Annotated in this window: 43 protein-coding genes and 1 pseudogene (2 of these 44 cut by a window edge); 18 read left to right on the forward strand and 26 right to left on the reverse strand. The window is 69.3% G+C overall.

All coding sequences use genetic code 11. The features are described 5' to 3' along the window. On the reverse strand, positions 1 to 34 hold the 5' portion of the coding sequence (locus tag ACPYOG_RS00255) for a TetR/AcrR family transcriptional regulator (protein WP_090037225.1). 623 nt of this gene lie to the left of the window's left edge; the window shows 34 of its 657 coding nt (coding positions 1-34); the start codon lies at positions 32 to 34; its stop codon lies off the left edge, out of view. Positions 35 to 234: 200 nt separating this feature from the next. Here ACPYOG_RS00255 and ACPYOG_RS00260 point away from each other — a divergent pair, with 200 nt between their 5' ends. From ACPYOG_RS00260 to ACPYOG_RS00270, 3 genes are read left to right on the forward strand one after another with little or no spacing between them, the layout of a single operon-like run. Beyond that, on the forward strand, positions 235 to 1,332 hold the full coding sequence (locus ACPYOG_RS00260; protein ID WP_481292269.1) for an App1 family protein: 1,098 nt from the start codon (positions 235 to 237) through the stop codon (positions 1,330 to 1,332). Between the two features lie 52 nt (positions 1,333 to 1,384). After that, complete coding sequence (locus tag ACPYOG_RS00265) at positions 1,385 to 2,491, forward strand: winged helix DNA-binding domain-containing protein (RefSeq protein ID WP_481292270.1); 1,107 nt, start codon at positions 1,385 to 1,387, stop codon at positions 2,489 to 2,491. A 17-nt stretch (positions 2,492 to 2,508) separates the two neighbouring features. Beyond that, positions 2,509 to 3,603 (forward strand): FUSC family protein, encoded by a 1,095-nt coding sequence (locus tag ACPYOG_RS00270; RefSeq protein WP_481292271.1) that lies wholly within the window; start codon positions 2,509 to 2,511, stop codon positions 3,601 to 3,603. A gap of 57 nt (positions 3,604 to 3,660) precedes the next feature. On the opposite strand, the gene ACPYOG_RS00275 is transcribed toward ACPYOG_RS00270, so the two are convergent. Then, complete coding sequence (locus ACPYOG_RS00275) at positions 3,661 to 5,427, reverse strand: proline--tRNA ligase (RefSeq protein ID WP_481292272.1); 1,767 nt, start codon at positions 5,425 to 5,427, stop codon at positions 3,661 to 3,663. 69 nt (positions 5,428 to 5,496) lie between these two features. Here ACPYOG_RS00275 and ACPYOG_RS00280 point away from each other — a divergent pair, with 69 nt between their 5' ends. Beyond that, on the forward strand, positions 5,497 to 6,930 hold the full coding sequence (locus tag ACPYOG_RS00280) for an RNB domain-containing ribonuclease (protein WP_481292273.1): 1,434 nt from the start codon (positions 5,497 to 5,499) through the stop codon (positions 6,928 to 6,930). Positions 6,931 to 6,970: 40 nt separating this feature from the next. Here ACPYOG_RS00280 and ispG read toward each other — a convergent pair whose 3' ends face one another. The 4 genes from ispG to ACPYOG_RS00300 all read right to left on the reverse strand — a co-directional run bounded on the left by ispG (position 6,971) and on the right by ACPYOG_RS00300 (position 12,151). Then, positions 6,971 to 8,104 carry a flavodoxin-dependent (E)-4-hydroxy-3-methylbut-2-enyl-diphosphate synthase gene (gene ispG / locus ACPYOG_RS00285; RefSeq protein WP_481292316.1) on the reverse strand — a complete coding sequence of 378 codons (1,134 nt, stop codon included), beginning with the start codon at positions 8,102 to 8,104 and terminating at the stop codon, positions 6,971 to 6,973. 100 nt (positions 8,105 to 8,204) lie between these two features. Then, a complete protein-coding gene (locus ACPYOG_RS00290; RefSeq protein WP_481292274.1) occupies positions 8,205 to 9,536 on the reverse strand; it encodes a M50 family metallopeptidase in 1,332 nt (443 codons plus the stop codon). A 109-nt stretch (positions 9,537 to 9,645) separates the two neighbouring features. Beyond that, entirely contained in the window at positions 9,646 to 10,734 is a 1,089-nt protein-coding gene (locus ACPYOG_RS00295; protein ID WP_481292317.1) for a 1-deoxy-D-xylulose-5-phosphate reductoisomerase, read from the reverse strand. Positions 10,735 to 10,804: 70 nt separating this feature from the next. Next, positions 10,805 to 12,151 carry an aminotransferase class III-fold pyridoxal phosphate-dependent enzyme gene (locus tag ACPYOG_RS00300; protein WP_481292275.1) on the reverse strand — a complete coding sequence of 449 codons (1,347 nt, stop codon included), beginning with the start codon at positions 12,149 to 12,151 and terminating at the stop codon, positions 10,805 to 10,807. 75 nt (positions 12,152 to 12,226) lie between these two features. On the opposite strand from ACPYOG_RS00300, the gene ACPYOG_RS00305 reads away from it, so the two are divergent. From ACPYOG_RS00305 to ACPYOG_RS00315, 3 genes are all read left to right on the forward strand, one after another. Continuing rightward, positions 12,227 to 13,210 (forward strand): FKBP-type peptidyl-prolyl cis-trans isomerase, encoded by a 984-nt coding sequence (locus tag ACPYOG_RS00305; RefSeq protein ID WP_481292276.1) that lies wholly within the window; start codon positions 12,227 to 12,229, stop codon positions 13,208 to 13,210. Positions 13,211 to 13,219: 9 nt separating this feature from the next. Then, positions 13,220 to 14,074 carry a hypothetical protein gene (locus ACPYOG_RS00310; protein ID WP_481292277.1) on the forward strand — a complete coding sequence of 285 codons (855 nt, stop codon included), beginning with the start codon at positions 13,220 to 13,222 and terminating at the stop codon, positions 14,072 to 14,074. A 71-nt stretch (positions 14,075 to 14,145) separates the two neighbouring features. Continuing rightward, positions 14,146 to 14,904, forward strand: a complete 759-nt coding sequence (locus ACPYOG_RS00315) for a lysophospholipid acyltransferase family protein (protein WP_481292278.1) — start codon at positions 14,146 to 14,148, stop codon at positions 14,902 to 14,904. A gap of 145 nt (positions 14,905 to 15,049) precedes the next feature. Here the strand turns inward: ACPYOG_RS00315 and ACPYOG_RS00320 are convergent, their stop codons facing one another. Beyond that, positions 15,050 to 15,523, reverse strand: a complete 474-nt coding sequence (locus ACPYOG_RS00320; protein WP_481292279.1) for an OsmC family protein — start codon at positions 15,521 to 15,523, stop codon at positions 15,050 to 15,052. 115 nt (positions 15,524 to 15,638) lie between these two features. On the opposite strand from ACPYOG_RS00320, the gene gabT reads away from it, so the two are divergent. The 3 genes from gabT to ald all read left to right on the forward strand — a co-directional run bounded on the left by gabT (position 15,639) and on the right by ald (position 19,446). Further along, the gene (gabT, locus tag ACPYOG_RS00325; protein WP_481292280.1) at positions 15,639 to 17,000 is read left to right on the forward strand and encodes a 4-aminobutyrate--2-oxoglutarate transaminase; all 1,362 of its coding nucleotides are present in this window, start codon (positions 15,639 to 15,641) and stop codon (positions 16,998 to 17,000) included. Positions 17,001 to 17,020: 20 nt separating this feature from the next. Beyond that, positions 17,021 to 18,040 (forward strand): asparaginase, encoded by a 1,020-nt coding sequence (locus ACPYOG_RS00330; protein ID WP_481292318.1) that lies wholly within the window; start codon positions 17,021 to 17,023, stop codon positions 18,038 to 18,040. A gap of 290 nt (positions 18,041 to 18,330) precedes the next feature. After that, the gene (ald, locus tag ACPYOG_RS00335) at positions 18,331 to 19,446 is read left to right on the forward strand and encodes an alanine dehydrogenase (protein WP_481292281.1); all 1,116 of its coding nucleotides are present in this window, start codon (positions 18,331 to 18,333) and stop codon (positions 19,444 to 19,446) included. Between the two features lie 34 nt (positions 19,447 to 19,480). Here ald and ACPYOG_RS00340 read toward each other — a convergent pair whose 3' ends face one another. The 8 genes from ACPYOG_RS00340 to ACPYOG_RS00375 all read right to left on the reverse strand — a co-directional run bounded on the left by ACPYOG_RS00340 (position 19,481) and on the right by ACPYOG_RS00375 (position 34,353). Then, positions 19,481 to 20,107, reverse strand: a complete 627-nt coding sequence (locus tag ACPYOG_RS00340) for a hypothetical protein (RefSeq protein ID WP_481292282.1) — start codon at positions 20,105 to 20,107, stop codon at positions 19,481 to 19,483. Next, positions 20,104 to 22,416: a transglutaminase-like domain-containing protein gene (locus ACPYOG_RS00345; protein WP_481292283.1), complete on the reverse strand. Its 2,313-nt coding sequence runs from the start codon at positions 22,414 to 22,416 to the stop codon at positions 20,104 to 20,106. The genes ACPYOG_RS00340 and ACPYOG_RS00345 overlap by 4 nt, the downstream gene beginning before the upstream one ends. Further along, positions 22,416 to 23,756, reverse strand: a complete 1,341-nt coding sequence (locus ACPYOG_RS00350; protein WP_481292284.1) for a DUF58 domain-containing protein — start codon at positions 23,754 to 23,756, stop codon at positions 22,416 to 22,418. Before ACPYOG_RS00350 ends, ACPYOG_RS00345 begins: the two co-directional genes overlap by 1 nt. Beyond that, positions 23,753 to 24,724 (reverse strand): AAA family ATPase, encoded by a 972-nt coding sequence (locus ACPYOG_RS00355; protein ID WP_481292285.1) that lies wholly within the window; start codon positions 24,722 to 24,724, stop codon positions 23,753 to 23,755. The genes ACPYOG_RS00350 and ACPYOG_RS00355 overlap by 4 nt, the downstream gene beginning before the upstream one ends. Before the next feature lie 97 nt (positions 24,725 to 24,821). Next, entirely contained in the window at positions 24,822 to 30,749 is a 5,928-nt protein-coding gene (locus tag ACPYOG_RS00360; protein WP_481292286.1) for an Ig-like domain-containing protein, read from the reverse strand. Continuing rightward, complete coding sequence (locus tag ACPYOG_RS00365; RefSeq protein WP_481292287.1) at positions 30,746 to 32,176, reverse strand: serine/threonine-protein kinase; 1,431 nt, start codon at positions 32,174 to 32,176, stop codon at positions 30,746 to 30,748. The genes ACPYOG_RS00360 and ACPYOG_RS00365 overlap by 4 nt, the downstream gene beginning before the upstream one ends. Before the next feature lie 150 nt (positions 32,177 to 32,326). Then, positions 32,327 to 33,163 carry a PP2C family protein-serine/threonine phosphatase gene (locus ACPYOG_RS00370; protein WP_090037273.1) on the reverse strand — a complete coding sequence of 279 codons (837 nt, stop codon included), beginning with the start codon at positions 33,161 to 33,163 and terminating at the stop codon, positions 32,327 to 32,329. Further along, entirely contained in the window at positions 33,160 to 34,353 is a 1,194-nt protein-coding gene (locus ACPYOG_RS00375; protein ID WP_481292288.1) for an FHA domain-containing protein, read from the reverse strand. Before ACPYOG_RS00375 ends, ACPYOG_RS00370 begins: the two co-directional genes overlap by 4 nt. Before the next feature lie 204 nt (positions 34,354 to 34,557). Here ACPYOG_RS00375 and ACPYOG_RS00380 point away from each other — a divergent pair, with 204 nt between their 5' ends. After that, the gene (locus ACPYOG_RS00380) at positions 34,558 to 35,040 is read left to right on the forward strand and encodes an Lrp/AsnC family transcriptional regulator (RefSeq protein ID WP_090037276.1); all 483 of its coding nucleotides are present in this window, start codon (positions 34,558 to 34,560) and stop codon (positions 35,038 to 35,040) included. 2 nt (positions 35,041 to 35,042) lie between these two features. Continuing rightward, on the forward strand, positions 35,043 to 36,458 hold the full coding sequence (locus ACPYOG_RS00385) for an aspartate aminotransferase family protein (protein ID WP_481292289.1): 1,416 nt from the start codon (positions 35,043 to 35,045) through the stop codon (positions 36,456 to 36,458). Between the two features lie 111 nt (positions 36,459 to 36,569). On the opposite strand, the gene ACPYOG_RS00390 is transcribed toward ACPYOG_RS00385, so the two are convergent. Both ACPYOG_RS00390 and ACPYOG_RS00395 read right to left on the reverse strand, forming a co-directional pair. Continuing rightward, positions 36,570 to 37,118 (reverse strand): YceI family protein, encoded by a 549-nt coding sequence (locus ACPYOG_RS00390; RefSeq protein ID WP_481292290.1) that lies wholly within the window; start codon positions 37,116 to 37,118, stop codon positions 36,570 to 36,572. A gap of 109 nt (positions 37,119 to 37,227) precedes the next feature. Next, positions 37,228 to 38,448, reverse strand: coding sequence for a glycoside hydrolase family 3 N-terminal domain-containing protein (locus ACPYOG_RS00395; protein WP_481292291.1), 1,221 nt, complete (start codon positions 38,446 to 38,448; stop codon positions 37,228 to 37,230). 79 nt (positions 38,449 to 38,527) lie between these two features. Between ACPYOG_RS00395 and ACPYOG_RS00400 the strand changes: the two genes are divergently transcribed. Further along, positions 38,528 to 39,361, forward strand: a complete 834-nt coding sequence (locus ACPYOG_RS00400) for a UbiA family prenyltransferase (protein WP_481292292.1) — start codon at positions 38,528 to 38,530, stop codon at positions 39,359 to 39,361. Here ACPYOG_RS00400 and ACPYOG_RS00405 read toward each other — a convergent pair. Then, positions 39,343 to 40,746, reverse strand: a complete 1,404-nt coding sequence (locus ACPYOG_RS00405) for an MFS transporter (protein ID WP_481292293.1) — start codon at positions 40,744 to 40,746, stop codon at positions 39,343 to 39,345. The genes ACPYOG_RS00400 and ACPYOG_RS00405 overlap by 19 nt on opposite strands. An 86-nt stretch (positions 40,747 to 40,832) precedes the next feature. On the opposite strand from ACPYOG_RS00405, the gene ACPYOG_RS00410 reads away from it, so the two are divergent. Beyond that, the gene (locus ACPYOG_RS00410) at positions 40,833 to 41,528 is read left to right on the forward strand and encodes a hypothetical protein (protein WP_481292294.1); all 696 of its coding nucleotides are present in this window, start codon (positions 40,833 to 40,835) and stop codon (positions 41,526 to 41,528) included. Further along, entirely contained in the window at positions 41,525 to 41,731 is a 207-nt protein-coding gene (locus tag ACPYOG_RS00415) for a DUF6186 family protein (RefSeq protein ID WP_139230627.1), read from the forward strand. The genes ACPYOG_RS00410 and ACPYOG_RS00415 overlap by 4 nt, the downstream gene beginning before the upstream one ends. Positions 41,732 to 41,738: 7 nt before the next feature. Here the strand turns inward: ACPYOG_RS00415 and ACPYOG_RS00420 are convergent, their stop codons facing one another. From ACPYOG_RS00420 to ACPYOG_RS00430, 3 genes and pseudogenes are all read right to left on the reverse strand, one after another. Further along, on the reverse strand, positions 41,739 to 43,079 hold the full coding sequence (locus ACPYOG_RS00420; protein WP_481292295.1) for an LCP family protein: 1,341 nt from the start codon (positions 43,077 to 43,079) through the stop codon (positions 41,739 to 41,741). Between the two features lie 196 nt (positions 43,080 to 43,275). Next, on the reverse strand, positions 43,276 to 45,195 hold the full coding sequence (locus ACPYOG_RS00425; RefSeq protein WP_481292319.1) for a DUF7507 domain-containing protein: 1,920 nt from the start codon (positions 45,193 to 45,195) through the stop codon (positions 43,276 to 43,278). A 159-nt stretch (positions 45,196 to 45,354) separates the two neighbouring features. After that, positions 45,355 to 46,011, reverse strand: a pseudogene (locus ACPYOG_RS00430) (hypothetical protein); the annotation flags it as partial. A gap of 1,060 nt (positions 46,012 to 47,071) precedes the next feature. On the opposite strand from ACPYOG_RS00430, the gene ACPYOG_RS00435 reads away from it, so the two are divergent. Further along, positions 47,072 to 48,247 (forward strand): RtcB family protein, encoded by a 1,176-nt coding sequence (locus tag ACPYOG_RS00435; protein ID WP_481292296.1) that lies wholly within the window; start codon positions 47,072 to 47,074, stop codon positions 48,245 to 48,247. Positions 48,248 to 48,364: 117 nt separating this feature from the next. Here ACPYOG_RS00435 and ACPYOG_RS00440 read toward each other — a convergent pair whose 3' ends face one another. The 4 genes from ACPYOG_RS00440 to ACPYOG_RS00455 all read right to left on the reverse strand — a co-directional run bounded on the left by ACPYOG_RS00440 (position 48,365) and on the right by ACPYOG_RS00455 (position 52,004). Beyond that, positions 48,365 to 49,138 (reverse strand): SDR family NAD(P)-dependent oxidoreductase, encoded by a 774-nt coding sequence (locus ACPYOG_RS00440; RefSeq protein WP_481292297.1) that lies wholly within the window; start codon positions 49,136 to 49,138, stop codon positions 48,365 to 48,367. 67 nt (positions 49,139 to 49,205) lie between these two features. After that, on the reverse strand, positions 49,206 to 50,843 hold the full coding sequence (locus ACPYOG_RS00445) for a chloride channel protein (RefSeq protein ID WP_481292298.1): 1,638 nt from the start codon (positions 50,841 to 50,843) through the stop codon (positions 49,206 to 49,208). Continuing rightward, on the reverse strand, positions 50,840 to 51,334 hold the full coding sequence (locus ACPYOG_RS00450; RefSeq protein ID WP_481292299.1) for a MarR family winged helix-turn-helix transcriptional regulator: 495 nt from the start codon (positions 51,332 to 51,334) through the stop codon (positions 50,840 to 50,842). The genes ACPYOG_RS00445 and ACPYOG_RS00450 overlap by 4 nt, the downstream gene beginning before the upstream one ends. Before the next feature lie 157 nt (positions 51,335 to 51,491). Continuing rightward, the gene (locus ACPYOG_RS00455) at positions 51,492 to 52,004 is read right to left on the reverse strand and encodes a hypothetical protein (protein WP_481292300.1); all 513 of its coding nucleotides are present in this window, start codon (positions 52,002 to 52,004) and stop codon (positions 51,492 to 51,494) included. A gap of 846 nt (positions 52,005 to 52,850) precedes the next feature. Between ACPYOG_RS00455 and ACPYOG_RS00460 the strand changes: the two genes are divergently transcribed. Next, a complete protein-coding gene (locus ACPYOG_RS00460) occupies positions 52,851 to 54,125 on the forward strand; it encodes an HD domain-containing protein (RefSeq protein WP_481292320.1) in 1,275 nt (424 codons plus the stop codon). Positions 54,126 to 54,675: 550 nt separating this feature from the next. After that, positions 54,676 to 57,207: a GH32 C-terminal domain-containing protein gene (locus ACPYOG_RS00465; RefSeq protein WP_481292301.1), complete on the forward strand. Its 2,532-nt coding sequence runs from the start codon at positions 54,676 to 54,678 to the stop codon at positions 57,205 to 57,207. 102 nt (positions 57,208 to 57,309) lie between these two features. Here the strand turns inward: ACPYOG_RS00465 and ACPYOG_RS00470 are convergent, their stop codons facing one another. Beyond that, on the reverse strand, positions 57,310 to 57,671 hold the 3' portion of the coding sequence (locus tag ACPYOG_RS00470) for a hypothetical protein (protein ID WP_481292302.1). It continues 94 nt past the right edge of the window; the window shows 362 of its 456 coding nt (coding positions 95-456); its start codon lies off the right edge, out of view; its stop codon occupies positions 57,310 to 57,312.

The raw sequence follows: 57,671 nt of genomic DNA on the forward strand, positions 1-57,671 counted from the left end.
TGTTCTGACCGGTGACCAGATCATTGATGGGCACGAGGGATGCTCCTTCTTTCTCGAACAAGGCGGTGTTGCGGGTCCCCAGCCCGGCGATGGGATCACCATCGCGCTACCCGAGATCATAATCGTGGAAACCTCACTTCCGCTGGGCATTGCTTTCGACGCGCCGCAGAAAGGGGCCCCCAGATCTGGGGGATGCATTCGTGCGCACGTTCACTCCATGAGAAAATGACGTCAATGCTCTCTCCCGAATCGCGCCCCGAGCCCGTCTCCGGCGACCCCGTCGCCCGTCGCGCCGCAGCGGTCGAGCCGATCATGCACCGAGCGGCGCGCATGGAGGACGCCTTCCACGAGTTCCGCGCCCGGCGGGCCCGGAAGCGCGGATTCCTCGCCACGGTCGTCCCGTACACCGGCTACGGCTCGCCGAGCTGGGTGCGGATCCTCGGCCGCGTCGTGCTCGCGAAGGACCCACGCCCGGGCAGCCGGGCGGAGCGGCTCCACCGCAAACGCGAGGAGTCCGTCCGCGGCTGGCGGTCGTTCGTCAGCGTGCCGCTCGCGCAGACGACCGTGACCGTGGAGGTCGAAGGCGACCGGCACGAGGTGGTGACCGACCGGGGCGGTGTGATCGACACCGTCATCCCGGTGCAGCTCACTCCCGGCTGGCACACGATCAAGCTGTCCACCTCGGACTCGTCCCGGGTCTTCGAGGCGCCCGTGTACATCGTCGACCCCAAGGCGACGTTCGGCATCATCTCGGATGTGGACGACACGGTCATGGTGACCGCGCTTCCGCGGCCGCTCCTCGCCGCCTGGAACACGTTCGTCCTGGACGAGCACGCCCGCGTGCCGACGCCCGGGATGTCGGTGCTGCTCGAACGGCTGGCGTCCGCCCATCCCGGCGCCCCTGTCATCTACCTGTCGACCGGCGCCTGGAACGTCGCACCGACGCTCTCGCGCTTCCTCTCGCGGAACCTCTTCCCTGCCGGCCCGCTGCTGCTCACCGACTGGGGGCCGACGCACGACCGCTGGTTCCGAAGCGGGACCGAGCACAAGCGCACCAGCCTGGCCCGGCTCGCGGAGGAGTTCCCCGGTCTCCGGTGGCTGCTCATCGGCGACGACGGGCAGCACGACGAAGACCTGTACGGCGAGTTCACGATGGAGCACCCGGAGAATGTGGCGGCCGTCGCCATCCGCCAGCTCTCCAGCGGCGAGGCGGTGCTGGCCGGCGGCCGGTCGAAGGCCGACAAGCACCGCGAGCTCTCCGGGAGGCCGTGGGTGTATGCCCCGGACGGCGCCGGCATCAGCGAGCAGCTCACCGAGCTCGAACTGTTCTAGCCACCGCCTCTCGTTACCGGCGGATGTCGGCGGTTGCTGGCAGGCTGGTGCCATGCCCGCCAGCCGATCCGACCTGCTCCGCCTGAGGCGCCTCGCCCACGCGATCGACGGCCCTCGCGAGCCGGACGCGGCGTCCGCTGTGCGCCGGATGCTGGCGGTCCAGGGCCAGGACTTCGCCGCGGGATGCTGGGCTCTCGCCCTGCGGACGACCGGTGCGACGCATGCCGACGTCCTGGCCGACCTCGACGCAGGCCGGGTGATCCGCTCCTGGCCGATGCGCGGCACCCTGCACTTCGTCCCGCCGGAGGATCTGCGGTGGATGCTCTCGGTCACCATGGAGCGCCTCGTGGCCGGGCTCGGGCGACGTCAGGAGCAGCTCGGTCTCGAGGCCGCGGACTTCGCCCACGCTGCGGAGGTCGTCACGACCGCGCTCGCCGGCGGCAACAGCATCGACCGCACGGAGCTGATGCGGCTGTGGGAGGAGGCCGGCATCGTCACCACCGGACAACGCGGCTACCACCTGATCTACTTCCTCGCGCAGACCGGTCTGCTGTGCTGGGGCCCGGTGGTCCGGGTCGGCAACGGCAACGCGACGCAGGCACTCGTGCTGCTGGACGAATGGGCTCCTCCTCCGCCTCCGCTGGAGCCCGACGAAGCGATCGCGCGGTTCCTTCTCCGGTATCTGCAGGGGCATGGGCCCGCGACCCTGCGTGATTTCGTCTGGTGGATCAAGGGCACGGTCTCCGCGGCGAAGACGGCACGCGCGGTGCTCGGAGACGCGCTGACGACGATGGAGGTGGACGGCGTGGAGTACGTCCTGACCGCCGAACTCGCGGATCGCGCTGCACGGATGCCCGCCTCCCGCAGCGAAAAGGATGCCGTGCACCTGCTGCCGGCGTTCGACGAATACCTGCTCGGGTACCAGGTCCGCTCGCCCATCCTCGACGACGAGCACGCCGAGCTGATCGTCCCCGGCGGCAACGGCGTCTTCCAGCCGGTCATCGTCGCCGGTGGGCGGGTCGTCGGCACCTGGCGCCGAGACGGCTCCCGGGTGGTGCCGCAGCCGTTCGAGCCGCTGAGCGCGGCGCGGACCGCGCGCCTGGAGCGATTGGCACGCGAATACACCCGCTACGCCGGTGTGAAATCCGCACGGACGTAGCCGGGTAGCGTTGAGGCGTGGCACGCACCCGCTCGTCCAGACGTCGACTCTCCGCCGGCATCGCCATTCCCGCCACCATCCGGACGAGCACCCGCGCCCCGCTCCTCCAGGTGGTGAAGACCGCCGCGGCGATGATCCTGGCGTGGACGGTCGCCACGATCTTCGTGCACGGCGAGCTCCCGATCTTCGCCACGATCGCCGCACTGCTGGTCGTGCAGCCGAGTGTCAATCAGTCGGTGGGACGCGCGGTGGAGCGGTCGCTCGGCGTGATCGTCGGCGTCGTCATCGCGTACCTGATCGGCGCAGCCTTCGGAACGAACAGCTGGATCGTGCTCCTCGCCGTCGTGGTCTCCGTGCTGCTCGCCTGGGCGCTGAAGCTGACGCCGGGCACCGCCAACCAGGTGCCCATCACGGCGATGCTGGTGCTCGCGATCGGCGCGTCCGACCCGCAGTACGCGGTCGCCCGCATCGTCGAGACCGTGATCGGCGCCGCCATCGGGGTGGTGATCAACGTGGCCGTCGTGCCGCCCGTGCTCACCGCACCCGCACGCCAGGCCGTCCTCGCTCTGGGGGTCGAGATCGCGTCCACCCTGGACCGGCTGGCGAACGCGCTCACGACGGGGCACACCCGAGCGGAGCTGGATGCGCTCCTCATCGAGGCGCGCCTGCTGCGGCCGATGGAGGTCAAGGCCCAGACCGCTCTGACTGCGGCGAACGAAAGCCTGTCGCTCAACCCGCGACAGCGACGTCACCGCGCTTTCCTCGATCACGACCAGGAGCTCTTCGAGAGCCTGCGCCCCCTGATCAACCGCACGCTCGGGATGACGCGGGCGTACCACGACCACTACGACGACAGCCTCGCCGGCGAGCCGACCATCCGTGCCATCGCCGACGAGCTGCACCGCGCCGCCCACGACCTGCGGCTCCTCGCGCGCGACCCGGGCGAAGCCGTCGCCGAACCGGGCACAGAGACGGCCGGGCTGCCGGTGCTCACCGCCCCACTGACCGTCGTGACACCGGATCCGCGCCACTGGGTGCTGATCGGTTCCCTCGTAGAGGACCTCCGCCGCATCCACGTGGAGATCGCCGGCGACGACGCCGCCGCCGCCTGACGCAGCCCGCCGGCGCCTGCCACGGCCTGCCCCTGCCTGCCACGGCCTGCCGCGGCCTCAGGCGGTGAGCTCGGCGACCGCCTCCGCCACTGGCAGGGTGCGCCGGTCGCCCGTGCGCCGGTTCCACAGCTCGACCTCGCCCTGCGCCGCCCCGCGTCCGACCACGAGCACCCGCGGCACACCGATCAGCTCGGCGTCGCCGAACTTCACTCCCGGTGAGACCTTGGGGCGGTCGTCGTAGAGCACGTCGAGGCGGGCGTCCTCGAGCTGCCCGACGACGTCCTCGGCGACCTCGTAGGCCAGCTCGTCCCTGCCGGCCGCGACCACGTGCACGTCGAACGGAGCGACGGATTCGGGCCAGATGAGGCCCCGATCGTCGTTGTTCTCCTCGGCGATGATCGCGAGGATGCGCGTCACGCCGATACCGTACGAGCCCATGGTGACCGTGACGAGCTTGCCGTTCTCATCGAGCACCTTCAGTCCGAGCGCCTCGGCGTACTTGCGGCCCAGCTGGAAGACGTGGCCGATCTCCATGCCACGCGCCAGTTCGACCGGCCCTGAGCCGTCGGGGGCGGCGTCGCCCGGCTTCACGTCGGCGACCTCCACCACTCCGTCCCAGGCGAAGTCGCGCCCGGCGACCAGACCGAAGACGTGCTTGCCTTCGAGATTCGCGCCGGTGATCCACCCTGAACCGTCCACCACCCGCGGGTCGACCACATACCGGATGCCGGTGGCGGACTCCTCCCCCAGCACCGCGCCCAGGGGCGACCAGGGGCCGATGTAGCCCTTGACCAGCCCCGCATGGGCCCTGAAGTCCTCCTCGGTGGCCGCGTCGATCTGGGCGGGCGCGAACGCCACCTCGGCGCGCTTGAGGTCGACCTCGCGGTCTCCGGGGAGCCCCACGACGACCAGCTCACGCCTGCCGTCGAGGTGGGTCAACGCGAGCACGACGTTCTTCAGCGTGTGCGCCGCCGTCCAGGGCCGGCCGTCCGGGCGCGGGTGCTTCTCGTTGGCGAGGTCGACCAGCGTCTGAATGGTCGGCGTATTCGGAGTGTCGAGCACCTCCTGCGGCGTGAGCTTCTCGTACGTGCGCGTGGGCGGCGCGATCGTCGTGAACGCCTCGACGTTCGCCGCGTAGCCTCCTGCGGACCGCACGAACGTGTCCTCGCCGACGGGGGTCGGGTGCAGGAACTCCTCCGAGCGCGAACCGCCCATCGCCCCGGCGTCGGCCTGCACGATCACGTACGACAGCCCCAGTCGGGTGAAGATGCGCTCGTAGGCCTCGCGCTGCGCTGTGTAGCTCGCATCGAGGCCCTCGTCGGTGTAGTCGAAGGAGTACGCATCCTTCATCGTGAACTCCCGACCGCGCAGCAGGCCCGCCCGCGGCCGTGCCTCGTCGCGGTACTTGTCCTGGATCTGGAAGATCGTGAGCGGCAGGTCTTTGTAGGACGAGTACAGGTCCTTCACCAGGAGCGTGAAGACCTCCTCGTGCGTCGGCGCGAGCAGGTAGTCGCCATCCTTGCGGTCCTTCAGACGGAAGATCCCGTCGCCGTACTCCTCCCAGCGCCCGGTCGCCTCGTAGGGCTCCCGTGGCAGCAGAGCAGGGAAGTGCACCTCGTGTGCGCCCGCGGCGGCCATCTCCTCGCGGATGATCCGTTCGATCTTCTCCTTCACCCGCAGGCCCAGCGGCAGCCACGCGAAGATCCCCGGCGCCTGGCGGCGGATGTAGCCGGCGCGGACGAGCAGGCGGTGGCTGGTCACCTCCGCGTCGGAGGGGTCTTCACGGAGGGTGCGGAGGAAGTAGTTGCTGAGGCGTGTTGGCACCGTTCCATGTTAGAGGGCAGCCGGGAAGGCCACCGTCCGCCCGTCGGAGGCGGCGGCTAGGGTGGCGGCATGCCCGACCGCCGGACCCGCGTCGCCCCCTCGGCGTCCGCCGCGCCGCTCGCCGCGTCCCTCGCCGCCTTCCGCCGTGAACTCGGACTGCCCGACGCCTTTCCCCTGGAGGTCGAGGCAGAGGCACGGGCAGCGGCGGCCGCGCATCCCCTGCCCGGCACCGACCTCACCGACGTTCCCTTCCTCACCATCGATCCGGCGGGGGCCACCGACCTGGACCAGGCGCTGCACCTCTCCCGGGATGGCGACGGCTTCCGCGTCCGCTATGCGATCGCCGACGTCCCTGCGCTCGTGGTCCCCGGCGGCCGGGTGGATGCGGAGGCCCGGCGCCGCGGCCAGACGCTCTACGCCCCCGACGGCCGCGTGCCGCTGCATCCCTCCGCCATCGGTGAGGACGCCGGGTCGCTGTTGCCGGGCGTCGTGCGGGGCGCGTTCGTCTGGGACATCGTCCTCGACTCCGACGGGCACGAGACGTCCGTGCAGGTCGCGCGGGCGCGTATCCGATCCCGGCGGCAATGGTCCTACGACGAGGCCCAGGCGGCGATCGACGACGGGACCGCTCAGCCCGAACTCGCACTCCTCCAGGAGGTCGGCACACTGCGGATCGCGTGCGAACGGGAACGCGGCGGCGCCAGCCTCAACACCCCCGACGAGGAGGTCGTCTTCCGCGACGGCACCTACGACCTCCAGCGCCGGGCAACGCTGCCCGTCGAGGAGTGGAACGCGCAACTCTCGCTGCTGACCGGGATGGCGGCTGCCGGACTGATGCTGGAGGCGCGGGTCGGCATCCTGCGCACCATGCCTCCACCCGGCGCCGACGCGTTCACGGCCTTCCGCGCAGCGACCGTGGCTCTCGGCCTCGGCTGGCCCGAGGGCATGCCGTACGGCGAGTACCTGAGGACGCTCGACCGCGCCGAGCCGAAGGCAGCCGCCGTCCTGCAGGCGGCCACCAGTCTGTTCCGCGGCGCGGGCTACGTCGCACTCGATGGTGCGGCTCCGGCCGATCCTCAGCAGGCGGCCATCGCTGCGCCGTACGCCCACGTGACGGCGCCGCTCCGGCGGCTGGTCGACCGCTGGGGGCTCGTCATCTGCGAGGCGCTCTGCGCCGGTGCGCCCGTGCCGGCCTGGGCGCGGAACTCCCTGGCCGAGCTGCCCTCGATCATGGGCGCGTCATCCCGGCTGGCGGCCCAGGTGGACGCCGGCGCAGTGGATCGGGTGGAGGCTGCCCTGCTCAGCTCACGCGTCGGGGCCGAACTGGATGCGACAGTGCTCGCGGTGCGCAACGGCACCGCCCTCGTCCAGTTGGACGATCCGCTGGTGTCCGCCTCGGCGCCGCGGCCGGACGGCGTGCGGCCGGGCGACCGGCTCCGTCTCCGGGTTCAGGCGGCCGACATCGCGGCGGGACACGTCGCGTTCGAGCCGCTCCTCGGCTGACGTCGCCCCTCTTCTGAGGACTTTCCGCCCCCGCGGCCCCTCAGTGCGCGCCGACGGAGACGGTCGGCTCGCCCGAGGTCTGGTCGCCCATCTCGTCGGCGAGGCGGTTCGCCTCGGCGATGAGGGTCGCCACGATCTCCGACTCGGGCACCGTCTTGATCACTTCGCCCTTGACGAAGATTTGGCCCTTGCCGTTTCCGCTGGCAACGCCGAGGTCGGCCTCACGGGCTTCGCCCGGTCCGTTCACGACGCAGCCCATGACGGCCACCCGGAGCGGCACGCTCATGCCCTGCAGCCCTTCGGTGACGCTGTCGGCGAGCGAGTACACATCCACCTGGGCCCGGCCGCAGCTGGGGCACGAGACGATCTCGAGCTTGCGCTCGCGGAGGTTCAGGGACTGCAGGATCTGCAGGCCCACCTTGACCTCTTCCGCCGGGGGCGCGGACAGCGAGACCCGGATGGTGTCGCCGATGCCCTCCCCGAGCAGGATGCCGAACGCGGTCGCCGACTTGATGGTGCCCTGGAACGCGGGCCCGGCCTCGGTCACCCCGAGGTGGAGCGGCCAGTCGCCGCGCTCGGCCAGGAGCCGGTACGCCTTCACCATGACGATGGGATCGTTGTGCTTGACGGAGATCTTGAAGTCGTGGAAGTCGTGCTCCTCGAACAGGCTCGCCTCCCAGACGGCCGACTCGACGAGGGCCTCCGCGGTCGCCTTGCCGTACTTCTCCAGCAGCCGCGGGTCGAGCGAACCGGCGTTCACTCCGATCCTCAGCGAGACATCCGCCGCCTTCGCCCGTTTGGCGATCTCGGCGATCTGGTCGTCGAACTTGCGGATGTTGCCCGGGTTGACGCGGACCCCCGCGCAGCCGGCATCGATCGCTGCGTAGACGTAGTTCGGCTGGAAGTGGATGTCGGCGATGACCGGGATCTGGCTCTTCTTGGCGATGATCGGCAGCGCCTCCGCGTCGTCCCGGCTGGGCACGGCGACGCGGACGATGTCGCAGCCGGAGGCCGTGAGTTCGGCGATCTGCTGCAGCGTGGCGTTGATGTTGGTCGTCGGCGTCGTGGTCATCGACTGGACGCTGATGGGCGCATCCCCTCCGACCAGGACTTTGCCCACCCGGATCTGGCGGGACGTGCGACGAGGTGCGAGGGTTTCGGGGACTTTGGGCATCCCCAGATTGATTGCTGCCACGCGCTCAATCCTACGCGGCACGGTGGGAGGCGGCTGGATGCCCGCCGAGCGCCTGGCATGCCCGGAACAGCCCGACCGCTCAGCCGAAGAGGTTGACCGGCTTCACGATGTCGGCGTACATCAGCAGCACGCTCATCCCGCCGAGGACGACGACGACGGCAAACGTGAGGGGCATCAGCTTGGCCATATCGACCGGCCCCGGGTCGCGGCGGCGGAACAGCTTCGCGACCGAGCGCCGCAGTCCTTCCCAGAGTGCCCCGGCGATGTGCCCGCCGTCGAGCGGGAGCAGCGGGACCAGGTTGAAGACGAACAGGGCGATGTTGAGCGAGGCCAGCATCCCGATCATCGTGTAGACCTTGTCCACCACCGGTACCCCGTCGAGAGCGGTGAGCTCACCGGCGGCACGGCCGATGCCGACCACGCTGATGGGCCCGTTCGGGTCGCGCTGGCCGGAGCCGAACGCGGCGTTCCAGACGTCCACCATGCGCTGCGGGAGGTGCACGAACACGTTGACGACCGCCCCGGTCTGCGCTCCCACCGCCGGCAGCACCGACGTCACCGGCTGCGGGACGAGCTCGGCCACGGGGCCGATGCCGACGAAGCCGACCGTGAGGGTCTCGATCCCGCCGGACGCATTCTTCACGACGGCGCCGTTCGCGTCGGTCTTGGCCACCTTGTTGACGACGGGGGTCACCTGAACCGTGCGCTCCTGACCGCCACGGCTCAGCACGATCGTGAGGGTGCGGCCAGCCGAATCCCGGATGATCGAGGTGGACTGGTCCCAGCTCGTGATCTTCGTTCCGTCGATGCTGACGATCGTGTCGCCAGGCTTCAGACCGGCAGCGGCGGCCGGCCCCTGGGTGGCATCGGCCGGGCACGTCTGGCTCGTGCTGCCCGCCGGCAGCACGCACTGGCTGACGGTCGCCACGGTGGTCGAGCTCTGCGGCACACCGAAGCCCATCAGGAGCACGCCGAACAGGGCGACCGCGATCACCAGGTTCATGAACGGGCCGCCGAACATGATGACGATCCGCTTCCAGACCGGCAGTCGGTAGAAGGTGCGCTCCTCCTCGCCGACGGCGACGGTCTCGGAGCTGGCCGTCCGCGCATCCTGCGCCATCTGCTGCATGAAGCCGGTGGTCGCGTTGCGGCCGCGACCGCCGTCCTTGCCGGGAGGGAACATCCCGATCATCGAGATGTAGCCGCCGAGCGGGATGGCCTTCACGCCGTACTCCGTCTCACCGCGACGGAACGAGAACAGCGTCTTTCCGAAGCCGATCATGTACTGCGTGACTTTGACGCCGAACAGCTTCGCGGGAACGAGGTGGCCGATCTCGTGCAGAGCGATCGACACGGCGACGCCGATCAGGATGATGACGACGCCGAGGACGAACAGGAGCACGGATTCCACGGCTCCAGGCTAGCGCCGGACGCCTTGGAGGAGGCCGCGAGCCGGCTCGGTACGCGCTATGCGGCCGCTCTGCTTCTCGTCCGCTTCTCGCGCGACGATCAGACCTCGATCAGGCGGCGATCAGCGCGTCCGCCTTCGCCCTCGCCCAGCGCTCGGCCTCGGCCAACGACTCCCGGGTGAGCACCCCCGCCGGGACGTGCGCATCGACGACGCGCTCCACCGTCTCGAGGATGTCGAGGTACCCGATCGCGCCCGCGTGGAACGCCGTGACCGCCTGCTCGTTGGCCGCATTGAAGACCGCTGGATAGGTCCCTCCCATCAGGCCGACGCGTTTGGCGAGGGCGACGGCCGGGAAGGCGTCTCCGTCCAGCGGCTCGAAGCTCCAGGTGTGGGCTGTTGACCAGTCCAGCGGCATGCCGACGTCCGGAACGCGATCGGGCCAGCCGAGTCCGAGCGAGATCGGCAGCCGCATGTCGGGCGGGGACGCCTGCGCGATCGTGGAGCCGTCGACGAACTCGACCATCGAGTGGATGACGGACTGAGGATGCACGGTGACCTCGATCCGGTCGTACGGCACGTCGAACAGGAGGTGCGCCTCGATCACCTCCAGGCCCTTGTTCACGAGCGTCGAGGAGTTCGTGGTCACGACGAGCCCCATGTCCCAGGTGGGATGCGCCAGCGCCTCCTTCGGCGTCACCTCCCGGAGCGCCTCCCGCGACCGTCCGCGGAAAGGTCCGCCGGACGCGGTGAGGACCAGTCGCCGCACCTCGGACGCCGCCCCGGACCGCAGGGCTTGGGCGATCGCGGAGTGCTCGGAGTCGACGGGGACGATCTGGCCGGGCGCGGCGGCCTGCTTCACGAGGCCGCCGCCGACGATCAGCGACTCCTTGTTCGCCAGCGCCAGCAGCGCGCCGACCTCGAGCGCTGCCAGGGTCGGACCGAGACCGACGGAACCGGTGATCCCGTTGAGCACCACATCCGCTTCGACCGACCGCACGAGCAGTTCCGAGTCGTCCGCGCCGAGGGCCGTGTCCACGACGCCGAAGCGTTCGGCCTGCGCCGCGAGCTCGTCCGCATTGCGGCCGGCGCTCAAGCCGACGACGCGGAACAGGTCCGGATTGGCCGCCACGACATCCAGCGCCTGCGTTCCAATGGAACCGGTGGACCCGAGGATGATGACTCTGCGCACGAAGGCCATGGTACGCATGGCGCCCCGGTGCCGGGCAGCCTGGTCAGCCGAGGGGGCCGGGACGGCCCGGACGGCCGGCTCAGCCGAGACGGCCGAGCGCCTCCTCGAGCACGGTCGCCGCATCGTCGATCAGCTCGTCGCTGATGACGACCGACGGCAGCAGGCGCAGCACGCTGTCCCAGCTGCCCGCATCGAGCGGGATGACGCCGTTGCGGGTCGCGTGGGCGAGCACCGCCTTCAGCGCCTCCGGGTTGGGCGTCTTCGTGCCGGGGACGACCAGCTCGACGCCGAACATCGCTCCCTTTCCGCGCACCTCCCCGACGACCGGGAACCGCTCGGCCCAATCGCCGATCCGCGCCCACAGCGCCTGCTCGACACGGCGGGCCTCGGCCAGCAGGTCCTCCTTCTTGAACGCCTCGAACACCGCAAGGGCCGCAGCCGTCGACACGGGGTTGCCGCCGAAGGTGCCGCCGATTCCCCCGGGCTGGACGGCATCCATGATCTCGGCGCGTCCGGTGACCGCCGCTAGCGGGAACCCGCCCGCGATGCCCTTGGCACTCGTGACGAGGTCGGGGACGACGCCGTGGTGCTCGATCGAGTACCACGTCCCGGTGCGGCCGATCCCGGCCTGGATCTCGTCGGCGACGAACACGATCCCATTCTCGGCGCAGAACTCCGCGAGACGCGCGAAGTAGCCGGGCGCCGGGATGATGATCCCGCCGTCGCCCTGGATGGGTTCGACGAAGAGCGCGGCCAGCTCGGTCGCGCCGATGTGGGTGCGGATGTAATCGATCGTCCGCTCCGCAGCCTCCTCCCCGGTCATGCCCTCCGGGTCGCGGAAGGGGTAGCTGATCGGGAGGCTGTAGATCTCTCCGGGGAACGGGCCCATGCCCGCGCGCTCCGGCCAGGGCCGGTACGTCATCGCCATGGTCAGGTTGGTGCGCCCGTGGAAGGCGTGGTCGAGCGTCGCGATCGCCCGGCGGCCGGTGTACTTGCGGGCGATCTTCACCGCGTTCTCCACCGCCTCGGCACCGGAGTTGACGAGGATGCTGTGCTTCTCGAAGTCACCAGGCGTGATCTCTGCGAGCTTCTCGGCGACGGCGATGTAGTTCTCGTACGGCGTCACGGTGAAGAGCGTGTGCGTGAGCTTCGCGGCCTGCTCGGCCGCCGCAGCCGCCACCGCCGGGTGCGCGTGCCCGATCGTGGTCACACCGATCCCGCAGCCGAGGTCGATCAGGCGGTTGCCGTCCACATCCACGAGGATGGCGCCGGATCCCGACTCCATGTAGATGTTCGCGAGGGTGCCCGCTCCCCGGCTCACCGCGGCCACGCGGCGCTGCTGCAGTTCGACCGAGCGCGGACCGGGCAGTTCGGTGACGAGATGACGGGACTGGGGCACGGAGAATTCGCGGGTCATGCCCTCCATCGTAAATGGACCATCCAGCGCTCCCAGGCGCGGCTGTCAGCCGGGATAAAGGCTGATAGGGCAGGATGGTCGACCGTGCGTACCTCTCTCAAGGCTCTGACCGCGACCGCGGCGGCTGCCCTCCTCGTCGGAGGCCTTGCGGCCTGCAGCTCCTCGTCGCCCACCAGCGGCTCCACCGCGACGCCCGCGGGCGCGGCGTGCCAGAACGTGAAGTCGGGTGACACGTCGAACTCCATCACGGTGACCGGCAAGTTCGGGAGCGACCCGACCGTGACCTTCTCGACGCCGCTCAAGGTGACCGGCACCGAGCGCACGGTCCTCATCACGGGCAAGGGTGCCAAGACCACCAGCGGTCAGAATCTGGGCCTCGGCCTCGCCGCGTACAACGGGACCACGGGGAAGGCCATCGCCCCGTCGGAGGGCTTCGGCTCGAGCGCGCCCGTCACGGCCAAGATCGACCCCAAATCGTTCCTCCCGGGCTTCGTCAGCGCAGCGGACTGCCTGCCCGTCGGGTCGCGCGCCGTCGTGACCACGACGGCCGAGGGCGCCTTCGGCTCCGGATATGCCCAGCTCGGCGTCAAGAAGACGGACCCCATCGTCATCGTCACCGATGTGCGCAGTGTCCCGGTGATGCGGGCGACGGGCAAGGCGGTCACCCCGCCTGCCGGGTTCCCCGCGGTGAAGCTCGACGCCAAGACGGGCGAGCCGACCATCACCATCCCGAAGTCCACCGCGCCGACGGAGACGAAGATCGGCCTGCTGAAGCAGGGGGCAGGCGAGACGGTCCAGCCCGGCGACACCGTCACCGTGCAGTACAAGGGAGTCCTGTGGCGGAACGGCCAGGCCTTCGACTCCAGCTGGAGCCGGGGCGAACCCGCCTCGTTCCAGACGACCGGCGTGGTCGTCGGCTTCAAGAAGGCGCTCGAGGGCCAGAAGGTCGGGTCGCAGGTCATCGCGATCATCCCCCCGGCCGACGGGTACGGCTCTGCGGGCAACGGTGACATCAAGGGCACCGACACGATCGTCTTCGTCGTCGACATCCTCTCCACCACCCGGTAAGGATCCCCGTTGCGGTTCCCGCGCCTGCGCCCGCTCGCGGCGGCGTTCGCCGTCACGGCGGCCCTCGTCCTGGTTCCCGCCGCAGCGGTGGCGGAGCCGCCCACGCCATTCGAGCCGGGCGACATCATCAGCGACGACAGCTTCTTCAACCCGGACGCGATGACGGCCGGGCAGATCCAGCACTTCCTCGAGGGGCGCTCGTGCCATCCCGAAGACAAGTCGCCGTGCCTCGCCGACTTCCGGATGGACTCCCCGGCCCAGGCCGCCTCGAAGCACCGCTGTGCAGCTCTGCCTGCGCGCGACCAGGAGCGGGCCAGCAGCATCATCGCGCGGGTGGCCACGGCCTGCACGATCAGTCCGCGTGTGCTGCTCGTCCTGCTGCAGAAGGAGCAGTCGCTCCTCACCACGCCGAGTGCCACCGGCTACCAGAGGGCGACCGGATACGCCTGCCCGGACACCGCGGCCTGCGACACGCGCTACTTCGGCTTCTTCAACCAGGTGTACCGGGCGGCGTGGCAGTTCCGGGAGTACACCGTCCATCCGCAGGACTGGCGCTACCGCATCGGCGGCAACAGCATCCAGTACCACCCGGATGTTGCGTGCGGGGCGAGCACGGTGCGGATCGTCAACCAGGCGACCGCCAACCTCTACAATTACACGCCGTACCAGCCGAACGACGAGACGCTCAGCGCGCCGGCGGGCGAGGGCGGCGCCTGCTCGGCGTACGGCAATCTCAACTTCTCGCGGCTGTACGCGGAGTGGTTCGGGTCGCCGCTGGCGGTGCGCTACGCGGGATTCGTCGAACCGTGTCTCGTGTACGAAGGCGGCTTCGGCTGCCCCCGGCATTCGCCGCTGCAGCCGTGACGCGGAGAGGCGCCGGAAGGTCCGCCGCCGTCCATGCCCCGGAGGGCATACGGGCGCGCTACCCTCGAAGGGTGAGCATCGACGAGCCCGACGATGGTGCTGCCGAGGTGAAGAGGCCCGGCGCACTGTACTTCCTCGGCCGCGTCCTGATGGCCCCGCTGCTCAAGCTGATCTACCGCCCGCGCGTGATCGGCAAGCGCAACGTCCCCAAGCAGGGCAAAGTCATCCTCGCCAGTAATCATCTGTCGTTCATCGACTCGATCGTCATCCCGATGACGGCGCCGAGGCGGGTGCAGTTCCTGGCGAAGTCCAGCTATTTCGAGGGCAGCGGACTGAAGGGACGCGTCTCCCGCGGCTTCTTCACGGCGATCGGTGCGGTCGGCGTCAAGCGCGGTGCGGGAGCCGCCGCCCAGGAGGCGCTGGACCAGTCCCGGCGCATTATCGAGACGGGATCCGCTTTCGCCCTCTATCCCGAGGGGACGCGTTCGCTCGACGGACGCCTCTACAAGGGGCGGACCGGGATCGGCTGGCTGGCGCTGACCACCGGTGCCGTCGTCGTCCCGGTCGGCCTCGTCGGCACCGACCAGATGCAGCCGGTCGGAGCGCGCTTCCCCCGGCCTCACCGGATCACGGTCACCTTCGGCCAGCCGATCGACGTGTCGCGCTTCGGGCCGCCTGAGTCCGGGCGGGCCCGGCGCCAGGCGACGGATGCCGTCATGACGGCCATCCACGAGCTGACCGGTCAGGAACTGGCCGGGGTCTACAACGAATCCCCGCCCGCGAACACCGTCGAGCGCGTCAGGCGCGCCCTGCGCCCTGAGCGTCTCTGACGCCTCACCTCCCGCGCCCGCGCCTCACCTCCCACCGTCGAGTCCGCAGAGACTGTACAGCCGTACGGCGTGTCGCGTGCAGTCTCTGCAGACTCGATGGTGGGGCGGACTCGATGGTGGGGCGGACTCGACGGTGGGGCGGGGGTCAGGCGAGGGTGAGGGTCGACGGGGTGTGGTGGACCGGGAAGTTCACGCTCGCGGCGATGAAGCACTTCTCGGCGGCCGGTTCGTGGAGGCTCGCGGCGAGCTCCGCCTGGGCGGGGTCGGCGATGGTCACGCGCGGGCGCAGGGTCGCCTCGGTGAAGTGGCCGCCGCCGTTGCCGGTCTGCTCCATCGTGCCGGTGGCCGCGTCCGTGTAGCCGACGACGACGACTCCGGCCCGTGCCGCCTCGGCGAGGTAGCTGAGCATGTGGCACTGCGCCAGGGCGGCGAGCAGCAGCTCCTCCGGGTTCCAGCGGTCAGAGTCGCCGAAGAACGTGCGGTCGGCCGAACCCTCGATCGAGTGCTTGCCGGCGGCGCTCACGACGTGATCGCGCCCGTACTCTTTGTAGCTGCTGGTCCCGCTCCCCCGGTTGCCCGTCCACTGCAGGTCGATCGCGTATCCATGCTCCAGCTTCATGCTCCGATTCTCGCACCGGACCGGACGGGTCATTCCCTCGATAGGCGGTCGCTGGTCCACAGGGAGGGTGGCGGCCCCGTCGCCTGGAGCCCTCCGGGATAGACTCGACGGCATCATGACCGACACCGTCAGCACCCCCGCGCCCGTCTACTCCGTTCCACAAGAACGCCGTATCGTCACGGCCGTCCCCGGCCCGAAATCGCAGGAACTGCACGAGCGCCGCCTGGCCGTCGTGCCGACCGGCGTCTCCTCCGCGCTGCCCATCTACATCGCGCGCGCCAACGGCGCCGTCCTCGTCGATGTGGACGGCAACCAGTTCGTCGACTTCGGCGCGGGCATCGGCGTCACCACGGTCGGCCACACCGAGACGGCGGTCGTCGAGGCCGCCGCGGGTCAGCTGCAGGACGTCATCCACACCCTCTTCACCATCACGCCCTACGAGGAGTACGTGCGGGTCGCCGAGCTGCTCGCCCAGCACACGCCCGGCGATCACGCCAAGAAGACGGTGCTCGTCAACTCCGGAGCGGAGGCCGTCGAGAACGGCGTGAAGATCGCGCGCAAGTTCACCGGTCGTCGCGCTGTCGCGGTCCTCGATCACGCCTACCACGGGCGCACCAACCTCACGATGGCGATGAACTACAAGGCGATGCCGTACGCGACCGGTTTCGGCCCGTTCGCCGGCGATGTCTACCATGTGCCCAACTCCTACCCGTACCGCGACGGACTCAGCGGAGCGGAGGCGGCCGCGCGCACGATCGCCTATCTGGAGAAGGTCATCGGCGCCTCCGACCTCGCGTGCCTCGTCGCCGAGCCGATCCAGGGCGAGGGCGGCTTCATCGTCCCCGCAGAGGGCTACCTCGCAGCGCTCCAGGACTGGTGCACAGCGAAGGGCGTCGTCTTCATCGCGGATGAGATCCAGAGCGGGATGGCGCGCACCGGCGCCTTCTACGCGAGCGAGCACTTCGGCCTCGTCCCCGACCTGGTGCTCAGCGCCAAGGGCATCGCGGGCGGGCTTCCCCTCGCCGCCGTCACCGGCCGCGCCGAGATCATGGATTCTGCGCAGCCGGGCGGCCTCGGCGGCACGTTCGGAGGCAACCCGGTGGCGGCCGCGGCCGCAGTCGCCGTCTTCGAGACGATCGAGCGAAACGACCTTCTCGCGGAGGCCGGGCGCATCGAGAGGGCGCTGAAGCCGGCATTGGTGGAACTGCAGGAGAAGTACGACATCATCGGCGACGTGCGCGGCATCGGCGCCATGATCGCGATCGAGCTCGTGAAGCCGGGAACCGCTCAGACGACCAAAGAGCCCAACCCTGACGCCGTCAACCGGATCATCGCGGCGGCCGCCCAGCAGGGCATCCTCTTCCTCAATGCGGGCACCTGGGGCAATGTGCTCCGGTTCCTCCCGAGCCTCGCCGTGTCCGACGAACTGATCGCCGACGCCGTGTCGGTGATCGACGACGCCATCGCAGCGCTGTGAGCACGGAGCGTGTCGGCTCGGTGACGAGCCCGTCCGAGAAGGCTTCCGGACCTGCTGTGTTCGGGGTGGATGAGGCGGTGGAGCTGGCGGCGGTCGAGCGCAGTGGCTTCGTGGAGTCGCGGCATTCGGGATCCGCTGTCGTGCTGGGTCCGGACGGCACCGTGGTCCGCAGCCTCGGTGCTCCGGAACGCCCGGTGTTCCCGCGATCGAGCATGAAGCCGTTCCAGGCCGTCGCAGTGATGGGCGCGGGAGTTCCGCTGGAGGGTGCGAGCGCCGTGCTCGCAACGGCCAGCCACGCGGGAACGCCCGCGCACCTCTCCGTCGTGCGGACGCTCCTCGCCCAGGCGCAGCTGACGGAGGACGCCCTCCGCTGCCCGCCGGACTGGCCGCTGGACACCGCAGCACGCGACGAACTCGTCCGAGCGGGCGGGCACAAGCACCCGGTGTACATGAATTGCTCCGGCAAGCACGCCGCCATGCTGTGGGCCTGCCGGATCAACGGATGGCCGACCGAGAGCTACCTCGATCCGCAGCATCCACTGCAGCAGCACATCCGCGACACCGTCGAGCGGCTGACCGGCGAGAAGGTCGTCGCGACCGGCATCGACGGCTGCGGCGCTCCGGTCTACGCCATGTCCCTGCTCGCGCTCGCGCGCGGCATTCAGCGCATCGCGACGGCCTCCACGGGCTCGCCGTTCGCGCTGTTCAGGAACGCGGCGATCCTCACGAACGCGGTACTCGCCGAGGGATGGGCGATCGACGGTCCCGGGCGCGTCAACACGGTCGTCATCGACGAGCTCGGAGTCTTTGCCAAGCTGGGCGCCGAGGGCGTGATGGTCATGACCGCCCGCGACGGCACCACGGTGACGCTCAAGATGCTCGACGGGAGCCTGCGCGCCGCATCCATCGTCGCCCTCCGTCTGCTGGCCGACGCCGGCGCGCTCACGCACGAGGACGTCGACCGCGTCGTCCCCGCCCTCGACCTCGCGGTCCTCGGCCGCGGCGCCCCTGTCGGCGCCATCCGCGCCTCCTACGTCTGACCCCGCGCCCCACCGCCGAGCCCACGCGCCGTCCGCCTGACCCGCGCCCCACCATCGAGTACACGAAGACTGCACGTTTTGCGCTCAGAAGCGTGCAGTCTTCGTGTACTCGATGGTGGGACGGAATCGTGAGCGGGGCGGTGAGGGCAAGCGGAGGCGCAACGGAAACCGTCTGCGCAGGCGGCATCCGGGCGCGAAATCAGCATTGGGTCCGCCAGAATTCAGTCGAAATCCTCCGTGAAGACGGCTATGGTGAGAGCGAACCATCACGTCGAGTGCGAAGGAGCCCCATGAAGGTCGCGATCCCCCGTGAGATCAAGAACAACGAGTTCCGGGTGGCGATCACCCCCTCCGGCGTGCACGACCTGGTCGGCGCAGGTCACGAGGTCTTCGTCGAGTCGAGCGCGGGCGTCGGATCGTCCATCCCGGATGAGCTGTACGCCGGCGCGGGGGCGACCATCCTCCCGGATGCGGCGTCCACATGGGCGGCCGGCGACCTCATCCTCAAGGTGAAGGAGCCCATCGAGAGCGAGTACGGCTATTTCCGGCGTGGGCTCGTCCTATTCACCTACCTGCACCTCGCCGCCGACGAGGCGCTGACCCGCGCGCTCATGGACGGCGGTGTGACGGCCATCGCCTACGAGACCGTGCAACTGCCGACTCGCGCGCTGCCTCTGCTCGCCCCGATGAGCGAGGTCGCCGGACGCCTGGCGCCGATCGTCGGCGCCAACACGATGCTGAAGCCGAACGGCGGACCGGGGCTCCTGGTCCCGGGCGTGCCCGGGACCCATCCGGCCATCGTCACGGTACTCGGCGGCGGCGTCGCCGGCACGAACGCGATCTCGGTCGCGGTCGGCCTCGGCGCCGAGGTCACGGTGCTCGACACCAACATCCAGCGCCTCCGCGAGCTCGATGCCCTCTACGCCGGGCGCATCAAGACGATCGCGTCGAACAGCTTCGAGATCGACAAGGCCGTCGTCGCCTCGGACCTCGTGATCGGCTCCGTCCTGGTGCCCGGGGCGAAGGCGCCGAAACTGGTCACCAATGAGATGGTGTCGCGGATGAAGCCGGGCAGCGTCCTCGTCGACATCGCCGTCGACCAGGGCGGATGCTTCGAGGACTCCCACCCGACCACGCACGCCGACCCCACCTTCACGGTGCACCAGTCGCTGTTCTACTGCGTCGCGAACATGCCGGGCGCTGTCCCGCACACCTCCACCTACGCGCTGACCAACGCGACCCTGCCGTACGCCCGGGCCATCGCGAACCGCGGCTGGCAGGAGGCCCTGCGTGCCGACGCATCCCTCGCCCTCGGCCTCAACGTGCACGACGGCCGCGTCACCAATGAGGGCGTGGCCTCCGCGCACGGCTTGGACGTCATCCCCGTCTCCGACGCGCTCGCCTGACGCCCTCGCCTGACGTCCTCCTGCGCCGTGCCGGTCAGGAGACGTCGAACCAGTGGTCGCCGATCTCGACGCGCGTTCCGCGGGTGACCCGGTAGCGTCGCCCCGCCTCGCACTGGCGGGCGACGCCGCCGAGGGGATGCGCGACCGTTCCGTTGCCGGAGTAGCGGTCGCAGATCCACAGCTCGTCGCCCTCCAGACCGAACTCGAGGTGCGTCTTGGACACGCTCCGGCCGGGATCGGAGACGACGACCACCTGGTCGACGTGCTCCCCGGGCTGGGTGATCGGTCGGCGACCGATGAGCCCGGAACCGGACACCTCGACCACATCCCCGGTCGAGAAGCTCAGGGTGTAGGAGCGGTGGACCGGTGGATGCGCGCGCGGCGCCTGCTCCATCGACACGATGGTCATGGCCTGCGTGGGCGGCAGGCCGTCCTCGTCCAGTTCGACGCCGTCCGGGAAACGCCCCGCGATCGCAGGGGCCGGCGGCCGTTCGGCGAGCCGGTCGCCCAGGATCGAGCGGTCGGTCAGGATGGAGGTGTCGGACGGGCGCGGGTCGGCCAGCTCGGGTGCACGCACCCGGGAGGCCGTGACGGAGCTCCCGCAGAGCGGGCAGAAGAGGGTACCCTCCGCCAGCTCGGAACCGCACACGCGACAGCTCATCGTTCCCGTCCCCTTCGTCCGCCCTGCTTTCCACGGTAACCGAGCGATCGCAGCGAGACGGCAGCGAGCAGTCTCTTCCACCGCGTGTCGCGCTTGGCGAGCTGGGCCCGGAGCTCGTCGACCGCCTTCCACACCGTTACGGCCTCGTCCGGCGTCGGTGCGATGCCGCTGAACGTCGCCCGGTCTGCGACCTTCGCGAGAGCCTGCGCCCGCGAACCTCCGATGGTGTCGGCGAACTCCACCCGGGTCGCTGCCGGGGGTGGTTCGTAGCCGTGATCGACCGCCGCGTCCGCGAACTCCCGCCAGCCGCCGACGATGCGCTCACGCGCAGTCGCCGCGGATCGTCGCAGCACGCGTCGCCGCCATTTGGCGGCGACCACGGCCAGGAACGGCGAAGCGACGATCGCGAGGACGAGCAGCGACCACCCTGCGATGATGAGCACGGCGAGAAGGGTCTCCAGCACCGGGTTCGGCTGCGGCTGGTTCGACGGGTCGACCTGCGCCTGCGGCGGCTCGTCGTTGCGCTGAGGGTTCTCGTCGACCGGCGGCTGCACGTTCGTCTGCGGCCGCGAGATCTCCGTGGGCTGGTCGGGCTGCTTCGGCGGGACCGGGCGGAGAGGCGGGGTGGGGTCGACGGTCACCCAGCCGGAGGTCGTCTGCACCTCGATCCAGGCGGAGATGTCCGCGCCGACCAGGGTCACGGCGGGCCCCGTCGCGTCCTTCGGCGCCACGAACCCCACCACGACCCGGGCCGGGAAGCCCAGCTGGCGCGCCATGAGCGCGGCGGTGACGGAGTACTGCTCCTGATCGCCGAGCATCGGCACGGACGTGAGCAGTTCGGTGATGCGGTCTGCGCCGTGACCGGAGCGGCTGGGCGGCTCGCCCGGTCCGATCCCGTGACTGATGTAGCCGTTCTCGGCGAGGCCCCGCAGGGCCGCGGCGAGCTTCGCACCCGCCCCCGAGGCGCCGGCCGTGTACTTCTGCAGGACGGACTGCAGTTCGTCCGGGATGACGGTCGGACGCGGCACGGTATCGCTCCCCGGCTGCACCTTCTCCAGCTGGGCGGCGGTCAGCAACGGCTTCACCACCGACTCCGCGGTATACGCGTCGCCTGTATGCAGGGCCGTCGTGACCGCGCCTGTCCCGGTCACGTCGTTGTAGTAGAAGGCGCCGGCGAGCCGGCTTCCGTCCTGGCCGGCGAACGCCACCTGCTCGAGCTGGCCGTTCCCCGGGAGCCAGGGGCCGCGGTAGTCGCGCACGACGACGGTCGTGGTGGTCTGCGTGCCTCGCGTCCCGCTCTGATCCATGCGGTACGGGACACGGGTGAAGGAACCGGATGCGCTGGTCGTGTCGCCGCTGCCGACGGCGTAGGTGATGCCGTCGTAGGTGTCGAGCGTCGCGATCCTCAGCCGGCGGTCGGCCGGCAGCCCCGAGACGCTGAGCATCGGCTCGTCCGCCTTCCCCGGCTCGAGATAGGAGCGGAACGCGCTCAGCGGGCTCGGGTAGTCTCGCGGATCGAACGGCTGCTCGACCGCCGTCCGCACCACCTGCCGCTGCCCCTGCGGCGGGAGGATGGCGGCAGCCGCGATTCCAGCGGCCGCGGCGGTGACCAGCATGACCGTCGCCCCCGCCGTGGTCAGCAGCGCGGTCGAGCGCCGCTCGCTCCTGGACTCCACCAGCAGCCCGCTCTGCTCGCGCAGCGACCGGATGGATGCGGCCCTGCGCAGGAGGCGGAAGCGGATCAGCCAGGCGAGCAGCACCGCGAAGAGGGCGAACAGCAGCCCCAGCGGAACGGAGCCGGACGACGGGCCGAGCAGGATGCCCGCGACCAGGAGCAGGACGGGAGGGACGGCCGCGAGCTCCGGACGCGACGATCGCAGGGCGATGGTCACCGTGAGCGTCGTGGCCAGCAGCGTGAGCAGGAATGCGGGCACCAGCAGCGCCTGGTACGACCCGACCGGCACGCTGATCGTGACGAGCTGCTTCCAGCTCAGCCAGGTTCCCTGCACGAGGTCGAGGAAGCCGGGACCCGTCGGCAGCAGTCCGCCCCCGGCGGCCTCCGAGGGCACGGCGAGCGGGACCCCGAGACCGAGGTAGGCGAGCACGACGAGCGCTGCGATGAGGATGCTCGGGAGGCGGAACGCCCATCCCACGACGCCGATGGCCGCGCCGGTCAACAGCGTGACGACCAGCATCGCGACGAAGGCGCTCGACTGGTAGACCGGCCAGAACGACCACGCGCCGAGGGCGACGGCGGCCAGGGCGAAGACGGCATCGACGAGGATGCGGAAGGAGCGCCGGGCGGGCATCAGGTCGCCAGCCGTTTCGCCAGGCTGTGCTGGAGGTCGTCCAGGTAGCCGATGGTCAGGACGCTGAGGTCCGAGACCCGCCGGAGGGACGGGATGGCGCCCTCGTCGCACACGATGGCGACGACATCCACTCCGAGCGGGAAGTGCGCGGCAGCCGCACGGAGCTGGGAGGCCGTCGGCGTCGAGCCGGAGACGAGGAACGCGATGGAAACGCCGGCCGAGTCGTCGGAGGCGACTCGCGCCAGCTCGGTCAGACGGAGCGCGGCGTCGGCGGTCTCGACCCCGGCCAGGTCGTCCAGGAGCCGGCCGCGGTTGACGGTGCTGAGCCGCCGGGCGCTGAACACCATCCGCTTGGCGAAGTCGGGCGTCTCGGCACTGGCGACCACCGAGACCGTGCGCGAGTCGAGCATCGCCCGGACACCGAGGGAGCCGGTGACGCTCACGGCCAGCTCGAACTCCTCCTCGGTGGCGTAGTCAGCCGCCGACAGGCTCAGCGCGACCAGGAGATGGCTCCGGCGCGTCTCTTCGAACTGGCGCACCATGTAGCTGCCGGTCTTCGCCGTCGACTTCCAGTGGATGTAGCGGCGCTCGTCGCCGGGGACGTACTCCCGCAGCGCGTGGAAGGCGATGTCGCTCGCCGTGAGGTCCCGGGTCGGCGAGCCCTCGAGGTCGCGCACGAAGCCGGTGCTCATGCTCGGGATGGCGATGGTGCGCGGATGGACGAACAGGTCCAGCGACTCGGCCCAGACGACCTCGCGGCGCAGCAGCCCGATCGGATCGGCACGGACGGTGCGCACGGGGCCGATCGGCACGATCCCGCGCCGGGAGGTCGGCACGACGAACACGTCGGAGTGCTCCTCCCCCGCGGCGAGCGAGGGAGCGGCGAACTCCGCCAGGCCGTGACCCACCGGGACCTCGACCCGGACACCGGCGAGCCTCCGCCGCAGCGGGTTGCGGATCGAGACCTCACCGGGCGCTCGGTCGCCGACGACCACCCGGTTCGCGGGGAGGGACAGCCCGACGTCGTACGCGGTGCGGCCGATCAGGTAGCCGGATCCGACGACCAGGAGGACGAGCGCCGTCCATCCCGTGACCACCGCCTCGATCCAGCTCCACACGTATCCCACCGTCAGGGCGAGAACGGTGAGTGCCAGCAGCGACCAGCCGAGGGCGGTCACCACGGCGCCCACCCGCCGTGCGACCGTGGCGATGGCACGGCCCGCGGTCGCGGACATCCGGACGACCCACACGATCGCATCCGCGAGGAAACCGTCGCGCTCGCCGACGATGCGAGCGCGTACGTTGGTCAGCTCGGTCTGCGCACGGGTGACGGTGGTCACACAGCGACCCGATCACTCGGCGGCGGGGTCTCGATCAGCAGCTGACCGACCAGGCTCGACGCACTGACGCCCTCGAACTCGGCCTCCGGGTCGAGCACCAGGCGATGGGCGAGCACCGGCTCGGCCAGGGCCTTCACGTCGTCCGGCGTCACGTAGTAGCGACCGGAGGCGGCTGCCAGCGTCTTCGCGGCGCGCAGCAGCGCCAGCGCGCCGCGCACGCTCACCCCGAGACGGATCTCGTCGGCGCCGCGGCTCGCCTCGACCAGCCGCGAGATGTAGTCGTTGATGGTCGCATCGACGTGCACACTCCGCGCCATCGTCGCCATCTCGACGACGGTGCCGGCCGAGATGACCTCCGGTACGACGACCTCGTGCGCCCGGCGCTCGGAGCCCTCCAGGATGCGCAGCGTCGCCTCGTGGTCCGGGTAGCCGATCGACGCCTTCATCAGGAACCGGTCCAGCTGCGCCTCCGGAAGCCGGTAGGTCCCGGCCTGCTCGATGGGGTTCTGGGTCGCGATGACCATGAACGGGGCGCCGACCGAGTGCCGGACGCCGTCGACCGTGACCTGCTGCTCCTCCATCACCTCGAGCAGCGCGGATTGCGTCTTCGGGCTCGCTCGGTTGATCTCGTCGGCGAGGACGATATTGGCGAAGACCGGTCCGCGATGGAACTCGAACGCGCCGGTCCGCTGGTCGTAGATGTTGACGCCGGTGATGTCGCCCGGCAGCAGATCGGGGGTGAACTGGACCCGGTTGGTCGTCCCCCGGACGCTCTCGGCGATGGCGCGTGCGAGCGATGTCTTGCCGGTGCCCGGGAAGTCCTCGAGCAGCAGGTGGCCCTCGCTGAACAAGGCGGTCAGGGCCAGCCGGATCACGTGGGTCTTGCCGAGGAGCACCTGGTCGATGTTCCCGACGAGCCGCTCGAACACTCCGGAGAACCAGCCGGCCTGCTCGGGGGTCATCGTCATGCTCCGGCCTCTTTCGATTCGGGGCGCGGCCACAGGGTCCGCGGAGGAAGGGATGGGCGCCGCGGGATGCGGCTCACCTCAGTATGCCGTCGCGCGGTCATTGCAGTGCCGATCCCGGGTAGTCGACAGCGTACGTGTCGGGCTTCGAGACGACGCGGACCGTCAACGTGGGCGACGGATCGTTCGCCGGCGCGGTGCAGGTGGCGGTCTGACCTGCCGCCGGCATCGGCAGCTGGGTCGTGCCGTCGCAGCTGTACGTCACAGCGTCGTAGGCGCCCGTGGGCCAGCTGGTCCAGCTGAACACCTGGGTGGCGGCGTCGTAGCGTGCGCCGCCGATCGAGAGGTTCACGGCGACGCCGAGATCCTGGGTGGCGCTCTGGTCGGTGCACAGGGACGAGCCGTCCGGGTAGCCCTCGCAGACTCGCGTGATCTTGACGGTCAACGGCATGCCGTAGTGGTTTCCGCCCGAGCCGGACAGGATGCCCGTGGTGCCCTTCAGCGTTCCGCTGTCGACCACGGCCGCACCGTCGAGCAGTTGGTAGTCGAACGTGGGATTCGCGCCGCCCCCCGACCGGTAGGAGACGGTGACCTCGAAGTCGACCGTCGTGCCGTTCTGCACGCGCCGGTTGACGGCGATCCCGGTCACGCTGCCGGGCGACTGCCGCGGAGTCGCGCTGACGACGGCGGCAGGCGTGCAGCCCTGGCCGTTGTAGGCGTAGACGATGAAGTTGTAGGTCTGATTCGGGCTGAGTCCGGTGAACGTCACGCTGCCGCCCTGCACATCCTGCAGGCCCGGATCCGGGTGAACCACCGGGTTGTCCGTCCCTACGCCGCTGACCGAGCAGCCCGGCGCACGCGGCCCCTGGAAGACTCCCGCGTAGTAGTCGGTGATCGCCTTGCCGTTGTCTCCGAAGACGTTCGGCCAGCTCAGCGTCGCACTCGTCCCATCGGTCGTGTCCGGAGTGGCGACCGGCGCGACGCCCGTGGTCGTCGGCGCGCCCGCGGGCACGCCACTGCCCTGGCTCTGGTTCCACGTCGTCCGGCCCTGATAGAAGTCGTTCCGGGATGCCACCGTGAATGCGATGGCGACGCCGTTGGCGATGCCGTCCGCGGTCACGTTCAGGGAGTACGTCGTTCCCACCGGATCGGACGCCAGGGCCTGCACAGAGTTCGCGATGCCTCCGACGGAGACCAGATAGGAGGTGATCGGGCTGGCCCCGGGGGCATCGGCCGGCTTCGACCACGAGATCCGCAGGCCGTGATCGAGCGGCAGCGACGACAGCTCGACGGGCGCGTTCGGGATGACGTCGGACCACACCGGCTCGGCGTACGCCGTCGGGTCGGACAGCCCGAGCGCGTTCCGCGCGCGCACGCTCAGCGTGACGGCATCGGAGGGACCGTTGCCCGGCGTCGTGACCGCGCAGGTCGTCGTGGCGCACTCCGTCGTCGACAGCACCGCTCCGCTCGCCGCCGAGGACATCGTGACTTCGAACCCGGTGATCGGCGAGTTGTTGAAGGCGCCGGGGATCCAGCTCACCGTCAGGCTGCGGTCGGCGATGGCGGCGATCTGCACGTTCGACACGGGCGCCGGGCGGTCCTGCACGGAGATCGTGACGGTTCCCCAGGTGTAGCGGTCGGGGTCGTCGGTGGCGTCGGCCACCTCGTATTGCAGGGTCGCATCCGCGGGCGCCGCCGTCGCCGACACGGCGACCTGCAGCTGCGAGTTGTCGGTGTTGGGCGTGATGCTCACGCCGTCGGGCAGCCCGGTGCCGAGGCCGCGCACCGCGAGGACACGGAGCGGCGTGCCCGGGAAGGGGTTCGTGGCGCCGTCGTTCGCCAGCACATCCACGGTCGTCGTCTGGCCGCGAGGCGCGATCACCCGGTCGGGCTGGGGACTCGCCAGTGGCCGCGTCGAGGGCACCACCTGGATGTCGATCCGTCCGGCCTGACCGGTGTTGACCGCATCCTTCACCCCGATCGAGAGGGAGGGGGTCGATCCCTTCGCCGTCCCGGATGCGACCGTGATGGTCAGCTTCTGACCGTCGAGCGACGTGCTCACCCCCGCGGGCCGCGGTTCCTGGACGGAGTAGACGAGCTCGCCCTGGTCCTTGACGTAGGGATACGTCGTCACCTTCGTGAGATCGACCGTCTTGGTCTGGCCCGGCTCGAAGTCGATCAGGGCTCCGGTGAACACCGGCGGCTGGTTCTCGCGCGGAGTCACGTCGATGGGCAGCACGATCGTGGCCACGTTGCCGTTCGGATCCGTCGCGCTGGACCCGTCGGTCACCTGGAACGAGATGGAGGCCGGCCCGAAGTACCGAGGCGAGGAGGTGAACTGGAGGGTGTCGCTTCCGGCGACCAGGTCGTCGCCGTTGGCGTGCGTCGCCCGGACGGTCGCCGCGTCCGTGAGGCGCACCTTCCGGCCGCCCACTGCGACGATGTAGTCGTTGAGGTGGATGGTGAGCGTCTTCTCGCTCACCACCGTCAGCTTGGGAGCGCCTCGCTTGAGCTGCGGCAAAGCGTCGTCATACCCGGGAACGTGCACGAACCCGTAGGCCATGACGGAGGGATCCTCGGGGTTCGCAACGCGGAACGGCACGATCTGGCTCTTCGACCCGATCGCGATCCGGAGTCGCTTTGCTGCCGTCACCTGCGCGTCGTTCGTGTAGCCGGGAACCAGCGAGAGCTTGAGGGTGGAGACCGGCCCGTCGGCGAAGAAGACGTTGGCCAGGACATTCACGTCGACGCGATCCTTGCCCAGGATGTCCGAGAGCCCCAGAGTCGTGTCGGAGACGATGGGACGCGCCGGCGGCGCCTTCGCATCCACGGTGAGCCGGAGGAATGCCTGGCTGGTCCCGCCGCGCTCGTTCTGGATGGTGTAGAGGAACCCGTAGGCGCCCTCGGTCTTCGGCGCGGTCACCGTCACCAGGTTCCCGGTGATCTTCGCCTTGGCCTTGCCGTCGAGCGAGGTGATGGCCGTCACGCTGAGCGGGCTGCCGTCCGGGTCGCTGTCGTTCGCCAGCACCTGCACCAGGAGGGTCCGGCCGGGACGCGCCGTCACGTCGTCCTCGACAGCGACGGGATTGCGGGCGCCCTCCACGCGGGCCGCGATGCCGACCCGCACGGTGCCCGTCGCCCGTGCGCCGAGCGCATCCACCACGGCGTAGGTGAACGTGTCGGTGCCTGCCGCGTAGTCGCCTGCCTGAAAGTCCATCCAGTCGGGGCCGGAGGCGACCACCGCGCCCTTCTGCGGGTTGGTCTCCTGGCCGATGAACTGGACGGAGTCGCCGTCCGGATCGATGCCGGAGAGCGGGATGGTGATCCGCGCCGTGTCACCGGCGAGGACGCGCGCCGTCACGGTCTTCGGGACGGGCGGGTTGTTCGTGGCCGCATCCCGCTCGCGCACGGCGATGGAGACCTCGGCCGTCGCCCACTGGCCGTCGGCGCCGTACACCTTGTATGCGGCGGTGTAGTTTCCGGGCTTGGCGGGGGCGAGGTAGCGCAGGTGATCGCCGCTGGCGAAGAGCAGGCCGGCGCCGCTCGGCAGTGGCGTCGCGAGCGTCGGGTCGAGCGTGAGCTTGTCGCCGTCCGGCTGCACGTCGTTGGCGAGCACCGGGATGTCGACCACGTCGTCGACGCGGACGGAGACCGAGTCGGGAGCGGCGATCGGCGGCTGGTGCACGGTCAGCGGCGGCAGCTGGACGATCGTGACGGTGCCGACCGTGTCGGCGAGGCCGTTGCTGAGCCGGTAGTGGAAGTCGACGGGGCCCTCCAGCGGCCGGCTGAGAGTGACGCGCAGGGTGCGCTGCTGGAGCACCTGGATGCGGACGCCGGCCGCCGGCCCCGGCTCCGTCGCACCGGTGACCAGCAGCACTCCGCCGGACGGGTCGATGTCGGTCGACAGGACATCCACGTCCTGGGTCGACTGCTCCCGGATGAATGCCGTGTGCGGCACGGCGATCGGTGTGGTCTTCGCACCCGGCGGCGCCTTGACCTCGACGCGGACCACTCCTGTCGCCGTGATGACGCCGTCGGTCACCGAGTACTCGATGTTGTGCGTCCCGGCCTGATCCGACGTGAAGCGGAAGGTGCCGCCCTGGTAGTCGGGTGTGATGGTCGCGTCGGCCTTGGTCGGCACCGTGCTCAGCCGGACGGTCCCGTTGCCCCCGCGCACATGGTCGAGCGGCGCGACGGTCACCTCTTGCCCCTGGTACGCGACCACCGCGAACGGGTCGGCGATGATCGGGACCTGACCGGGCGGCCGGACGGTGACGGCGAGGAGACCCGCAGAATCGGCCCGGCCGTCGGACAGCGAGAGCGCCACATCCTTCACCCCGGATCCGTCGCCGTGATCGGAGTAGGCGATCTGACCCTGCGGGGTGAAGGTGACCTGGTCGGGCGCCGGGACGGAGGCGGCTGCGAGGTAGAAGGAGTCGCCGTCGGGGTCGTAGCAATCGCCCAGGACCGGCGCGGTGACCCTCCCGCCGGTCTGCACGACCGCCTTGGCGGTCCGGACGCAGACCGGCGGGCTGTTCTCCAGCGGTGTCCGCACGCTCACGACGACATGCGCGGTCGCCGTTCCACCGCGGCCATCGGAGATCGTGTAGTCGAACCCGATCGTGCCGGTCGCGGTCTCTGGCAGCGAGATCTGCAGCTGCTGGTCCGCGTTGGTCAGCTCGATCGTGCCTTGCGCCGCGGGCACGGCGGTGAACGAGTCGATGGTCAGGACGTCGCCGTTCGGGTCGTAGTCGTTGAGGAGAACCGGCAACGGGGTGACCCTGCCCGGCCGGGCCCCGAAGGCGTCGTCCACCGCGACGGGAGGCTGTTCCTGCTTCTCGAACTGCGGCGCAGTGTCCTGCTTGGTCTGGTCGACCAGCTCTTTGGTGGACTTCCTGGAGACCAGCTCATCCCAGTTGTCGATGCGCGCATTGCCGCTCTGCACCGCCCAGGAGACGCCGGAACGCCCGTCGTTGAGCACCACCCGGTCGCCGTTCGTGCGGAACGCCAGGGTGGCGCCGGACGGGACGTCCTTCACCGTCGACCGGTCCCCCGCTCCCGCTGCCGAGCACGACCGCCAGGCGGTGCCGTCGTTCCAGGCCGCGTAGGTGCACCCGGCGACGGTCACCGGTGCCGCCGGGGCACCGCCCGGACGGGAGCCGCTCTGCGTCACCGCCCGTGTCGGCTTCCCGCCGTCGAGCGGGACGCGCACCAATCCCGTCGAGGTGGCGATCCAGACCGCGTTCCCTGCCGCCGACGGCTGCTGGAGCACCGCATCCGACCCGGCCGGGAGGACGGAAGCCAGGTCGATGGCGCGACCGTCCACCCAGACCGTGCGCTCGTCCGGATCGAGGAGCGCCCAGTGCCCGCCGACGGTGGTGAGCGCGACGTTCGCGCCGTCGCCGCGGGTCGCGACCGTCTGGGTGGTCGTGGACGGCGCCGCAGCCTCGAGATCGACCCGCACGAGCGACCGACTCGCGGGCTGATAGGCGAACAGGACCCCGGAGGGATCCATCGCCGCCACCGCCCGGCCGCCCAGATCGATCGTGGGGGCGGAGCCGGAGTTGAACTCGTCGAGCTGGCCGACGTTGGTGAGCCACACCTGGCCGGTCACCTGCGACAGGAGGGCGACATGGCCGCCCGCCAGCGAGACCTGCGGCGATCGCGGCGGCAGAGCCACCGACTTGCCCGCCTCCGCCTTGGCCGGGTCGACGACCGCGATCGTGTTCGCCTCGCGGTCGACCAGCAGCACGTCGGTGCCGTCCTGGACGACGTCGAGCGCCTCTCCGGTGCCGGCCACGACCGTGTTCAGCTTGTCGATCTCGGTGTTCGCCCGCCCGAGCGACTTCTTCGCATCGCTCGACACCCACACCGCGGCGTCGTTCAACTGCAGGTGCTGCGCGCTGTAGCCCCCGGAGACGACGGCGAGCGTGGCCACCAGGGTGGCCACCGCCGTCCCGCTCACGGCCGTGGCCGCGAGGGACTTGTGCGCGGCGAGCCACGAGCCGATGACGCCGAGGCGGCTCACGTCCCGCCTGCCCTCTCGACGCACTTCTGTCCGCTCGGCGTCCCGCTCTTGCCGCTGCGGTTCACCGTGACCGTGACGCACACGGTCTCACCGGGCTTCGCATCCACCCGGAACTCGGTCGCGTGCTGCAGGCTCGGCGGCTGGTCGTCCACCGTCACCTGGTAGCTGTCGCCCTGATGCAGGCCCGGATCGCTCCAGGTGAACACGATCGTGCTTCCGGTGATACGGCCGCTGAGGTCGCGGACGGTCGGGATGTCGTCGCTCGCGCCGGCGCGCACGAGCACCACCGTCGCGGTGACGGCGAGCACGACGACGAGCGCAGCGCACGCGATCAAGGACAGCACGAGCGCCCGCGACACGCGCGACGGCGGCGGCTGCTGCTGCGGTGTCTGGGCGCTGCCGCTCTCACGGATGACGGTCCGGGTCGGCGCTCGCGTGACGGTCGACGCGACAGCGGTGGGCCTGCGCCGGCGGCGCTTTCCACCCGGGTCGATGGCGATGACGCCCTTCACGCGCGTCCGATCCTCCGGGTCGGCCGCCGTGGCCAGCGCCCAGTCGTCCATCGCGACCTCGATCGGTGTCTGCGGCAGGGCCAGTTCGCTCTCCACCGCCTGCAGTTCACGGATGAAGTCGAGGGCGCTCCGCTGCCGCTGCGAGGGGCGCCGGGACAGCGAGCGCAGCAGCACCTGCTCCAGCCGCGGCGGGACATCGGGCCGCCCGATCGGCAGCGGCCGGCCCTTGGTGATGCGCTGGATGAGCTCGGCCGACGTGTTCTCCTTGCCGGGCACCTCGAACGGGGACCGGCCGGCCAGCAGCGAGTACATCGTCGCACCCAGCGACCACACCTCGCTCGCGATCGTCCCGCTCGTCTCGTCGAGCAGGACCTCCGGCGCCGACCACGGGATGGAGAGGCCGATCGCCTCCGTCACATCCGCCTCGCTGAGCGTCGCCGCGATGCCGAAGTCGCTCAGCACGGGATGCCCGTATGCGGTGCTCAGGATGTTGGACGGCTTGATATCGCGGTGCAGCACCCCGGCGCGGTGGGCGGTCTCGACCGCACTGGCGATCCGCACCCCGGTGCTGAGCACCTCCGGCACCGACATCGGCTCTGCGCGGTAGCGCTGCCCGATCGCCGCGGAGCACAGCTCCATCACCAGGTACGGCCGGCCATCGGAGGACACGCTCGCCTGGTACACCGTGAGGATCGAGGGATGCGTGCTCAGCTGGGCCATGAGGTTCGCCTCGGCCTGGAACATCTGCTTCACCTGGCTGGTGACGACCTCGGCGAGCATCACCTTCACGGCGACCTGGCGTCGCGGAAGGTTCTGCTCATAGAGGAAGACGTCGGCAAAGCCACCCGAACCGAGCACGCGGACATACGAGAAGCCGGGAAGGTTGGGTGGCTGGGACGGCAAGCGCCGGGCCATCTGCTCCTCCCGTTCGTCGGCGGAACGCGTCGCAGGTGCAAAGCGTCGGATAAAAGAGTGTCTGGCAATTGTAGGCAGCCGATTCCCGCCGTCGGCGGGGTCGAACCCGCACTGGGGACAACTCCTTCACCCCCAAGTCGGGGGACAGAATCAGTGCCGGGGAGCGGCCCGGTGGGATGCGCCCTCGCGATGCGCCCCGGACTCCGGAGTGGCCAGCACGTCGACGACCACGACGGTCACGTTGTCGCGTCCTCCGTTGCCGAGGGCCGCATCCATCAGCTGCTGTGCGGCGTCGAGCGGCGACGATCCCTCCGCCAGGAAGTAGCGGATGCCGTGCTCGGTCAGCTCCTTGGTCAGGCCGTCGGAGCAGACCAGCAGCCGCGACCCGGCCACGATCGGGAGCAGGAAGTAGTCGGGGACCGGGTCTTCGTTGAACCCCACGGCCCGCGTGATGACGTTGCTGTGCGGGTGGACCTCCGCCTCGGCCGGCGAGATGGCGCCCGCGTCGAGCAGCTCCTGCACGATGGAGTGGTCGACCGTGAGCTGCTCGAGCAGACCGTCCCGGTAGCTGTAGACTCGCGAGTCGCCGATGTTGAACACCAGCCAGTACGGCGAGCCGTCGACCAGGGTGAGGGCGATCCCGGTCACGGTCGTCCCGGTGCCGAGGTCCGTGTGGCCGACGCCGCGACCCATGTCGTCGACCGCCGACCGCAGGGCTTCGGTGAGGGCGACCTCTCCGACGAAGTCGGCCTTCACCTTCTCGGCCAGGCGCGTGACGACCGCGGTGCTGGCGAAGTCTCCGGCGGTGTGGCCGCCCATCCCATCCGCGACCGCGAAGATCGGCGATCGGGCCAGGAGGCTGTCCTCATTGACACTGCGCCGGTAGCCCGTGTCGCTGAGCGCCGCCCAGGAGAGGCTGATGCGCGCGTCGGTGTCGCCGGGGACGGCCACCGTGTGGCGTCTGCTGCTGCGACCGATCTGCGTCACTCGCGTCCTTCTTCTGGGGCTTCGGTGATCTCGATGATATTACCGTCGCCGATCTCGACCCTCGCTCCTGCGAGCACCACGGCGGACTCCCCCGGCCGCAGCCGCCGCGCGCCGCCGGGACCGGTCACAACGGTCCCGTTGGTCGATCGGAGGTCTGTGACGACGATGGCGTCCCCCGACTGCTCGATGCGGACATGGGTGGAGGAGACCTCCTGCGTGGGCGACGGAACGGTGACCAGGCGCGGCTCTGCGCCCGATGCGACGCGCTGCTGCGCCGGACGGCGGCCGATGACCAGCGGGACGTCGAGGACCAGACTGTCCCCCGACGGCAGCCGCGCCGCGAACGTCGCGGGAGCCGGAGGAGGGACGACGGGCTGTGTCAACGGAAGCACATCCCCGGTGTCGATCAGGAGCCGGCCGGCGGAGACGCTCGGCGTGTCGCCGGCGAGAACCCGTGAGCCGGGGCGAGCGGCCGGTGGCTCCTCGATGTCCACGGCCCCGGCGAGCTCGTGGGGAGCGGGATGCGCAGCAGGGGGGACATCCTCCTCGCCGTCGGCCGTCGCCCGGCCACCGAAGAGGCTGGAGCTCGGATTGCGGCCACGGATGATGGTCTCGTCGACCGCGGCGTCGTCCTCCGCTGCCCCGCCTTCGACGGCCGGCTGCGTCGCCGGCGCTCCGCCACGCGCCGCGCGCTCGATCGGCTTCAGCGTCCAGGTCAGGAGCTCACCGTCGGCCACGCCCACCCGCAACGGCAGCGAGTCGACGGCGAGCCGCGCGACGGGTCCGGTCGCCGCGTCGTCTCCCTGCAGTACCAGTCCGTTCACCGCGCGGAACTCCGCCAGCACCCAGGGCTGGACGCCACCCGCCGAGAACCGCCGGGACCCTCCGACGGAGAAGACGTCGATGGCCGCCGCGCCGCGCACCACGGCCGTCACGGTGACCTCGCCCGCCGCGTTCGGCTCGCCGATCTCCGCGACCGCGAACGAGCGCACACTGTCCGGGCCGGCGAGCGGAAACGCTCCGACGACGGACTCGATGGTCGCGAGATCCGAGTCGGCGAGCCAGTACACCGCGTCGACGATCTGGTCGGAGGCCGTGCTCTCGACCGCGGCGACGAATCGCCGGCCGGCGACCAGCAGCCAGCGGGAGGGACCGGCGGTGGGCGCATACCGGACGAAGCCGCCAGTCATCGTCGGCTCCTCCTGATCGCTGCGCCCGGGATTCCCGCCCCGCACGCTTCTGCCCGTGGTCGATGCAAGCGTAGCCCGCCGGAAGGGCCGCCGCGGTGGAGCACCGTGCGCCACGAGCACGACTTCTAACGATTTCGTCACCCAAACCGCCGAAAAGATGCGGAATCGCTTGCCAGGCACCCCATCCGCTGACAGAATCGCTCCATGAGCACCCCTCGGGTAACAAGCGGCCAGAAGGCTGCAGTGATCGACGACGTGTCCAAAGCGATCATCGAGCAACTGCAGGTGGATGGGCGCAAGTCCTACGCCGAGATCGGCAAAGCCGTCGGTCTCAGCGAGGCAGCTGTGCGCCAGCGCGTCCAGAAGCTGACCGAGTCGGGCGTGATGCAGATTGTAGCGGTCACGGACCCCATGCAGCTCGGGTTCTACCGGCAGGCCATGATCGGCGTTCGCTGCACAGGCGACACGCGCACGATCGCCGACAAGCTGGCGGCCATGCCGGCGGTGGACTACGTGGTGCTGACAGCCGGCACCTTCGACATCCTGGCCGAAGTGGTGTGCGAGAACGACCTCGACCTCATCACGATGCTCAACTCCGAGATCCGGACGCTGGAGGGCGTGCTCTCCACCGAGACGTTCGTGTATCTGAAACTCCACAAACAGTTCTACAACTGGGGAACGCGATAACCATGACGACAACCGTAGACACGTTCGGCGAGCCCATCACGGCCGATGAGGCGACCCTGCAGGCGAAAGCGCGCGATCACCTCTGGATGCACTTCGCCCGTCAGTCCGTGATGGAGGAGGGCCACGGCGTCCCCATCATCACTCGCGGCGAGGGACACCACATCTGGGACTCGCACGGCAAGCGGTACATCGACGGCCTCTCCGGGCTCTTCGTCGTGAACGCCGGCCACGGCCGCAAGCGCCTGGCCGAGACGGCAGCGAAGCAGGCCGAACAGCTCGCCTTCTTCCCGATCTGGTCCTATGCCCACCCCAACGCGATCGAACTGGCCGACCGCCTGGCCTCCTACGCCCCCGGCGACCTCAATCGCGTCTTCTTCTCCACCGGCGGCGGCGAGGCCGTCGAGACAGCGTTCAAGCTCGCCAAGTACTACTGGAAGCTGCAGGGCCGGCCGACCAAGCACAAGGTCCTCTCCCGCGCGGTGGCCTACCACGGCACGCCGCAGGGCGCCCTGGCCATCACGGGCATCCCGGCCATGAAGGAGATGTTCGAGCCGCTCACGCCGGGCGGCTTCCGCGTTCCGAACACCAACTTCTACCGGGCGGCCGAGATGGGCGCCCCGGCCGATGACCTGGAGGCCTTCGGCGTCTGGGCGGCGAACCGCATCGAGGAGATGATCCAGTTCGAGGGCCCGGAGACGGTCGCGGCGATCTTCCTCGAGCCGGTGCAGAACTCGGGTGGATGCTTCCCGCCTCCCCCGGGATACTTCCAGCGGGTGCGCGAGATCTGCGACAAGTACGACGTGCTCATGGTCAGCGACGAGGTCATCTGCGCCTTCGGCCGCATCGGCCACATGTTCGCGTGCGACCAGTACGGCTACGTGCCGGACATGATCACGTGCGCCAAGGGGATGACCAGCGGGTACTCCCCCATCGGCGCGACGATCATCAGCGATCGGCTGTACGAGCCGTTCAAGCACGGCAACACGTCGTTCTACCACGGCTACACCTTCGGCGGTCACCCGGTCTCCGCAGCGGTCGCGCTCGACAACCTCGACATCTTCGAGGAGGAGAGGCTCAACGAGCGCGTGCGCGAGAACTCACCGCTCTTCCGCGCGGAGCTCGAGAAGCTGCTCGCCCTGCCGATCGTCGGAGACGTCCGCGGCGACGGCTACTTCTTCGGCATCGAGCTGGTGAAGGACAAGGCCACCAAGGAGACCTTCGACGACGACGAGTCGGAGCGCCTGCTCCGCGGCTTCCTCTCCAAGGCACTGTTCGACGCGGGGCTGTACTGCCGCGCCGACGACCGGGGCGACCCGGTCGTGCAGCTCGCTCCGCCGCTCACCGTCGGGCCGGACGAGTTCGTCGAGATCCGTCAGATCCTCGAATCGGTGCTGACGGAGGCGTCGAACCACCTCTAGACCTCAGAACGCAGGAAAGGGAGGATGCTCGCGCCGAGTCGGCGGGAGCATCCTCCCTTTCTGTGCGGGGCGGTGCTGGGGTGGTACGGGGGTGGTGCGGGAAGGCTCAGGTCAGGCGGCGAGGACGGCCTGCAGCTCGAGCGTGATGGTGACTTCCTCGCCGAGGAGCACGCCACCGGTCTCGAGCGCGGCGTTGTAGCTGAGGCCGAAGTCCTCGCGGTTGATCTTGGTCTTGGCGGTCGCGCCGGCCTTGTAGTTGCCGTACGGGTCCTGGCCGAAGCCGCCGAAGTCGAACTCGAAGGTCACCGGCTTGGTGACGCCCTTGATGGTGAGCTCGCCGTCGACGAGGAAGTCGCCGTCCTCGTGGCGCACGCCGGTCGAGACGAAGTCGATGGTCGGGTGCTCGTCGGCGAGGAAGAAGTCGCCGGTGCGCAGGTGCGCATCCCGGTTCTTGTCCTTGGTGTTGATGGACGCGACGTCGGCCTTGGCCGTGACCGTCGACTCGAGGGGGTTCTCGGCCGTCACGAAGGTGGCGTCGAAGTTCTCGAACACGCCCTTCACCTTGCTGATCATCAGGTGACGGATGCTGAACCCGACCTCGCTGTGGATGGGGTCGATGGTCCAGGTACCAGCCTTGTAGCCGGGGATCTCGATGGTCACGGTGTCTCCTTCAGGAAGTCGCGCGCCGGGCGGCCGGTCCACCCGCGTCGATACATGCAAGCGCATGGACTGGGTGGCTATTCCGGAAATCGCGAAAAAAGTTGACGCGTCACTCTTCGGCGGCGAGCGAATGCCGCAGCTGCAGCAGTTTCAACGCATCCGCGTCGACCTGGGCGAGCGGGATGCGGCCCTGCTGCACGGCGGCGACGACCGCGTCGATGAGCGCTTCCGGGTCCGTGCCGGAGGATTGCACCTCGAGCACCATGGTGTTGCCCGCGGCGATGGCCTGCACCGCGTTCTCTCCGGGATCCTGGTACTGCGGGAGCCCGGTGTCCTGCAGCATCCGCAGGTCGTCGGTGATGCTCACCCCGCGGAATCCGAGCTCATCGGTGAGGATGCGGTGCCAGGCGGGCGAGAGCGACGCGGGCGCCGCATCCACCTGGGTGTAGGCGAGATGACCGAACATGACCAGTTCCGCACCTGCGTCGATGCCCGCCCGGAAGGGCGGCGCGTCACGGACCGACCAGTCCTGTTTCGACAGGCTGGTCGCGGGGACCGAATGGTGGGAGTCGGCCTCGGTCTCCCCATGTCCGGGGAAGTGCTTCAGGGTGCTGAGAACGGTCCCCCGCTCGCCGGTCACCGAGGCGGCGACATGGGCCGCAGCCCCGGCCGGGTCGGTGCCGAGCACCCGGTCCGCGATGAAGGACGCGGGGTCGGCTGTCACATCGGCGACGGTCCCGAAGTTGACGCTGATCCCCGCCTGGTGCAGCAACTGGGCGCGCCGGGCGAACGCCGCCCGCGTGGCTGCCGGATCCTGCCGTCGGAGGGTCTCGGCGCCGGGCTGATCGTCCCACCCCAGCCGCGTGACGTCTCCGCCCTCCTCATCCACGCCGATCAGGGGCGGCAGGTCAGGGTCGGACGCCTTCATCGTCGCTGTCTGCGCTGCGAGCTCCGCGGGTGTGGCGGGGATGTTGTCGCCCATCAGGATCAATCCGCCGAGCCCGTAGCGGTCGATGAACCCGCGCAGCGCTGCCGCATCCGTGCCCGGAGCGTGCAGCATGAACAGCCCGGCGACCTTCTGGCGCAGCGTCAGGTTCGAGAGCCGCTGCCGTGCGTAGGCCTCGACGGGGTCCATGGTCGGCGTCGGCGACGCGGTGGCCACCGTCGGCGAACCCGGCCGCCCAGTCGTAGCCGGACCGGTCGCCGTGCCCGCTGCGTCCCTCGCGTGGCCGCCCGCTCCCCCGGCGCAGCCGACGAGGACGACGGACGCCAGCGTCGCCGAGAGCACCACGGCGGCGACCGCGGTGGTCCTGCGTCGGGCTGCCCGCATGTCTCGATGCTAACCGACCGCCCCGCCGGGCACCCGGCCGCCCCGCTCCGCACCCGGCCACCCCGCTACGATGGCGGGCATGGCGAAGAAGGTGGTCTCCCTCCTCCTCGCCAGCCATCCCGGCCCCACGCTCGTCGTCACCCTGATCACGGCCCTCCTCGGCGTCGGCCTCGGCTACGAGCCCGGACGTCTCGCGGTGCTCGCGGCGGCCATCCTGTGCGGCCAGCTGTCGATCGGCTGGAGCAACGACTGGCTGGATGCGGCCCGCGACCGCGCGGTGGAGCGCCCCGATAAGCCGGCGGCGCGCGGCGACGTCTCCGTCGCCGCTGTGCGGGCAGCCGCCTTCGTCGCGCTCGCAGCCGCCGTCCTGGTCACGATCGTCCTCGGGCCCGGTGCGCTCGCCGCTCACCTCGTGGTCATCGCCGGCGGCTGGGCGTACAACCTCGGGCTGAAGTCCTCGCTCTTCTCGTTCGTGCCCTTCGCCGTGGCGTTCGGCCTCCTCCCTGCCGTCGCGACTCTCGGCCAGCAGCATCCGGCGCTCCCCCAGTGGTGGGTCTACGCCGCGGGAGCCCTGCTCGGCGTCGCAGCGCACGTCACCAATGTGCTGCCGGACCTGGAGGATGACGCGCGCACCGGCGTCCGCGGCCTCCCGCACCGCCTCGGCGCGCGGCCCAGCGGCCTGCTGTCGTTCGGCGCACTGGCCGTCGGGACGCTGCTCATCACCTTCGGTCCCGGCCTGCCGGTTCGCCCGCTGCTCCTCGCGGGACTGGTGATCGGACTCGCCGCTGCCGTCACGGGAGTGGCGCTGCTCCTGCGGCGCAGTCCGACCCGCCTGCTCATGCAGCTGATCATGACCTGCGCGATCGTGGATGTGGCGATGCTCGCCCTGGCGGGTCAGTCCGTGACGGTCTGAATCTTCGGGGCGACGCGCGCCCGGTTCTGGATGCCGAACGCCGAGACCACGCCTCCTACGAGCAGCAGGAGGGCTGCGCCGATCATCGCGCGGTGGAGGCCCTCGGTATCCAGCTTCCCGCCGATGATCATGCCCGCTGCGGCCACCGCCAGGAGGCCGGCGATGCGCGATACGGCGTTGTTCACGGCGGAAGCGATTCCCGCCTGCTCGGGATGGATCGCCCCGAGGATCGCGCTGGTCAACGGCGCGACGGTGATCGACAGTCCGACACCGAAGAGCAGCACGGCCGGAAGCAATCCCGTCCAGTAGTTCACGTCCGTCCCCATCAGCAGCAGCCAGAGGAAGCCGAGGGCGGCGATCATCGGTCCGATCGCCATGAAGAGACGCGGGCCGTATCGTCCCGCCAGTCCGCCGAAGAACCCCGAGAGCAGGAGCATGCAGAGCGTCGACGGGATGAAGACGAACCCGGCAGCGATGGCGGAGTACCCCGCAACCTGCTGCAGGAACAGCGTGACCATCAGCGGCCCGAACGACAACGCGCCGTAGACGAAGAAGGTGGAGATGTTGCCCACCCAGAAGTTGTGGACGCTGAACAGCCCGAGCGGGAGCATCGGCTGCTTCACGCGCGTCTCGGCCACGAAGAAGGCGACGAGGCTGAGCACACCGATCAGCAGCGGGATCCAGACGCGGGGACTGGTCCAGCCGTACGCCCCCTGCTCGATGAGGGCGAAGACCGTCCCCGCGAGGCCCACGGATCCCAGAATCGCGCCCAGCACATCCACTCGCCCGCCCATCCCGGTGTCCGCCGTCGAGTCGCGGAGCGTCATCAGCAGGAAAACGGTCACAGCGATCGGGATCACGTTGATGACGAAGACCCACCGCCACGACAGCGTGTCCACGAAGATGCCGCCGATGACCGGGCCTGCGATCATCGCGATGCCGGTCCACGCCGTCCATCGCCCGATGGCCTTGGCCTGCGCCGGCCCGTCGAAGCGGGAGATGATGATCGCGAGCGAGCTCGGCACCAGCAGCGCGCTGGCGACGCCCTGCAACGCCCGCGCGACGACGAGGAACACGCCGTCGGGCGCGAACGCGCACAGCAGGGAGGTCACGCCGAAGCCGATCAGGCCCGCGTACAGCACCCGCTTGCGGCCGAACACGTCCGAGAGCGATCCGGCGATCAGGATCAGAGAGCCCAGCGTGACGAGGTAGCCGTCCACCACCCACTGCTGCAGCGGCAGGCCGCCACCGAGCTCGCGGTCGATCGCCGGAAGCGCCACGTTGATGACGGCGCCGTCGAGGAAGGCGACGAAGCTCGCCAGGATGGCGATGAGCAGCACCCTCAACTGGAGCGACGACATCCGCTCGATCTTCACGTTGGTCATGCTCTCATTCAAGGGCCTGGAATGGCCGCTGGCAACATCGCGGTGCGGGCGACCGGAATCGTGCGCGTCCGGCGTAGAGTGCGGCCATGTCCGAGCGTGAGGATGCGGCAGAGAACCCGGCGGAGGGGCGGCCCGGCCGCGGCGCGCATCCCGAGCCGGCGCGGGGCGACGGGACGGCGCGACCCGATCGGGTCGTGGTCCTGACCCGGTTGTCCTGGGTGGGCATCCTGCTCCTCACCGCGCTCTTCCACGTCATCCGCGGTGCGCCGGTCGACGCCTGGATCTACGGGCTCGGCGCCGGCGTGCTCGTTCTGGACCAGCTCGGCTGGCTGCGCATCCCCCTGAGACTCACCAGCGACCGGGACACCCTGCCGCAACGGATCGTGGCCGGCGTGCTCATCGTCGTCGCCGCGCTCGCCTTCGGCGTGAGCCCGCTCTACGGGACGGTGGACACCGCGGTCGTCGTGGGCATCGGCGTGCTGTTGCTCCCGGTCGCCTGGGCCGACCGCGAGCGGCCCACCGGCAGCCGTGAGCGCCCGGCCGCCGAGCGCCGCGCTCTCCGCCGTGCCGCGTACCTGTGGTCGGCGGTCATCGCCGGCGGCTGTCTGTGGGAGATCGGGGCGTTCTTCCTGGGCCGCTTGATGCCAGGCGGGACGCAGGACTTCCCCGCCCTCTCCGACCTGATGGATCCCGTCCTCGCCTGGCCGCCGGCGCGCGCAGTGCTCGCGGCGCTCTGGCTGCTCGGCGGCTATGTCCTGGTGCGGAGGGGGTGGCGCCGGTGAGGGAGATCACGGTCGCGGGTTTCGTGCTGTGCGGCATCCTGCTGGCTGCGCTCGTCGTCCAGGCGCGCATCAGCCCACTGCGTGTCGCCCGGCTGAGCAGCCTGCTCGACCTCGTCATGGCGGACCGTGCGGCGCGCCTCACGGTGATGCTGTTCTGGTGGTGGCTCGGCTGGCATTTCCTGGCGGTGCCGCCGCAGCCCTAATGCTCCGCTAGTCGTTGCCCTTGGTGCAGGTCTGCTGCGCGGCGGTCTGACCGGTGATCGTCGACGGCAGGTCGACCGGGCCGCCGGTGCCCGTCGGCGTCGGCGTCGCTCCGGTGCCCGTCGCCGTGCCGGTGTCGGCGCCCGCGCTCGGGCTCGCCGGAGTGGTGGGCGACGGCTCCCCGCCTGCGGACGGCGCCGGCGACGAGGTCGCGGTCGGATCCTCGGCTGCGCGGCCGGTCGAGCCGGTGAGCTTGACCGGCTGGTCGTTGGCCAGCGCCTCGTCGAGCGCGTCGGCCGCGGATTCCTGCGGGACCACGCGGTTCGGGTTGTCGGGGTCACTCACGGCCGGGTACTGGACGAACACCATGTTCTGGAGGCCCGTGTCCTTCAGCGCCAGCGCGATCTGCACGAGCGTCGTCGGGTTCGTGAGCGACTCCGACGGCGTGATGTTGTTCACGGCGGCCTTCGCGAGCGAATAGAGCTGCACCGGATTGGACAGCACGCCGCCGCTGACGATCTTCCGTGCCAGGGCGGAGAGGAACACCTGCTGGTTCGAGATGCGGCCGAGGTCGCTGCCGTCGCCGACGCCGTGCCGGCTGCGCAGGAACGAGAGCGCGATATCCCCGACGATCGTGTTCTCGCCGGCCGGCAGGTCGAGCGGCGGATTGGTGTAGTCGTCCTTCACGGGCGTCGCCAGGCAGACGTTCACACCGCCGACCGCATCCGACATGGCGCTGACACCGTTGAAGTTGATGAGCGCTGCGAACGGGATGTCGACCCCGGTCATCTTGGAGACCGTCGCGACCACGCAGTTCAGCCCCCCGCGCGAAAGCGCCGTGTTGAACTGCGCGTACGAGGTGCCGCTGATCGTGCCGCCCTTCGGATCCGGGCACGACGGGATGGGGACCATCAGGTCGCGGGGGAAGCTGACCACCATCATGCTCTTATGGTCCTGGGCGATGTGCAGCAGCATCGTGACGTCGTTGTTGCCCGCGCCGCTCGAAGCATCCTGCTCGTCGGAGCTGCTGTAGACGCCGCCCAGGTCGCTGCGGCTGTCCGTCCCCGCCAGGAGCAGGTTGACGCCGCCCGGGATCGCGGCGACGTTGGGGATGTCCGCGGGGATCGCCGAATGCCCGGGAAGCGCCTGGAGGTGCACGCCGGTCTTGATGGACCGCGTCACATCCCACACCGCGTAGGCCGCGACAGAGCCGACGCTCACGAACACGATGGCCACGGCCGCGGCGAGCAGCTTCAGCACGGCCACGCTCCCCCGGCGGCGCGGCAGGCGGCCGTGACGCACCCCCTCCGGTCCGCGGGCGCGCTGGCGGCGTCGCGGCAGATCGGTCATCGGCACCCCTCGATTCGGTGAACGTTGCTGGAATCCTAGCGACCCTCCCTTTCTGGCGGCTGCGAACGGCGCCGTGCTGCTGCGGGCGCTCTCAGCCGCCGAAGTGCTCGTTGTTGCGCACCCTTACGGCGTGTCGCACGCAACAACGAGCACTTCGACGAGGAGGGGCCGACCCGCTACGTGGTCTGCCGAGCCGTCACCAGCGGGACCGGATCTTTCTTCGGAGAAGGATCGACCCTCCAGCGGCCACGATCAAGGCGATTGCGGATCCGACGCCCCAGAGCCAGCCGGAAGGGGCGTTCGTGACAAGGTATCCGCCGGTCGCAACCGACGGTCCCAGAGTGATGGGGCCAGGGTTGCCCGGGCCACCCGGAGGGATCACCTCGGCCGGGTTGACCGGGGTGGTGACGGTGTCACTGGCCGGCACGATCGGTGGGACCCCTGCGGGAGGTGTTCCGTTGGCGGTTGCGACGTTCACGACGTCTCCCGCTTCGATATCTGTCTCTGTCACCGTGTACGGGTTGTCTGCCGTGCAGGTGATCGTCGCGGCAGGCGCGAGCGTCGGTTGCGGGCAGGTCACGCTTCCCGCCTTCGGGTCGTCGACCGCGAGGGCGGACAGGGTGGTGTTTCCGGTGTTCGTGAGATCGAATGTGTAGTCGATCGTCTCGCCCAGATCGGCCAACCCGTTCCCGTTCGCGTCGTTGAGGTGCGCGTTCTTCACCAGCGTCAGCGACCCGACAGGAATCGCGGCCGGGATGGTGACGGTGTCCACCGGCGGGACGATCGGGTTCACACCAGCCGGCGGCGTGGCGGTACCGGTCGCCGTGTTCACGACGTTCCCGGCCACGATGTCGGCCTCCGTTACCGTGTACGCAGCATCTGCCGTGCATGTCTCCGATGCGTCCGGTGCCAAGGTGGCGGTGGGGCAGGTGACGGCGCCGGCCTTCGGGTCGGACACCCCGACAGCGGTGAGGGTCATGTTGCCGGTGTTGGTCAGCTCGAAGCTGAAGTCGATCGTCTCACCGGGGTCCGCCAACCCGTTCCCGTTCGCGTCGTTCAGGTGCCCGGACTTCACGAGCGCCAGACCGGCTGCTGCGGCGGGAGTCGGAGTCGTCAGCGTGTCCGTCGGCGGGATCACGCCCACGTTCGGCGGCGGCGTGGCACCGCCCGTGGCGGTGTTCACCACACCTCCAGCGACGATATCCGCTTCAGTGACCGTGTACAGGTTGTCTGCCGTGCACGTCGTCGCCGCACCTGGTGCCAGGGTTGTGGCGGCGCAAGTGACCGGGCCCGCCTTGGGGTCGGAGACCGTGACGGAATTCAGCGTGACGTTGCCGGTATTCGTCAGCACGAACGAGTACTGGATGGTCTCGCCGACGTCGGCCAGGCCGTCACCATTCGTATCGTTCAGTTGCGCCGACTTCAGCAGCGACAGCCCAGCGCCTGCGATCGGAGACGGTACGACAATCGTGTCCGTCGGCGGCGCGATCGGGCTGACCCCGGGCGGAGGTGTTCCGTGACCGGTGGCAGTGTTCTGCACACCACCAGCGAGCACGTCGGCTTCCACCACCGTATACAGGTTGTCCGCCGTGCACGTCTCCGACGCCCCCACCGCAAGCGTCGCCTGCGGGCAGGTCACGCTTCCCGCTTTCGGGTCGGTCACACCGACCGTGGACAACGCCACCGTGCCCGTGTTGGTCAACAGGAACGAGTACTGGATGGTCTCGCCGGCGTCGGCCAGCCCGTTACCGTTCGCGTCGTTCAACTGCGCAGACTTGGCGATCGCCAGCCCGCCGACGGGGACCGCGGTCGGGGTCGTCACTGTATCCGACGGCGGCACGATCGGGGCGATCCCCGGCGGCGGCGTGCCCTGAGCAGTCGCCGTATTCACCACGCCGCCCGCCAGCACATCCGCGTCGGTCACGAAGTACGACGACACGGTCGCGCACGTGGTGGACGCGCCGGGCGCGAGCGTCTGCGCCGGGCAGGACACCGGACCCACTTTCGGATCGGTCACCCCGACCGTGGACACCGTCACGTTCCCCGTGTTCGTCACCAGGAACGTGTAATTGATGGCTTCGCCCGAATCGGCCAGACCATTCCCGTTCGTGTCCACCAGAAAGGCCGTCTTCACCAACGACAACCGAGCATCAGCGCTCGCGATGACACTCGATGTCGATGCGTCGCCACCGCCGCACTCCGGCCCGCAGCCTGTCGTCGTAGGGGTGACCGTCGCCACGTTGGTCGCGCTTCCCGCCGCCACTGCCGTACCTGAGATTGTGAACGTGGCGACACCGCCCGGCGGAGCGTCGATACTCCCCGACACGACATTCCCGACCACGCTGCCGGTACAGGTCGCACCGCCGGACCCCACGCAGGTGACCGTGCTGGCAAGAACTGTCGACGGGACAGGGTCGACCAGCGCTGCCGTCCCCGGGTATGGACCCGTATTCGTCACCGTGATGGTGTACGTGACCGGATCACTGACGACGTAGGACGCCTTGTCCGAAACTTTTTGCTGTTGGAAGAAGGGCGCACAGCCGGAATCTTGTTTCGACGTTGCACCGTAGAGCTGGGCTCCACCCGCATCTGCGATCGGGGTGGTCGGGAGCATAGCCGTAGACGGGCCGGCGGGGAGCGCGTCGATCGACCTCAGGATCCCATCCGGTCCAGCGGAGTACACCACCCCACTCGACTGGGCGAGACCAAACGACGACGGGATCGTACCAATCCGCGTAAAAGTCCGATCGGGATGCAACCGAAACAGCGGAGAACCACCATCTGCGACAGTAGCGCTTGCGGAAACAATGATGTCTCCGTCGGAGACGGTGATGAAATCACCGCCTGAACCGTATCCCGCCGGGAACGATGCGTAAGGCACTGCGGCCCCCGTTGCGGGGTCCACCGTATAGATCACACTCCCGTTGCCCATCAGCAGATTGCCGTCTGCCGTCGCAGACAACGCATTCGGGAACAGCCCCGGAACACCGGTGATCGGCTTCGAGGACAGAGTCGCGCCGGTCGCCGGATCGATGACAGACAAACCCGTACTTACGTAGACCCCATACAGGGTCTTCCCGTCGGAACTGAATGCGATATCGTAGAACAGGCCTGTTGGATGCGACGACACCAAAGTGCCTGCGGGTGAGTACTCCAGCAGAGTGAGCGGAAAAGTACCGGTATTGACGAAAATTTCGGCCGAGGGGCAGGGCACAGCCGCTTCCGCGGATGACGTCGGCCCGGCGATGGTCAGCCCGACCACTGCGAGAGACAGCGCGCCCACAGCCGCGAGCAACCGTGACAGGCGGTGTGGAGAGGAACCGGTGGAGTTCTCGACTCGGTCCTCTCCGGGGAATGAAGCTCGCCAAGATTTCACGTCACGATCGCTTTCAGTTGGTTCCTACGCGCTGAGCTCATTCAGACATCGCCGTGGCGCGCCCCTCCTTGGAGCAGTGGTCACGCGGACGAGTCACAACGAACATGTCGCGCTCAGCCGATGGCGGATTTGGGCGTCACATTAGTCAGCAGGCCGCACCCGCAATAGACAGTGTCTTTCGGCACCCTCAAGGCCTGGCCGCGATGAGTCATCGCTCGACATCGGCAAGCGACGCCGCGCCCCTGCGGGCCCCCTCAACCGCCGAAGTGCTCGTTGTTGCACGCTCACGCGGCGTTTCGGCCGCAACAACGAGCACCTCGTCGAGGACGGAAAAAGGGATGCGCGCGCGCCGCCGAAGCCGGTATAGTCGGGGAACCTTGCGCCGAGCGGCGCAAGCAGCCCACGCTGAAGAAACGCCGAGCGGAAGGACATGACGATGCGCACCAAGCCATATCTGCAGCGCAACTCGCGCACCTTCCGCACGCTCGAGCGTCGCTAGGGTCTATAGCACCATCGCTGCAGCCCCGCCGTTCGAGGTCCGGGGCTGACCTCTCCTTCGCATCCCTGCGTCGGCACGGCCGTCCTCGGCCGCACCCCGACAAGAGATGAAAGGATCATGGAAAGAATTTCGAACCGCCTGCTGAACTGGGCCTCCCTACTGGAGGACTCCACCCGGGAACAGGCGGTCACCACATCGCGGATGCCGTTCATCCACCCGCACCTCGCACTGATGCCGGACGCCCACCTCGGCCTCGGAGCCACGGTCGGTTCCGTCATCCCGACCCTCGGCGCCGTCATGCCGGCGGCCGTCGGCGTCGACATCGGCTGCGGGATGATCGCTGTCCGTACCCACTTCACCAGCGATGACGTGGCGTCGAACGGCGCGCGGTTGCCGGCCCTGCGTACGCAGATCGAGCGCGCCATCCCGCTGTCGGCCGGGGCGCGCAACGCGAAGATCGTCGCCACGGCACAGCCGCGCGTCGACGAGCTCACCGTCCGGGCGCAGGAAGCCGGGTTCGACCCGTCCATCCACCTGCGCGACTGGGAGCGCCAGCTGGGAAGCCTCGGGTCCGGCAATCACTTCATCGAGGTGAGCCTGGATGAAGAGGACGTGGTGTGGCTCTTTCTGCACTCCGGCTCCCGCGGCGTGGGCAACAGGATCGCCGGCCATCACATCAAAGTGGCCCAGGCGCTCATGGCGAAGTGGTGGATCCAGCTTCCGGACAAGGACCTCGCATACCTGGTGGAGGGCACGCCCGAGTTCGACGAGTACATCGCTCAGCTGCGGTGGGCACAGCACTTCGCGCTGCTCAACCGCGAGGAGATGATGGACCGGGTGGTGCGGCAGACCTCGGACTGGTTCGGCTCAGCCGTCGTCGAGCAGGAGCGGATCAACTGCCACCACAACTTCACGCAGCTCGAGCATCACTTCGGGAAGGACGTGTGGGTATCGCGGAAGGGAGCCATCTCGGCCCGCGAGGGACAGGCGGGACTGATCCCCGGCTCCATGGGAACGGCGTCCTACGTCGTGTCTGGGCTCGGCAACCCGCTCGCCCTGCACTCGTCGCCGCACGGCGCCGGGCGGCAGTTCTCGCGGTCCGCGGCGCGCAAGCGGTTCACCATCGAGCAGCTGCGTGAGGCGATGGCGGGCATCGAGTTCAGGGACACGGAGGCGTTCCTCGACGAGATCCCGCAGGCGTACAAGCCGATCGATCAGGTCATGGCGGATGCCGCGGATCTGGTCGAGATCCGTCATACGCTGCGTCAGCTCGTCAACGTGAAGGGCGACTGACACTCGCCTTCCTGGTCGGAGTCCCCCGGTCGCCGAAGTGCTCGTTGTTGCATGCTCCCCCGGCGTGTCGGGCGCAACAACGAGCACCTCGGCGACGAGGGGACCGGGATGCGCACGTCAGAGTGTCATTCCGCCCGTGACGTCGAGGGTCACGCCCGTGATCCACGACGAGGCATCGCTGACCAGGAACGCGATGGCCTCGGCGATGTCGCCGGGGCGGCCGAGGCGGGCGAGCGGCACCGCCCGGGCCATCGCCGTGCGCTGCTCGTCCGTCGTGCGGTCGCGGAGGCGGGTCGTCTCGATGGTCCCGGGCGCCACGCAGTTCGCCCGGACCCCCGAGCCGGCGTACTCCTTGGCGATGTGCTCCGTGAACATGACGATGCCCGCTTTCGCGGTCGCGTACGCAGCATTGGCCTGGGACGCCCGGCGCCCGGCGCTGGACGAGACGGTCACGATCCGGCCGTCCCCGCGTTCGACCATTCCGGGCAGAACAGCCCGCACCGTGAAGAACATGGAGTTGAGATCGGTGTCGATGACCTCCCTCCAACGTTCGGGGTCGAGGGATGCTGTCGCCGTCGGCGCGCCCGCCCCTCCGGCAAGGGCGACCAGGATGTCCACCGGCCCTAGCGTCCGCTCGACCTCGGCCACGACGCCGGACAGATGGTCCGGATCGCGCGCATCGCCGGCGTACGCCGCGCTGCGCCGCCCGAGACCCTGGAGCTCCCGCGCCAGCTCCTCGAGCGTGTTCCGGTTTCGTCCGTGCACCGCCACATCCACGCCGCGTCGGGCCAGAACGCGGCTGACCTCGGCGCCGATCGACCCGGACGCCCCAGTGACCAGGGCGACGCGGCCCTCGAGCTCGCGAGCAGCATCCGTCGGAACCGTGACCATGTGGTCATTCCTAGTCCGCCGGCCCCGCTCGCGTAAGGCCCGAGTGGGACCTGCGCCCACGCGTCGATCAGGCGTTCGCGTCGGAGGCCGCGGTGCCGATCCACGGGCGCACGCCGGTGAGGATCCCGCTGCGGTGGTGCTCCTCGGTGAGGTCATGCCGCCGCGCATGGAGGAGGTCCTTGACCACGATCCGACCGATCACCGCGCCGGTCGCGTCGACGACAGAAGCCGCGCTCTGTTCCGTCTCGGCGAACTGGTAGGCGACCGACCGGAGCGTGTCACTCGCGCGGACCGTCGGAGTGTCACCATCCATCGAGGATGCCTCACCCGCGAGCGGGGTCATCACTTCGTGGACGAAGAAGGTCTCGAGCGGGTCGGTCGAGTACTCGCGGGTGAGGTGGAGTCGGCGTCGCGCGATCTTCTCCGTCAGCACCGACCGCTTGAGCAAGAGGACCGAGAGCGCGTGTGCCGAGGTGGAGGCGATCACGAGTGGGAGCAGGGCATCCCAGGCGTGCGTGAGCTCGAGGGTGAACACGACACCGGTCAGCGGTGAGCGCATCACCCCGCCGACGACGGCGGCCAGTCCGCACATCGCCCAGAAGCCGGGGATCGCGTGAGGGAAGATCATGCCTTCCAGCGCTCCGAGAGCGCCGCCGATCATGAACACGGGTGCGAGCACTCCGCCCGAGGTGCCCGAGCCGAGGGACAGCGACCAGATGAGCGTCTTGACGACGAGGATGCCCAGGATGAGCGACAGGGTCGCGCTGCCGGTGAGGAGCTGATCGATGACGTCGTAGCCGACGCCGAGCGCGCGCGGTTCGATGAGTCCCCCGGCGCCGATGATGAGACCGCCGATCGCCGGCCACCACATCCAATGAATGGGGAGCTTGTGGAACGCATCCTCGGCCCGGTAGACGAGCCACGTGGCGGCGATCGCGAGGAGCCCTCCGGTTATTCCGGCGGCGACGGCGAACGCCTCGATCCCCGGAGTGAGCCGCAGCCCGGTCGCATCCACAGGGAAGACGGGCGCGCTCCCGAGCAGGAAGCCGCGGACGACGGTGCCGACCGCTACTGCTGCGACCGTCGGCACGAAGCTGCGGGGACGCCACTCGAACAGGAGGAGCTCGACGGCGAGCAGGATCGCCGCCAGCGGCGAGTTGAAGGTCGCCGCCATGCCCGCAGCGGAACCGGCGACGAGGAGCGCCTTGCGTTCGTCGGCGCTCAGATGCACCAGCTGCGCCAGCATCGAGCCGAGTGCGCCGCCGGTCATGATGATCGGCCCCTCTGCGCCGAACGGCCCACCGGTGCCGATGCTGATTGCGGCGGATATCGGCTTCAGCACCGCGACCTTGGGATGGACTTTGCTGCCGCCGGTCAGGATCGCCTCGATGGCCTCCGGCATTCCGTGCCCGCGGATCTTCTCCGAGCCGAAGCGCGCCATGACCCCCACGATCAGGCCGCCGACGATGGGTGCACCGAGGATCAGCCACCACGGATGCGCCGTCGCGCCGGGAGCGACGAGCGAGACGTCCCACCGCCACGAGAACACGAGGTTGGTGGTCAGACCGATGAGTCGGAGGAGCGCCCAGGCCGCGACCGCACCGAGCGCGCCGACCGGGAGTGCGAGGGCGGTGATCAGCAGCATCCGTGGGCGTACCGCGAAATCGCCCAGGGTCGTGTCCCGCGCGCGGGCTGACGCCTTCACAGCGCCGCCGGCCCGGCGAAATCGACCGAGTAGAACGCCGCAGCAGCCTCCGCGAACTGCTCGAGCGCAACAGTCGTCGTCTCGCGCAGGTGCGGGTCGATTCCGGCCAGGAGGCGGCCGAGCTCGTCGTGACGCCAGGCGATGACCTGATCCACGAGCCTGCGGCCTTCGTCGCTGAGCTCGAGCGTGACCACGCTGCGCGAGTGCTCATCGGCACCGCGGGTCACGTAGCGCTCTTCGACCAGGCGATCGGCGAGCCGGGTGACCGATGAGGCGTTCACCCCGAGCGCCCGGGCGACGCGGGCGGAGGGCGCGCGACCGAGCTCGTGCAGCACCAGCAGCATCCGGAACTTGGGCAGCGACAGCCCGTTGCCCACGACGTCGAGGCTGCGCAGGGCGATGCCGATCAGATCCCTCCCGGCGGTGTGGAAGGCGCGTACCTCACGGTCGGAGGGAAGCAGGTCGGGGGTGACCCGTCGAAGCTCTTGCATAATACAAGGGTTGCATACTGCAAGACCAGTGTTACCTCGTGAGTAGCCGGACGCAGCGGGCTGCACGCGCAGCACGCACCGCGACACATCAGTTCACGACAGCATCGTCGCCGCGCGGCACGTCAACGGGGCGGACTGAGGAACAGCCGTTTGCGCATCATCGACCGCCGAACAATCTGAATCGCAGCGCGCTTGCCGCGGACCTGACCACGATAGACAACACCAGCGCAGCGCTGAGCGGCGACCACGTGTACTGCGCCACAGAGAGCCAGAGATACCGCGATTGGCTTACCGCGTGCAGTCCCGCATCGGATGACAGGAAATAACCGCCATGCCTCCGAACGAGGTCTGCGTGGTCAGGAGCGGTGAGGATGCTTACAACTACGAGCGTGAGAGCAATACCAAGCGCTGCGAGTGTCACCAACCGAGACTTTGCTGGCTGCTCCTCCCACCAGCTGCTCATCGCCGCCCTGAGCAGCGCATCAGGTCTCCGGCCCCTCCTGGGAGACAACGTCGCAGCCACGATGCAGGCGAAAAGGATGACCGACACGATCAGGATGCCGACGCTCAAGGGTGGCAACCATGCTGCGCTTGGGGCAAAGGCTGAGACGGCAAAGAGGACAAGAGCGACCACGTAGACCCAGAACGCAATAGTGATGATGATCTGCAATGACGTGCTCGCGAATCCCACCCCAACGCGGCCACCCGACCGAGCCCGTTTGGTCACCATTCCCGGGCTGTCCATGTAACGCCCCCTCCAAGCAAAGCACCGGTGCGGTAACCCAGGCCGAGGCTGCGCTCAGCAACGTCTGGTTCGCCGAAATCGTCGGACATGCTGCCCATCATCGCAGTCCCATGCCCGCGCGCCGACAGGCTGCGCTGATGACGGAACGTGGGACACTCCGCGCACCCCGACAATCAGCCTCAGCGTTGCAACTGGTTGTCCGCCAGCTGTGGCCAATTGCCCCGCCGCCACGGGCGCGTTCGCCATCCTCGCCTTCTCCTACCCGCATCACCGCGACGTCGACCTCTGGTGGAACACGACGGGATGCCAGTCGATCGACAACAGCAGGATCGGGGCATCACAGATCGGCTCCACGAGTTTCGGCGCCTTCCAAACCGAATTCGACAGCGCCGCAGGACTTCCCGAGGGGCCTGTCGTACCTCCGGTCCGTTGAGGATCTGTAATCGCCCCGGTGTTGCTTGCAGTCTGCTCGCTGGCTAGGCTGACTCTCCTTTGTTGAGCCCGCCCAAGGCGCGCCTACCCGGTAAGGGTGCGTCCGGCCCGCAGTCGGTGAGGGTGGCTGCCCGTTCGAGCCGGGCCGGTCAGGGGTCTCACAGTGGCTGCGGGCACAGTCGGGGACCCGCCTATCACAGGGAGAGGGAGGTGGAAGTGGCGACGGAGACCGATTTGATTCACTTGAGCCCTGCTGCGAACGCGCTTCTAAATTCCATACGGCGCGCGGGCGGGCGGCCGCTGATCGTGGGCGGAGCAGTGCGAGACGCGCTGCTCGGTGTGGCGCCAAAGGACATCGACATCGAGGTTCACCGCGTAGCCGACACCGCAAGGCTCCTTCGCGAAATCAGGAAGATCGGCGATGTCGGCGAACGCGGAAGATCGTTCGGAATCCTCGCTGCGCGCATACAGGGTGAAGACTTCGACGTGTCCCTGCCCCACGGGTGCGGCGTGACCGTGAACGCGCGCGGGGACTATGCGGGTGGAGCGGACGAACAGTCGATCATCCACGACGCGTTCTCACGACGGGACCTGACGATCAACGCGATCGGATGGGATCCCGCTTCAGGCGAGCTCATCGACCCCTTCGGCGGACTCCGCGATCTCAGCTCCGGAGTATTACGCGCAACAAGCAGCGCGTTCGGACAAGACCCGTTGCGGCTATGGCGGGTGGTGCAGTTCGCGGGCCGCTTCGGATTTCACGTGGACCACGACACTGCTGCCATCTGCACGAATGTGACGCGCCAGATCCAGGATCAGCCGACGAGCGTCGCCGCCGAGCGCACCTGGATGGAGTGGTCCAAACTGCTCCGCAACGGGAATCACTGGGAGGCGGCGGCGACTGCACTCGCGGCTACCGGTGCGCTCATGCTCCTGCCCGAACTGGAAGCCACGCTGACGGTTCCCCAGGATCCGAGTTGGCACCCGGAAGGCGACGTCTTCACCCATCTCGTCCTCTCCGCGCAGGCAGCGGCGGACAGTTGTGTACAGAACGGCGTCACAGCGGACGATCGCGAAGTGGCGGTCCTCGGCGCGCTGTTGCACGATCTGGGCAAGGTGACTCACACCCGCATCGACTCATCGAACGGCCGCATCACCTCGCTGGGCCACCCTGAGGCGGGTGCAGGGCCGGCACGGTCGTTCCTGCGACGAATCGGCGCTCCATCGCAGATCATCCGCCGCGTCGTTCCGGTCGTCGCCGAACACATGAGTCACGTCTCCGTTCGAGGAACGCCATCGCGACCCGCCCTGCGACGGCTGACCCGCCGATTGGCTCCCGCGACCCTGGCCGATTGGGCTCGCGTCGTAGACGCGGACTGCGCCGGCAGGGGCACGGGCAGCAAGGCTTCGCCGTCCGCGACCTGGCTGCGCGTCGCCGCCGCCGACCCGGTCGGCACCGCTCCGATCCTCAAGGGACGGCACTTGATCTCCCTCGGCATGGAACCCGGACCCGAGTTCGCCGACATCCTGCACAAGGCGCTACAGGCCCAAGACGACGGAGCATTCACAGACGAACGAGGAGCGCTGGCTTGGGTCCGGCAGCACCGCGCCTGATTGCGCGCACGCGCCGGTAACGGATGCGCGGCACGCGGAACGTGTGGCTCGCTCAGCGGGTCCCGAAGTCTTCGGGCCGTGGGCCGGGCCGGAAGTACCCGACCATCGCGCTCGCTTCGGGCGCATCCCACGGGGTGTGGTTGCCCGAATTCGACACCGGCGAGGATACGAGGTTCCGCATACTCGTGGCGGCGACGGTCGATCGCTTCACGATCGTCGACGAAGGATTCGTCGAGCGGCGTACGGCGGCTGCCCTTCGTGGCGAACCTTCTTTTTCCGAACATCCCAGAAGAGGCCGACCCCGCGACGCCGCAGGACTACTGACCCAGGCGGGCAGGGCAGCTGGAGACCCATCGAGCCCTCCACCCCACCAGGGCGCACAGCGCTAGCCGAGCAGGACATCGTTGTCATCCATTGACGCGCCACCGGGGCATCCCGTAAGGTCCCACTCTGACACCGTTGTCAGACAGAAAGGTCACCGAGCATGCCTTCGAGACACGCACAGCCGGGCACACCACAAGGTCGCGCGAGGCGCGCGACCTTGTCCGCATTGACCGTATCGGCCACAGCACTCGCGCTCCTCGGCGTCTCCGCGCCGGCGCATGCGACGACTGCAGCTCCGGCGCCCGCGCCCTACACCGAGACCTACCGCCCGCAGTTCCACTTCACCCCGCAAGCGAACTGGATGAACGACCCGAACGGGCTGCTCTACTACAAGGGCGAGTACCACCTGTTCTTCCAGTACAACCCGAGTGGGAACACCTGGGGCAACATGTCGTGGGGACACGCCGTCAGCAAGGATCTCGTCCACTGGACCCAGCTTCCCGTGGCCATCCCGCAGGACGCGTCGGAGATGGTGTTCTCGGGGAGCGCTGTCGTCGATAAGGACAACACCACCGGTTTCGGCACCCCCGGCAACCCGGCGATCGTCGCGATCTACACGAGCCTCGACAAGGCGACCGGACAGCAGCGGCAGGCCCTCGCGTACAGCACGGACGACGGACGCACGTTCACCAAGTACGCGGGAAACCCGGTCCTGGACATCGGCTCGAGCAACTTCCGCGACCCGAAGGTCTTCTGGTACGCGCCTGGCAACGAGTGGCTGATGACGGCGGCTCTGTCCGACCAGCACAAGGTCACCTTCTACCGGTCATCGGACCTCAAGCACTGGACGCATCTGAGCGATTTCGGGCCTGCCGGTGCGACCGGAGGTGTCTGGGAGTGCCCGGACCTGTTCCCGATGGCCGACCCGGCGAACCCCGGCAAGCAGAAGTGGGTGCTCGTCGTCAACCTCAACCCCGGCAGCATCGCCGGCGGCTCCGGTGCCCAGTACTTCACCGGCGACTTCGACGGCACGTCGTTCACGGCGGACGACAAGGCGTACGTTCCCCCGACCGGGACCTCGCTGGAGAGCTTCGACAACGGGAGCTGGGACGGCTGGAACACGACGGGAACCGCGTTCGGCTCGGCCCCGACGGCAGGTAACGCGCCGGGCCAGGGCGGTGTCTCGGGGTATGAGGGCGCCGGCCTCGCCAACAGCTTCAACGGCGGGGATGGCACGACCGGCACACTGACGTCGCCGGACTTCACCATCGACCAGGCGTACCTGAACTTCCTGGTCGGCGGTGGAAACCATCCCTACGTACCAGGCTCCGTCGCCGGTAACACCATCCCCGCTGGGACGACCTTCGCCGACTTCGAAGGCCCGACCTACGGCGCAGGGTGGACCACGACCGGTGACTTCACCGGCACCGGGCCGGCGGCCGGCACGCTGCCCAACCAGCAGCAGGTCACGGGCTACATCGGCAACCAGCTGGTGAACACCTACATCAACGGCGACGCATCGCAGGGCACCATCACCTCGCCGTCGTTCACCATCTCGAGCAGCTACATCAACCTCCTTGTGGGCGGCGGGAACCACCCGTGGGGCTCACCGGACCCCACGTCAGTGAACCTCATCGTCGGCGGGAAGGTCGTCGCCAGCGCCACCGGTCAGAACGCGGAAGCGCTCAACTGGAACGCCTGGGATGTCCGCGCCTACGAAGGGCAGACGGCGACGATCCAGATCGTGGACCAGAACCCGGGAGGCTGGGGGCACCTGAACGTCGACCAGATCACGTTCTCGCCGCAGCCAGCTCCACCGACGGCAGTCGACACCTCCGTCCGTCTGGTGGTGGATGGGCAGGTCGTCCGGTCCGCGACCGGTGCGAACAGCGAGTCCCTCGACTGGAACAGTTGGAACCTCAGCGATCTGCAAGGGAAGACCGCCCATCTCGAGGTGGTGGACAACAACACCGGCGGGTGGGGTCACATCCTCGCCGACCAGTTCAGCCTGTCCGGAACCGCGGCGCAGTCCAGCATCCAGCGCGCGCACTGGATCGATTTCGGCAAGGACGACTACGCCGCCGTCACCTACAACGACGCACCCGGCGGCAAGCGGATCATGATCGGCTGGATGAACAACTGGGACTACGGCGGATCCATCCCGACCTCGCCCTGGCGCAGCGCGATGACGGTCCCGCGCCAGCTCGGCCTCGAGCAGGTCGATGGCAAGGATGTCCTCGTGCAGCAGCCGGTGGACCAGCTCAACCAACTGGTCACCTCCCCCGTGTCGCATGCCGAGAACGTCAGCCTGCCCACCGGAACCACCCAGCTGAATGCCAGCGGCGAGACCGCGGACATCAACGCTGTGCTCACCGCCGGCAGCGCCAAGACGTTCGGCCTGAACGTGCGAGCCGGGAACGGACAGCAGACCTCCATCGGCTACGACACGTCGACGGGTGAGCTCTACGTCGACCGAACGAAGTCCGGCGACGTGACGTTCGATCCGTCCTTCGCGACGAGCGTGCAGCGCGCCCCGCTGAAGCTGGAAGACGGCCGGCTGAAGCTGCACATCCTCGTCGACTGGTCCTCGGTGGAGGTGTTCGCGGACGACGGTCAGGTGCTCATCACGGACCAGATCTTCCCGGATCCGGCCAGCACCGGCATCAACGCCTACGCCACCGGCGGGACGGCATCGCTCGTCTCCCTGACCGTCCACAAGGTGGCATCAGCCTGGACGACCGGAAAGGCGGCGGACTAGCGCCCGAGCCGAAGGGGTTCCCTGCCTACACGGGCAGGGAACCCCCTTTTGGCGTCTGGCACACACACTCGGATGATCGGCAGGGCAAGAACCTGGCCTATCTCAACCGCGCTCGGCGCGGATCGCTGTCGCGATGCGGACATTCAGGTCATCGAGTTCGTCGAGCACCGAGGTTGCGGCCCACACTTGATTGCGCTGCCTGGACGTCACCTCGTGAACGACGCCTGCGTCTTCTAGACGCTTCATCGCCCGGTATGCGTTCACCGTATCCACCCCCGTGATGTGTTCGGCGTCGGCGGCGGTGATGACCGGGTTCTCCAGGAGATTGTCGATGAGTGTGCGCACCGCACTCCCCCGCCGTGCACCTGCCGATTCGTGCCATTCTCCAGGGAGTTCCCGGAACACTGCAGCGGTTCTTCCCGCCTCCCGGGCGGACGCCTGGACGCACAGGGCAAGGTCTTCGA

The sequence above is a fragment of the Leifsonia sp. HAY1-4F genome (assembly GCF_056755275.1).

Bases quoted from the DNA above. Each gene is read 5' to 3' on its own strand.
- ACPYOG_RS00420 (WP_481292295.1), bottom strand. From the start codon at position 43,079: ATGACCGATCTGCCGCGACGCCGCCAGCGCGCCCGCGGACCGGAGGGG.
- ACPYOG_RS00440 (WP_481292297.1), bottom strand. From the start codon at position 49,138: ATGGTCACGGTTCCGACGGATGCTGCTCGCGAGCTCGAGGGCCGCGTC.
- ACPYOG_RS00300 (WP_481292275.1), bottom strand. From the start codon at position 12,151: ATGGAGGGCATGACCCGCGAATTCTCCGTGCCCCAGTCCCGTCATCTC.
- ACPYOG_RS00385 (WP_481292289.1), top strand. From the start codon at position 35,043: ATGACGACAACCGTAGACACGTTCGGCGAGCCCATCACGGCCGATGAG.
- ACPYOG_RS00400 (WP_481292292.1), top strand. From the start codon at position 38,528: ATGGCGAAGAAGGTGGTCTCCCTCCTCCTCGCCAGCCATCCCGGCCCC.
- ACPYOG_RS00340 (WP_481292282.1), bottom strand. From the start codon at position 20,107: ATGAGCTGTCGCGTGTGCGGTTCCGAGCTGGCGGAGGGTACCCTCTTC.
- gabT (WP_481292280.1), top strand. From the start codon at position 15,639: ATGACCGACACCGTCAGCACCCCCGCGCCCGTCTACTCCGTTCCACAA.
- ACPYOG_RS00365 (WP_481292287.1), bottom strand. From the start codon at position 32,176: ATGGCCCGGCGCTTGCCGTCCCAGCCACCCAACCTTCCCGGCTTCTCG.
- ACPYOG_RS00295 (WP_481292317.1), bottom strand. From the start codon at position 10,734: ATGGCCTTCGTGCGCAGAGTCATCATCCTCGGGTCCACCGGTTCCATT.
- ACPYOG_RS00405 (WP_481292293.1), bottom strand. From the start codon at position 40,746: ATGACCAACGTGAAGATCGAGCGGATGTCGTCGCTCCAGTTGAGGGTG.
- ACPYOG_RS00260 (WP_481292269.1), top strand. From the start codon at position 235: ATGCTCTCTCCCGAATCGCGCCCCGAGCCCGTCTCCGGCGACCCCGTC.
- ACPYOG_RS00280 (WP_481292273.1), top strand. From the start codon at position 5,497: ATGCCCGACCGCCGGACCCGCGTCGCCCCCTCGGCGTCCGCCGCGCCG.
- ACPYOG_RS00410 (WP_481292294.1), top strand. From the start codon at position 40,833: ATGTCCGAGCGTGAGGATGCGGCAGAGAACCCGGCGGAGGGGCGGCCC.
- ACPYOG_RS00450 (WP_481292299.1), bottom strand. From the start codon at position 51,334: ATGCAAGAGCTTCGACGGGTCACCCCCGACCTGCTTCCCTCCGACCGT.
- ald (WP_481292281.1), top strand. From the start codon at position 18,331: ATGAAGGTCGCGATCCCCCGTGAGATCAAGAACAACGAGTTCCGGGTG.
- ACPYOG_RS00380 (WP_090037276.1), top strand. From the start codon at position 34,558: ATGAGCACCCCTCGGGTAACAAGCGGCCAGAAGGCTGCAGTGATCGAC.
- ACPYOG_RS00355 (WP_481292285.1), bottom strand. From the start codon at position 24,724: ATGACGATGACCCCCGAGCAGGCCGGCTGGTTCTCCGGAGTGTTCGAG.
- ispG (WP_481292316.1), bottom strand. From the start codon at position 8,104: ATGCCCAAAGTCCCCGAAACCCTCGCACCTCGTCGCACGTCCCGCCAG.
- ACPYOG_RS00320 (WP_481292279.1), bottom strand. From the start codon at position 15,523: ATGAAGCTGGAGCATGGATACGCGATCGACCTGCAGTGGACGGGCAAC.
- ACPYOG_RS00345 (WP_481292283.1), bottom strand. From the start codon at position 22,416: ATGCCCGCCCGGCGCTCCTTCCGCATCCTCGTCGATGCCGTCTTCGCC.
- ACPYOG_RS00265 (WP_481292270.1), top strand. From the start codon at position 1,385: ATGCCCGCCAGCCGATCCGACCTGCTCCGCCTGAGGCGCCTCGCCCAC.
- ACPYOG_RS00435 (WP_481292296.1), top strand. From the start codon at position 47,072: ATGGAAAGAATTTCGAACCGCCTGCTGAACTGGGCCTCCCTACTGGAG.
- ACPYOG_RS00375 (WP_481292288.1), bottom strand. From the start codon at position 34,353: ATGACTGGCGGCTTCGTCCGGTATGCGCCCACCGCCGGTCCCTCCCGC.
- ACPYOG_RS00395 (WP_481292291.1), bottom strand. From the start codon at position 38,448: ATGCGGGCAGCCCGACGCAGGACCACCGCGGTCGCCGCCGTGGTGCTC.